The organism is Pedobacter lusitanus (assembly GCF_040026395.1).
GTDB classification, from domain to species: Bacteria; Bacteroidota; Bacteroidia; order Sphingobacteriales; family Sphingobacteriaceae; genus Pedobacter; species Pedobacter lusitanus.
This window is the reverse complement of the sequence record NZ_CP157278.1, coordinates 1,153,431-1,211,101: the sequence shown is the minus strand read 5'-3', so window position 1 is coordinate 1,211,101 and position 57,671 is coordinate 1,153,431. Positions and strand designations below refer to the sequence as shown.

Genomic DNA, 57,671 nt, shown 5'->3' with positions numbered 1-57,671 from the left:
TACAATATAACTAATTTATTAATGAGTTTAATATTTGTTTTATTTGGTTTAATTTTTAATTTATTATGAAACAATAGTTGTGCTGATTTGAGCTTTGAAAGAAATGCTGGAATCCGGATGATTAGCCTATATTTTAGTAAAACCTTTTTGTGTTAACTTATTCGATTGAAAATTATAATTATTATTTGCTCTATTTGTAAAAATTTTGTAAATTGTAATTATTATTTAATATTTAAATTCTGCTCTTATCAATGTAAATGTGTAATGATTCCAAATAATGATACAAGTGACCATCTTCTCCGGGAAATCTTTATTACGTGTAATTCTACCAGGAGACTGTCTCTTGTAAAAAAAATCAATCAAGAAATACAGCCAGTATATCATATGGACAGTAATTTAAACCAAATCCTTTATGGGCCACCGGGAACCGGGAAAACATATGAGACAATTAACAGGGCTATAGAAATTATAAATCCTGATTTTTATCATCAGCTGATCAGCAGTGGAAAAACTGAAAAGGAAAAGAGAAGGGAACTGACAGTGGAATTTAGAAAATTACTGATCAAAAACTGGGATACTGATATTGATGGACAGATTGTTTTTACAACTTTTCATCAGAGCATGTCTTATGAGGATTTTGTAGAGGGAATAAAGCCGGAAACAATTGATCAGCAGGTTATTTATAAAGTTGAAGATGGTATTTTTAAAAGACTTTGTGCCAAAGCCGGAGAAAGAAGGGCACTGACCAAATTTGATGAATCTTATACCAAATTTGTGGAAGAAGTGGAAAGTAAGGGCTCAATTGAACTGGTGACTCCAGTTTACAAGAAGAAATTTAATGTTAGAATCAATACGAATGAGACATCTGTTGCTACTCCTCAGATAGAAAATGCCAATGATATGGGAGTTACCAAAGAGATGGTCAAAAAATATATCATTGATAATGAAATCATAGACTGGAAATCTTATACCATTCCAATTGGAGAATATATCAAGATGAATTATGATGTCGGAGAGAAAGTTATTGATAATTCGAAAAAGAAGTTTGTCCTGATCATTGATGAAATAAACAGGGGTAATGTCTCGTCAATTTTCGGTGAATTGATTACCCTGATTGAAAAAAGTAAACGTAATGGTAATGCAGAAGCTCTGGAAGTTGTATTGCCCTATTCTAAAAAGACATTTTTCGTTCCTGATAATGTATATATCATCGGTACGATGAATACTGCAGACAGATCTGTTGAAGCACTGGATACAGCACTTCGCCGCCGTTTTATCTTTTCAGAAATGATGCCGGATTCGGATCTGCTGGCCGGCAGGGTTGTTAAACTGAATAATGGCAGTATAAATTTAAAAGAACTGCTTGATATAATTAACAGGCGTTTAATTATGTTGCTGGATAAAGATCATCAGATAGGACATACCTACTTTATGGAGATCAAAACCTTCGGAGAGCTCGTTCAGACATTTGAAAATTCAATTATTCCATTGCTGCAGGAATATTTTTATGGAGATTTCGGTAAGATCGGATTGGTATTAGGCAATTCTTTTGTAGAAAGATTTAATCATAATCATACAGGCTTTGCAAGTTTTAAAGAATATGACCCTTCTGAAATTGACTCCTTTATTGACCGTTATACTTATGTGATCAGACCAAAAGAGCGGTGGGACTTTAAATCAATAGTATGATTAGAAAGATTCAGGTTTTTGAGCATGATATGCTGGATAAGTATGCTCTTTGCAATGACGGCACAAGGCTTGGACCAGAAATTATTGATGGTTTATGGAAGTATAATGATAACCATCAGCAAAAGTATTTTGTCGGAGTCAGGAATGGCGTGAAATTTAAAAACTATGTTGGAGTTATTCAGCTATCCAATACGGTTATTGAGATATTACCTAAAGCAGATAAAGATAAATCAGCTGATTTTGGTCAGTGGCAGGGAGTACTGTTGCAGATGCTTAAGATTTGTAAAAGACTGAAGATTGATAGCCTGACAACTGCTGATTTAAACCGCAAACAGCATTCATTACTGGATTTATATTTTGAGTCGTATCTGGATCAGCTGGATTTTCTGCTGCACAGCGGATTATTCAAAAAATACGGACAAACAGAAGGTAATGTTTCGGCCTTGAAGGGAGGGCTGGTATTCACAAAAAATATTCAGCATAATTTAGTCCATAAAGAACGTTTTTATACCCGGCATCAGCAGTATACTTATGATCATTTAGTCCATCAGATACTTTTGAAGGCTTTACTGATACTTAAAAATATCAATGTAAGAGCTACACTGACAGACCGGATAAACCGTATCCTGTTTGCACTCCCGGAAATCAGGGAGATCAAAATCGGGGCGGAACATTTTAATAGAATAAAGTGGGACAGAAAAACTAATCCATACAAAGAAGCTATCAGCATTGCAAAGCTGATTATCCTGAATTATTCTCCTGATATTCATGGAGGGAATGAAAATCTGATTGCGATTCTTTTTGATATGAACAAACTTTGGGAAGAGTTTGTTACGGTTTGTTTAGATAAGTGTCTTACGGGGCGTTATCTGGTGAAACGTCAAAACAAGCAGGTCTTCTGGAATAACAAGACTATCCGTCCTGATATTTATTTTGAAAAGGAGCATTCCAATACACAGGATATTCCAGAGAGATTCATCATAGATACCAAGTGGAAAATTATAGAAGACAATCAGCCCTCTGATGAGGATCTGAAACAAATGTTCGCCTACAATGCGCATTGGAAAAGTAAGCATAGTTTATTGTTATATCCGACTAGTTCTGATGATAAAGCGCATATTATAGGGGGTTATGCTTATAAGTTTGGAGAGGATCAGCATCACTGCAGCCTGGGTTTTGTCAACGTGATTGAGAACGGGAAATTAAATACAAACTTCGAGGCTAAGATCCTGACTATGCTGACGACACTTTAAATATCAGAAAATAGAATATTGAAAAACTGGAGAGGATGCTGAAAGAGAAAAGTTCCGGGGCCTGATCTTAAATTATCATCACTTAACCAGGATTGTTTTTGCGTACAGGAAAAAATAATATATTTAAGAATGAATAAAATTAACGCAATAGACCCTCTCTTTTTGATACGTTTAGCTGTCGGAACTATTTTTCTGACTCATAGTTTGCATGGTGTATTTAACCAGACGGTTAATGCCTTTGGCGAATCTTATTTAAATGCTGTTGGATTTGCACCTTTTGGTATAATCATAGCCTGGGCAATGATCTTATTTGAGATCGCCGGATCGGTTTTACTGATCCTGGGCAAATTTCTTCGTTTGATTGTACCTTGTTTTTGTCTGATTCTGATCACTGGTATAGTACTGGTCCATTATCCTGATGGCTGGTTTGTTGTTGGCCCGGGAAGAAATGGGATGGAATTTAGTTTTGTGCTGCTGGTTTCTCTGATCGCAGTATTATTACCTCCAAAAAAAATACGGATATAATTTATCTGCCAGGCCTATTGAATTCATTAGGTTTTTTATAGTCTTTTTTGATTTTCCGCCGCCTTAAAATCTTATGGATTTTAAGGCGGCTTTTTTATAGCCTATTTTTTAATATGAATTAATCATTAATGCAAGATGGTTTTTTCTATTTATTGAGACCGAAATTAATATGGCCTCTGTTTTCATATAGGAGGGTGTGTACCGGGTTTTTTGTAAATAAACTTTAATTATATCTATTATAATTTGTTTTTGTGGTTTTTCGTTCTGAAATTGTATTTATTAATTATTTATTATAAATACCAATAATGTAAATATATCTCTGTTTTATGGTGTTTTAATAGGCTTTGTACCTTATTTTTCGCTTTAAACAGAGTTTTCGCCCTTATTATTTATCTTAAAGTAAAATTAACCTACAATTAATCTATCAATGAAAAACACTGAAGTATACCTGAAGCCCAATGTCGTAATGGAACCATTAGTCGATAAATGGTACGCCTGGAGTCATCTGATCTCTCCCGCAACAGCTGCTATGAACATAGTTGGCAGACACATGACTATTATGGAGTCCTATTTAATGGCGCCAGAGCTCCATGCAGAAGCTGTACTGAATCCGAACTTAAGAGGTGGCCCTTTTATGGACATACCGGTTGAACGGGCAGGAGAAGTAAAAGCTATTTATGATAATACATTGTCAAAACAACAACCTGTTCTGGAATTTTCAAAGGCAGTGAATAAACTGGATAAGCTCTTGAAATCTGATGCTAAAGGATTTGCAATGGAGGAGATGTATGCAAGCGTACCAGAGGAACTTAAGGGGTATGTAGAGTTATATTACGACCGGAATAATAATGGTGGATTCAGATTTTTTGAACCTCTTTTATACGACAGCACTTATTACAATAAAGGCTCCCAGAGTTTAGCCTTATGGATAACCAATAATGATCACAGACCATTTTGTCTGAGTACGCCAAAACTAAATGATGAACATACTTTGCATTTGGATATACCTTTTGATCATCCGGGTATCGACGAACTGGCTAAAATGAAAAGAAATCCCCAGACCATTGAATATATCAGTAAAATTATGGGGATTACCGAAGACCAGTCGGCGCTCTTTGAGACCTTTTTCACCACAGATGTTCCTCCGGTATATGAAAAATATGCAGGTGATAAAATTCGTATGCGATACTTCGGACATGCCTGTATATTAATTGAAACCAAAGATATCAGCATATTGGTCGACCCGCTGATCAGCTATTATGGTTATGATTCGAAAGTCGATCATTTCTCGGATGTGGATCTTCCTGATACAATTGACTATGTGCTGATTACACATAATCATCAGGATCATATTCTGTTTGAGACCTTATTGCCGTTACGTCATAAGATCAAAAATATTATTGTTCCAAGTACCTGCAGCGGAAAACTTCAGGACCCTGACCTGAAGTTGATGTTCAATCATATTGGTTTTGATAATGTAATTTCGATCAGTGAAATGGAATCAGTCAGATTTGCTGATGCAATTATTACAGGAGTACCTTTTACTGGTGAGCACAGCGATCTGAATATCTTAACAAAGTCGTGTTATTTTGTTCAGATAGGTGATTTTAAACTGGCATTTTTTGCGGATTCAAGAATAATGGAGCCTGAAATATATGCGCATATTCAAAGAAGACTGGGAGATATAGATGTTATTTTTCTGGGAATGGAATGTGATGGAGCACCCTTATCCTGGTTATACGGACAATTACTCCCTCAAAAGTTACCAAGAGATCAGGATAACAGCAGAAGATTATCAGGGTCAGATTGTAAAAAAGGGATGTCCCTGGTTAATATCTTCAATCCGAAAGAGGTTTATGTGTATGCAATGGGACAGGAGCCCTGGGTCGAATTTATCAGCAGTATTAAATATACTGACGAGTCTAATCCTATTGTTCAGTCAAATAAGTTAATTGAAGAGTGCAGGGGAAGAGGAATAGTGGCTGAACGATTATTTGGAGAAAGAGAAATTCTGTACAACAAATAATTGATTAACTAATCTAAACAAATCATCTTTTAAAATTCTCACCTATATCCCCATTGAAATATATGGGGATAAAAACTCATCTTCCATGACACTTTCATCTCATGCCTTTCCACTGCATCCTGCGCAACAGGATATCTATATTGACCAATTGCTTAATGTCAATAGTCCTCACTACAACATCAATAATTATTTTAAGATTAAAGGTCCTCTTGATACAGGTAAGTTAATTGAAGCCGTCATCTCAGCCCATCAGGTCTTTGATGTTTTTAAAATGGCTATCGGAATGGAAGATTTCACTCCGAATTATCATATCGTTGATCAGGACAATCCTTTTGCTGTACAGGAGCTTGATTTTAGTGATCATACTGATCCTTCTGGGGCAATTCGTATTTGGATACAAAATAAGACGGATGAGCCTTTTCTGATAGAAAAAACGAAATTACTTGTTGAACATTATTTGCTTAAAGCAGCTGATGATGAGCATTATTATTATTTTAAATTCCATCACTTACTTTTTGATGGGTATAGTGTAAGAGTATGGACAAATTATATTTCCGATAAATATAAAAGTCTGCTGAATAACGAACAGCAGATTTTTACAGCGCCTTCTTATTTAGCGGAAGTAGAAAAAGCTGTGGCTCATTATGGCTCGGAAACTTATAACGTAAGTGGCGACTACTGGAAGAAAAAAATAACAATTAAACCAGATACTATTGTTCAGCGAAAGCATGATCAGTTTAGTGAATCAGGCAGAGAAAGTAGTTTTTATACTTATACGCTGGAAAAAGATGAACAGCTTCTGTTAGCACAATTAGGAATTGATTCTCAGGCCAGATTACAGCATTTAACTATTGCTGCCATGGCAGTTTACCTGGCTAAAATGTACGGGCAGGATAATTCCTTTTTTGGTACGACAGCACATAAGAGAAAACAAAGATATCAGAGAGAGATTGTCGGGATGTTTTCAGGTGTAGTCCCTTTTTTAGCTAACTATCAGTCTGATATCAGGTTAATTGACTTTATAAAAGATGTAGTACGTTCTCAAAAAGAAGATTATGATCATCTCGATTATCTGGGTGGCGATCTGAGCAGACATTTTAAACATGACCCTTTAGATGGTCCTTTCTTTGACTTCATTATTAATCATATCGTATTTGATTTATCACTGGATCTTGGCCCGGATATACAAACGGATCATTTCCTGATGTTTAGTAAGCATCAGCAAACCCCATTAGAAATTATGTGGTTTGACTATGCGGAAAAAGAGCCATTAAAATTAGTTATTGGATTCCGCCATGAGTACTTTCAGCAGACTGAGATCGTTTTACTTGTTCAGCAGCTGCTGGATATTTTTAAGCAATTTGCAACAGCTCTGGAGCAAAATATTGGTGAGATCCGGGTTAACCCAGAGCAAGCGGTATCTGCGTTTATAAGTAAAGAAAAAGATGTGGTACCGGTATTGACTGCTGAAGATCTGGTCATCTTACAATCTTTTAATTCAACTGCCGGAGTTTACCCTGCGGATAAAACTCTGGTGAATCTGTTTGCTTCCGCTGCTGCTCAGTATCCGGAAGAAATTGCGTTGATTTATGCGGATCAGCGTTTAACTTACGGAGAGCTTGACGAGCGGAGTAACCAGCTGGGACATTATCTGCGTGCTGCAGGTGTCCGGGAGGATACGGTCGTCCCAATTTGTATTGAACGTTCGCCGGAGATGATCATAGGCATATTGGGGATTCTGAAATCTGGGGGGGCTTATGCACCTATAGACCCTGATTATCCCCGGGAGCGTGTTAATTTCATGCTTGCTGATACGGATGCCCGTATTGTAATAGGTAATGAAAATAGCAGATCATTGCTGGCTCATCAGGTAAATATCCGGATGATTTCGATGGATGGGGATCTGGAAAGAATTAATCAGGAATCTGCAGAACCGGTACTGACAGATCTTCGTTCTGATCATTTAGGTTATGTAATTTATACCTCGGGTTCTACGGGACAGCCTAAAGGGGTTATGGTAGAACACAGAAATGTGGTGAATATGATTACTGATCGTCAGGAACTCTTAAAGGTTGTTCCTGGTGATCGTATAGCAGCATTTACAAACTATACTTTTGATCCTTTTGTTGAACAGCTGTTTCTGGCATTATTACATGGTGCCGGTCTGGTACTGATAGCAAAAGAAGTACAACTGGATACTGAAGCATTGGTCTCGGTACTTGCTCAGGAACAGGTTACTTATATATTGAATACTCCTGGTTTTTTAAGAAATGTGCCATGCGATAAAGCTCCGGGTAGTTTAAAAGATGTCATGGTAGGCGGAGAACGCTGTACAACATTACTGGCGCAGCAGTGGACTGGAAATCCGGGACTGAACTTTTATGTGGCTTACGGGCCAACTGAATGTACCGTAACCTCAACTATATACCATTTCGATACAAACAGGGCCGAAGGAAAATACCTGCCAATCGGGAAGCCTGTCAAGAATACACAAATTTATATCGTAGATGCTGCTGGTAATTTATTACCTGTGGGAATGCCGGGTGAAATCTGGATTGGTGGTGCAGGTGTAGCCCGTGGTTATCTGAACCGCGATGAGCTGACCAGAGAGAAATTTATTGCTGATCCTTTTGTAAAAGGTGGTCGTTTGTATAAAACAGGTGATATAGGCAGGTGGTTTCCTGACGGAAACATTGAATTTATTGGCCGTATAGATGACCAGGTTAAAGTGCGGGGTTATCGTATAGAATTGGGAGAAATTGAAAATGCTGTGCAGCAGAGTGGTCTGGTGGATCAGACGGTTGTTATTGCGTGTGAGGATCAGTCTGGCAGCAATCAGTTGATTTGTTATGTCATTTCAGCACAGAACTTTGATCAGCAAGAGCTGATCTCTTATCTGGAGAACAGATTACCGGAATATATGGTACCTCATGTATTTATGGAACTGACTGAATTTCCACTGACTCCTCATGGGAAACTGGATAAAAAAGCTTTGCCATTAGTTGATACTAAAGCGCGGTTAAATATAAATTATGTTCCGGCAGAGAATGAGTTGCAAACAAAACTTATCGCTATCTGGGAGAGCTTGCTTCAGGTATCCAGGGTAGGAATCCGGGATAGTTTTTTTGAGCTTGGCGGACACTCTTTACTGGCTATGCGGGTTAGTGGTTATATCCAGAAAGAAATGGGTATTAATGTCCCTGTCAAAACAATATTTCAATGCAAAAATATAGAGAAGCTGGCATTGTATATTACACAAAATGTATCGGCTGATGCTGACAATGTACCGATCCCCGTAAATCTCAGAAAAGAACATGTTCCGTTATCTTATGGTCAGGAAGGACTTTGGCGAATTGATCAGCTCAATGGAAGTACGCATTATCATATGCCAATGTATTTCCGTTTATCGGGTACATTCAGCATAGACGCACTGGAACAATCTATAAATGAAGTAGTCAACCGGCATGAGATACTAAGGACGGTTATTCACCAGGATATCAATGGTAATCCATTTCAGTTTGTTTTGCAGAAAGACAGCTGGTCTCTGGACAGGATAACAGATTACAGTGGCGGAGAGGCTGGCCTGGATAATTTACTGGCAGCACTATCTTCGGCGGTTATAGCGTTACATAGTGATCATATGCTGCGGGGGCATCTGATCCGTATATCAGACCAGGAGCATATACTGGTTCTGATTCTTCATCATATTGCTGCAGATGGCTGGTCTCTTTCTGTGCTGATCAGGGAACTGGTTGCGCTCTATGAGATGAATACAACAGGAGTATCACCTGTATTACCTGCATTGCCACTGCAATATGGAGACTATTCAGTATGGCAGCGTAATCAGGAAGATTCCCAGTGGGGACTTCGCATAGATTACTGGAAAAATCGTCTGGCTGGTGTTGATCAGCTGGAATTACCTACGGACTATCCACGTCCATCTATACAGAGTACTAACGGAGCGATGTCGGTTTTCACGATTGATACGGGATTAGCTGCCGGATTGCAGTCCTTATCGCGTCAGCACGGAGCTACATTACATATGACCATGTTATCAGCTTTCAAGATCCTGCTTCATCGTTACAGTGGTCAGGATGATATCTGTGTGGGTAGTGTGATTGCCGGACGTACCCGTCAGGAACTGGAAGGACTGATCGGTTATTTTGCCAATACGCTTGCGCTGCGGAGTAATCTTGGCGCTAATCCTGCTTTTGTGGATTTTCTGCAGCAGGTGAAAGAGACTGCTCTTGGTGCATATGAACATCAGGATGTACCTTTTGAACGTGTTGTCGAAGCAGTTGGACAGGAGCGTGACAAGAGTCGTAACCCCTTATACCAGGTCATTTTTACAGTACAAAATATTCCTGAAGTACCTGAGTTCCGGCTAGGGGAGGCTGTTTTGTCTGCAAAACAAACCGGACGCACAACCAGTCAGTTTGATTTGAATGTGTCTGTAGTGGAAAGTAGTAACGGGATAGAAATCAGTGTAGAATATTGTACAGATCTGTTTAGGGCTGATACTATAGACCGGATGTTTGGTAATTATCGTGAATTGCTCAGGTCGATCGTATTATCACCAGCCAGAGAGATAGATCTGTTACCTATGTTAGGTAAATCACAACAGCAGGAATTGTTATATGATTTTAATTCAACTGCTGTAGCATATCCTCATCATCAGACACTTGTTGATTTGTTTATGTTGCAGTCTGATCAGAGTCCTGATGCAATTGCATTGGTTTACCTGGATCAGCAGCTTACCTACAGAGAACTGGATCAGCGCAGTAACCAGCTCGGACATTATCTGCGTAAGGCGGGGGTCCGGGAAGATAAGCTGGTTCCGATCTGTATTGACCGTTCACCCGATATGATGATCGGTATTCTGGGCATTCTGAAAGCGGGTGGAGCTTATGTACCGGTAGATTCTGCTTATCCTCAGGAGCGGATCAGCTATATGCTTGCCGATACGGGAGCGGATATAGTGGTCAGTATGGAGAGTAATCTGCATTTGCTGGATCAATATGCAGGAATCCGGGTCATTGCAGTAGATAAAGACCGGGAAATAATTGCTCAGGAATCTAAAGCACCTGTGCGGGCTAATCTTCGTCCTGATCATTTATGTTATGTGATGTATACCTCTGGTTCTACCGGTCAGCCTAAAGGTGTTCTGGTAGAACATGGAAATGTGAGCAGTCTGATTTTAGGTGCAAATTATATTAAGCTAAGCTCTTCAGATGCCATCTTATCAGCGGGTTCTCCGTCTTTTGATGCAACAACATTTGAATACTGGGGGATGCTGCTCAACGGCGGGCGTCTGGTCTTATGTCCTTCATCCAGTTTAACCGATAATAAATTATTAAAGGAGGTAATTACCAGTAATGGTGTAACAGTCATGTGGTTTACTTCAGGCTGGTTTAACCAGCTGGTTGATGTAGAGATAGATCTGTTTGAAAGCCTGTCGTCAGTAATGGTGGGAGGGGAGAAATTATCAGCACCTCATATCAATCGTTTCCGTCAGGCTTATCCGGAAAAGGCCGTGATCAATGGGTACGGACCTACTGAAAACACGACTTTTTCATTGAGTTACCTGATTAAGGAGAGGGAGTCAAAAGCCAATATCCCACTGGGAAGGCCTTTGAACAACCGGCAGGCTTATGTGCTGGATAGTTACAGGCAGCTGGTTCCTGTTGGGGTACAGGGCGAAATTTATGTGGGTGGTGCAGGTGTGGCCAGAGGTTATCTGAATCATGAAGATTTAACCCCGGAACGATTTATAGCAGATCCGTTTGTGAATGGCGGGCGTTTATATAAAACCGGCGATATAGGCAGGTGGCTTGCTGATGGAAATATCGAATTTACAGGCCGGAGGGATGATCAGGTAAAAATTCGTGGTTATCGTATAGAACTGGGAGAAATTGAAAATGCTATTGATCAAAGTGGTCTGGTTAGTCAATGTGTTGTATTGGCTACTGCTGATGAATCCGGCCAGAAAAGACTGACAGGTTATGTTGTGGCTAAGGAGAAGCAGTTTGATAAAGATCTGTTGATTGAATATCTGGAATCACGTTTACCGGATTATATGGTGCCTCATGTATTTCTGGAGCTGGATGTATTTCCATTAACTGCAAATGGCAAGCTGGATAAGAAGGCATTGCCGGATATTAATCGTGTAGAAATTGTCAGAACAGACCATCAGGAAGAACAAACAGAGACGGAACAAAAAGTAAAAGAAATATGGGCTTTATCTCTGGGTATTGATGAACCCGGTATTCATGAGGACTTCTTTAAACTTGGCGGTGATTCAATTATAGCTATTGGAGTAATCAGCCGCTTACGAAAGGTATTTAATGATAGTATTCGTTTATATGATCTCTATGAATGCTCAACGATCAGCCGCCTGTCAGCACTGATTGACTCAGGGCATGAAGCAAAGAAAGAAGAGCCGGGACAACCAGTCCGGGACACTATAGCTGCGGAATTCGAATCCCTGCGTTTACGCGTGCTGCCTGAACTTGATGACGAGAAGGAAATAGAAGATCTGTATCTGATGAGTGATATTCAGAGTGGTATGGTTTATGCCTCCCAGCTAAATCCCGAACAGGCTGTTTATCATGATCAGCTCACTTTTAAACTGCCTTTGATATTGAATAAGGCTGTTTTGGAGCAGGCACTAAAGCTATTGGTTTCCAAACACTCTATTTTGCGAACCAGGTTTGACCTTCATATACATACTCAGGGGATACAACTAGTTTATAAACAGGTGGATGCAGCTATACCGTTTACAGATATCAGCGCAAAGAGCAATGATGAACTAGGTTCTTATCTGCAAAGTTATCTTTCCCGGGAGCGTACTATTCCTTTCGAGGTACATCTGGGGAAATTATGGCGGATGAGTTTGTTTCAGACTTCAAAGGAGCATATCCTGGTTTTCCAGTTCCATCATGCGTTATTTGATGGTTGGAGTGTAGCTTCCTTTACCACAGAGTTGAATAATCTGTACAGAGAACTGCTGGCCAATGGAGAAATTAAGGAGCTGCTGCCTTTAAAGGCAAGTTATCGTGATTTTGTCATGGAAAGTATTTCTGAAAAACGGAATGAAGATAACCGTGTATTCTGGACTACTTCGCTGATAGACTACAAGCGTCTGGATATATTTACGGAAACTGTTGTTGATGATAACTGGGGAAAGGCCTATGAGCTGAGTTACCTGAAAAGATTAAAAAACAGAACTCAGGCAGATGGGCTTAGCCTGAAAGGTATGTTTCTTGGTGCCTATCAGTATATGTTGAGCATGCTGACCGCTGATCAGGAAGTTACGCTGGGGGTTGTGACCAATGGTCGTCCGCTGACTGAAGATGGTGATAAGGTATTGGGCTGCTTTCTCAATACCATACCATTCCGTTTCATTGAAAAAGAGTCTGATGTGATCTGGAAGGACTACTTTGAACATGTTGAGCAGCAGCTGATGTCTTTAAAAGAGCGTGACAGAATGCCTTTAATGGAAATTGCCCAGCTGACCGGTGAACAGTCATCCAGCGGTAATCCATTCTTTGATGTGATTTTCAATTATATTAATTTCCACGTATATGATCAGCTGGAAGGCGAAGGCGGATTATTTGCACAGCAGGGACATGTTCAGCTTGAAGAAGAAGAGTCTGCGACTGCAGGTGGTTATGAATCAACAAATACTTTTCTGGATTGCTCGGTGAGTGTTACGGGAGATATCCTGGTTATCAGTTATCATTTGACAAGGGAACTTAAAAGTGGTAAGACACTGGCAGATATACATGCTTATTTTGACCGGGTGCTGGAGGCTTATCTGGATCATTATGAAGAAAATATTATAGCTGTACCTGTACTTCCGGTACATGAACTGGAATTACTGCAGACTTTTAATTCCACAGAATCAGTGTATCCTTATAATGATAGTCTGGTTGATTTATTCTATGCCCAGGTGAGAGAAAATCCTGATGCAACTGCCCTGATTTATCTGGATCAGCAGCTGACTTACAGGGAACTTGATCAAAAGAGTAATCAGCTTGGACACTATCTGCGCAATGCAGGAGTCCGGGAGGATACATTGATTCCGGTTTTTATGGATCGTTCTCCTGATATGATCATTGGTATACTGGGTATTCTGAAAGCGGGCGGAGCTTATGTACCGGTTGATCCGGAATATCCTCAGGAAAGAATTAATTATATGCTTTCAGATACAGGAGCGGTTCTGGTAGTGATCAGTGAACGAAACAGATCTCTGCTGGAACATTTTACGGGTATCCGTATCATTTCTGTAGATGGTGACCGGGAAATATTTAGTCAGGAATCTCCGGAATCTGTAAGGACAGATCTTGGTCCTGGTCATTTATGTTATGTGATTTATACTTCGGGTTCTACCGGGCAGCCTAAAGGAGTTCTTGTTGAACACAGAGGTGTTGTGAACTTAATCTGTGACCGTAAGCAGGTTTTAAAGATGACTACCAATGATAGAGTACTGTTATTCTCTAACTATACCTTTGATCCTTTTGTAGAGCAGTTATTTATGGCCCTGCTTAGTGGTGCAGGACTGGTACTGATACCAAAAGAGATACAGCTTGACGGGTACAGCCTGATGGAGGTGGTGGAAAAAGAGAAAATTACTATTCTGGATGCCACACCGAGCTTCCTGACCGGTCTGATGCAGAATAGTGAATTAAAACACTTAAGATATATGATTGCAGGTGGAGAACGTTGCGGAACTTCAATAGCACAGCGCTGGTCAGAGGATAATCCGGAGCTGAGTTTTTACAATGCGTATGGACCAACAGAATGTACGATAACGACTACCGTTTACCAGTATAAACAGCATAAAAAAGAAGGGGAGTATCTGCCAATTGGTAAACCCGTTGGAAATGTACAGATCTATATTCTGGATAACAGGGGTAGTGTATTGCCTGTAGGTGTACCGGGAGAGATTTGTATAGGCGGTGCGGGTGTAGCACGGGGTTACCTGAACAGGGATGAACTGACCAGAGAGCGATTTGTCGATGATCATTTTGGGGAAGTGGCTGGCAGACGTTTGTATAAGACAGGTGATGTAGGCAGGTGGCTGCCCGATGGAAATATAGAGTTTATTGGTCGTATAGATGATCAGGTCAAGGTACGTGGTTACAGAATAGAACCCGGAGAAATCGAAAGTGTTGTACAGCAAAGCGGACTGGTTAGCCGGTCGGTCATACTGGTTCGTGCGGATGAATCAGGTAATAATCAGTTAATCTGCTATGTAGTGCCTGCCGGGGTTTTTAATCAGGAAAATCTGGTGGCTTATCTGGAATCGAATTTACCGGAGTACATGGTTCCGCACATATTTGTGGAACTGGAAGCTCTGCCGCTGACTTCTCATGGTAAGGTGGATAAAAAAGCTTTACCATCGGCAGTTGCCAAATACCAGATGAGCAGGGCCTATCTTCCGGCATCAACTGAGCTGGAATCCGGTCTGGTGAAGATTTGGGAAGAACTGCTTCAGGTGTCTCCTGTAGGTATTCAGGATAGTTTCTTCGAACTCGGCGGACATTCTTTACTGGCTATGCGTATGAGCAGCTGTATACAGAAAGAGCTGGGTATAAATGTGCCGGTGAAAAATATATTCCAATGTAAAAGTATAGATAAACTAGCCGCGTATATAGAAGAACTCATGACAAAAAATGTCCGTCTGGGAGTGAATGTGATCAGTATTTAAATAAAAAACTAACCTAATAAATAACCTATTTATGAATACCGACTTTAACCAGGTTGTCAGTGTGTTGAAAAAGGCCCGTAATCATGGCGTTGCTATCTTTCTGGAGAATGATAGTCTCAAACTTGATTTGGGTGAACATAAGGATATAGACCCTGAGCTACTCGAAGAGATCAGGAAATATAAAAATGAAATAATTGATTTTTTACGTAATAGTGTTTCATCCGGTGAAGATTTTGATCTTTCTCCGATTCCGGTTAGTACAGCTAAAGACCATATTCCATTGTCTTATGGGCAGAAGGGCCTTTGGCTGATAGATCAGCTTAACGGAAGCACACATTACCATATGCCAATGCATTTCCGTTTATCAGGCACATTTAGTGTGGATGCACTGGAAAAATCAATAAATGATGTAATTAATCGTCATGAAATATTAAGAACAGTAATCCGTCAGGATGCCGGGGGGCAGCCTTTTCAATTTGTTCTGGAGAAGGATGGCTGGAAACTGGATAAAATAAATGATTATAAGGGTGGGGAATCGGGCTGGCGCCATTGTTATTATCACTCTGTACAAAAGTCATAGATCTGCGTACAGATCATATGCTGCGTGCCCATCTGATCAGGATTTCTGATCAGGAGCACATATTGGTACTTATTCTACATCATATTGCAGCAGACGGCTGGTCGCTGTCTGTGCTGATCAGAGAGCTGGTTGCCCTCTATGAGATGAATATAACTGGGATATCAGCAGAGCTTCCGGCACTGCCATTACAGTATGGAGACTATTCTATATGGCAGCGTGCCCAGGAAGAATCTCACTGGGGCCGTCGTATTACTTACTGGAAAGATCGTCTGGATGGTGTAAGTCAGCTGGAATTACCTACGGACTACCCACGTCCGTCAATTCAAAGCACACATGGCGCAATGGCTGTGTTTCCTGTTGATGCCAGATTATCTGCAGGTATACAGCGGTTATCACGTGAACAGGGTGCTTCATTGCATATGACTATGTTATCAGCTTTCAAGATCCTGCTTCATCGTTACAGTGGTCAGGATGATATCTGTGTGGGCAGTGTGATTGCCGGACGTACCCGTCAGGAACTGGAGGGGCTGATTGGCTTTTTTGCCAATACACTTGCCCTGCGGAGTAATCTGAGTGGCAATCCTTCTTTCCTGGATTTTCTGCAACAGGTAAAAGAGACAACAATGGGGGCTTATGAACATCAGGATGTACCTTTTGAACGTGTTGTTGAGGCCGTTGGACAGGAGCGTGATAAAAGCCGTAACCCCTTGTATCAGGTCATATTTACGGTGCAGAATATCCCTGAAGTACCGGAATTCCGGTTGGGAAAAGCTGTTCTGGCAGAACAAAAAACCGGGCATACCACAAGTCAGTTTGATCTGAACGTGTCTATAGTAGAAGGAACCGGAACATTGCATATCGGTGTAGAGTATTGTACTGATCTGTTTAACCGGGCAACCATAGAGCGCATGTTCAGTAATTATCAGGAGCTACTCAGGTCAATCGTGTCGTCTCCGGAGCAGGGGATAGATAAGTTGCCTATGCTGCGTAAATTACAGCGGGAAGAATTGCTGTATACCTTTAATGCCAGGGTATCAGCTTATCCACGAGATCAGACACTTGTTGATCTGTTTATGTTGCAGGCTAATCAGAGTCCTGATGCAATTGCATTGGTTTACCTGGATCAGCAGCTTACCTACAGAGAGCTGGATCAGCGTAGTAATCAGCTTGGACATTATCTGCGTAAGGCAGGGGTCCGGGAAGATAAGCTGGTTCCGATCTGTATTGACCGTTCACCGGATATGATGATCGGTATTCTGGGTATTCTGAAAGCGGGCGGAGCTTATGTACCGGTAGATTTAGCTTATCCTCAGGAGCGGATCAGTTATATGCTTACTGATACGGGAGCGGATATAGTAGTCAGTATGGAGAGTAATCTGCATTTGCTGGATCATTATACTGGGATCAGGGTCATTGCAATAGATAAAGACCGGGAAATAATTGCTCAGGAATCTATAGCACCTGTAATGACAGACCTTCGTCCTGACCATTTATGTTATGTGATGTATACCTCAGGTTCTACCGGTCAGCCTAAAGGTGTTCTGGTAGAACATGGAAATGTAACCAGTTTGATTGCTGGTACAAACTATGTCAGATTAAGTTCTTCGGATGCTATTCTGTCTGCGGGTTCTCCGTCTTTTGATGCAACAACATTTGAATACTGGGGGATGCTGCTCAACGGCGGGCGTCTGGTATTATGTCCTTCGTCCAGTTTAACGGATAATGACTTATTAAAAGAAGTGATTACCAGTAATGGTGTAACAGTGATGTGGTTTACTTCAGGATGGTTCAATCAGCTGGTTGATGTGGATATAGCTATATTTGAGAGTTTATCAGCCATTATGGTAGGAGGAGAGAAATTGTCTGTTTCTCATATCAACCGTTTCCGCAGTGTTTATCCCGATAAGATTATTATCAATGGCTACGGACCTACTGAGAACACAACTTTTTCATTAACCTGCCGCATAGTAGGTGATATGTATAAAGAGCAGATTCCGCTTGGGCGGCCTTTGAACAACCGCCAGGCTTACGTATTGGATAATTACGGACAACCAGTGCCTGTCGGTGTGCAGGGCGAAATTTATGTGGGTGGTGCAGGTGTGGCCAGGGGTTATCTGAATCAGGAAAAGCTTACTGCTGAAAGATTTATAGCTGATCCTTTTGGGAAAATACCGGGTGGACGCTTATATAAAACCGGCGATATAGGCAGATGGCTTGCCGATGGAAACATCGGGTTTATTGGCCGCAGGGATGATCAGGTAAAAGTCCGTGGTTATCGTATAGAATTGGGGGAAATAGAAAATGCTGTTCAGCAAAGTGGTTTAGTTAGTGCTTGTGTAGTGTTAGCTCATGCAGATGAATCCGGTCAGAAAAGACTGATCGGTTATGTTGTAGCCAATGAAAAACAACGGTTTGACAGAGATTTGCTGGTAACCTATCTGGAAGCACATTTACCCGAATATATGGTGCCTCATGTATTTCTGGAGCTGGAAAAATTTCCGTTAACCATAAATGGCAAGCTTGATAAAAAAGCGTTGCCAGATGTAAATCATATTGAAATTGTCAGAACAGACAGTCAGGAAGCACAAACAGAGACCGAACAGAAAGTAAGTGAAATATGGGCTTTATCACTTGGACTTGACGAAGTTGGTATTCATGATGACTTCTTTAAACTGGGAGGCGATTCGATTATGGCAATCGGGGTAATCAGCCGTTTGCGCAAGACATTTAACGATACAATCCGCTTATACGACCTGTATGAATGCTCAACAATCAGTCGCTTGTCGGCACTGATTGATTCCGGACAGGCAGCAGCCGAAGATCCGGGGAAACAGATTCGTGATACGGTAGTATCCGAGCTGGAAGTCCTGCGTACGCGATTATTACCTGAACTGAAAAACAGTCCTGACCTCATAGCCGGTGCTGAAATAGAAGATATCTATCCAATGAGTGATATTCAGAGCGGTATGGTTTATACTTCTCAGATCAATCCTGAACTGGCAGTTTATCATGATCAGATTACTTATAAACTACCTTTATCATTAGACCGGACTGTATTTGAACTGGCGTTAAAACAGATGATTTCCAAACATTCAGTTTTGCGTACCCAGTTTGACCTTCATATAGATACACAGGGCTTACAGGTGGTTTACAAAGAGCTGGAGGCAGATTTGACTTATTACGATATCAGCGGGTTAAAAAATGATGAACTAAGTGCTTATTTCAGCAGTTATCTGGCAGCAGAGCGGGGTCTTCCTTTTGTTGTCCATCATGGGAGATTATGGCGGATGAGTATGTTCCGGACTTTGAAAGAACATATCCTGGTATTCCAGTTTCATCATGCCATGCTTGATGGCTGGAGTGTAGCCTCATTTACAACTGAACTTAACAATGTTTATGGCACGTTGCTGGAGAAGGGAGAAGCTGGGAGTTTACCATTGCTGAAAGCAAATTACCGTGATTTTGTCATAGAAAGTATCGCTGAAAAACGTAATGATACCAACCGTGAGTTCTGGACAGCGTCATTAGCTGATTATAAACGTCTTGACATATTTACTGAGACTGTAGTTGATGATGACCTGGTCAAAGGTTATGATAAGAGTTTCCTGAACCGGTTGAAATTCAGAACCCAGGCAGATGGGCTAAGTTTAAAAGGGGTTTTTCTGGCAGCCTATCAGTACATGCTGAGTATGCTGACCGCAGAGCGGGAAGTTACGCTGGGTGTAGTGACCAATGGTCGTCCGCTGACTGAAGATGGCGATAAGGTATTGGGATGTTTTCTGAATACTATACCTTTCCGTTTTATTGGACAGGACTCTGATCTAAGCTGGAAGGACTATTTTGAACGTGTTGAGCAGCAGTTGACATCGCTGAAAGAGCGGGACCGGATGCCATTATCGGAGATAGCCAGACTGACTGGTGAACAGGCATCCAACGGTAATCCGTTTTTCGATGCGATTTTCAACTATATAAACTTTCATGTTTACAATCAGATGGAAGGCGAAAGCGGGTTATTTGAACAGCTGGATTATCTCCAGTCTGAACAGGATATCCTGGAAATGGAAAGTTCTGAAGTGACCAATACCCATCTGGACTGTTCAGTAAGTACAACAGGAGATATGTTGTTTGTAAACTACAGGTTGGGTAAAGAACTTAAATGTGGTAAAACACTGGCAGACATACATGTTTATTTTGATCGTGTGCTGGATGCCTATCTGGATCATTATCAGGAGAAAATAGCAGCTACACCAATATTACCTGCAGAAGAATTAAGCCTGCTTCATGCTTTTAATGCAACAATAGCATTATATCCTGGTGAACTGACACTGGTCGATTTATTTAACAGACAGGTCAATCAGAGTCCTGATGCTATCGCATTGATTTATTCAGACCAGCAGATAACCTATCGGGAGCTTGAGCAGAAAAGTAACCAGCTGGGACATTATCTGCGCAATGCCGGAGTCAGGGAAGACATGCTGGTTCCGATTTGTACAGGTCGTTCAATGGAGATGATTATAGGCATATTGGGTATTTTGAAAGCAGGCGGGGCTTATGTGCCTGTTGACCCTGCCTATCCTCAGGAACGTATTAGTTTTATACTTTCGGATACCGGGGCACAAATAGTGGTCATTGATGAGGACAACAGGGATTTGCTTAAACACAATGAAGGTATCCGGCTGATCTCGGTAGATGGAGATCTGGAAGCAATTTCTAAAGGTTCTTCCGCAGCAGTGGTGACTGATCTTCAGGCAGACCATTTATGTTATGTCATCTACACTTCGGGTTCAACGGGGCAGCCCAAAGGTGTGATGATAGAACATCAGAACGTACACAATATGATCTTTGGCTGGCAAAAAAAGCTGACTCTGACTAATGAAGACCGGGTACTGCTATTCTCAAATTATACTTTTGATGCTTCAGTAGAGCAGTTATTTATGGCTTTGCTGAATGGTGCCGGCCTGGTTCTGATAGCTCAGGAAGTACAGATGGATGTTGATGCTGTTATTGCTGTCATGAATACAGAACAGGTTACCTATATGCTGGCCACACCCGGTTTTCTGAGAAATATACCTGCAGACAAAGTTCCATCAGGTTTAAGACATATAACCGCTGGCGGAGAACGCTGTGGAACTGCACTTGCTCAGAGCTGGACTGCACAAACTGAACTCAATTTTTATAATGCCTATGGTCCTACTGAATGTACCGTATTTGCTACTACCTATAAGTACGATCATGAGCTGAGTGATACAGAATATCTGCCAATTGGTAAGCCTGTTGAAAATGTGCAGGTTTATATACTGGATACTGCAGATAATTTATTACCTGCAGGGGTGCCGGGTGAAATTTGTATCGGTGGAGCTGGTGTTGCCCGTGGTTACCTTAACAGGGAGAAGCTGACCCGTGAACGATTTATCGATAATCGTTTTGGAAGAGGAGGACGCTTATATAAAACAGGAGATACCGGAAGATGGCTTGCCGATGGCAATATAGAATTTATAGGCAGAAAAGATGATCAGGTGAAGGTTCGTGGTTATCGTATTGAACTGGGGGAAATCGAATCTGCAGTTCAGCAAACTGGTCTGGTCAGTCAGTCTGTAGTGATGGCACATGCAGATAATTCCGGTAATAATCAGTTGATTTGTTATGTGGTTCCGGTAGAATCTTTTGCTAAGGAGAATCTGGTTTCACATCTGGAAACCCAGCTGCCTGAATATATGGTTCCGCGTGTATTTGTAGAACTCGAAGGACTTCCGTTAACCTCACATGGTAAACTGGATAAAAAAGCATTACCGTCGGCAGTTGCCAAAGATCAGTTGAGTACCAGTTATGTTCCCGCAGGAAATGAACTGGAATCAAAACTCGTTATCATTTGGGAAGAACTGCTTCATGTATCTCCCATAGGAGTTCATGACAGCTTTTTCGATCTGGGCGGACACTCTTTGTTAGCTATGCGCGTATTGAATCCGATCAGGAAATTAGGCTACAAAATACAAATGCAGGACTTGCTGATCAATAAAACAATTAGTATGCTGGCGGGAATGTTACAGCGGCAATTATATGAGACCGGTAATGAACATCTGATTCTGCTGAATTCAGGGCGGACTGAGGAACCTATATTTATTATACCTGGTTCGGACGGGATCAGTGATAGTTACGATGAGCTGGCCAAAGGTCTGGAAGAAAGCGGAGCTGTTTATGGTATCCAGATGATAGGTTTATTTAAAGAGGAGAAACCATTGGATAAGATGGATGCTATCGCGGAAATGAACATCAGCTGGATCAAATCAATACAACCCGAAGGACCTTACCGGTTGATCGGACATTCTTTTGGTGGCCGGGTCGCTTATGAAATGGCTTTGCAGCTGGAGCAGCAGGGAGAACAGGTTGACCTGATCGGAATTCTGGATGCACCGGCATGTTTACGGCAGGAAGCAGAATCGTCAGGAAACAGGGAAGAGCTGTTGCTGAAAGTTTTGGGTTACTATCATCTGGTACAGCCACCATATCCGGTATGGGTAGATGAACTGACTAAAGCAATAGCTGCAGTTCCGGATCAGGAGCTAATGGAATTTGTAACTGATTTCATGTATAACCATACCGATCTTAAAACAGAAGATATTGCTTTCACTTTAAGATTGCTTGATTTACAAATGACCAACGTACAGATAGATCATCCCGTAAGAGATAAGGTTAAAGCCCTGACTGTTGTGGTTAAAGCCGGAGAAGAAAACTGGACGGATTATGAAGAAGGGCTGGGCTGGGCAGCTCATGCATCAAATATTGCAGTTTATACAGTGCCCGGTGATCATTTTTCTATGGTGAAAAATAAACATGCACTTACCCTGGCATCCTGTCTTAAAGCTCACCTGGTTTGTTATACTGATTTATAAAGGAACTGATCAACTTTATAAAGGAAACTGATCAACAGGTAAGGTTCGATTGAGCCTTACCTGTTTTCAAGCCAGTTTAAAAAGATAGTTGTTTTTTCTTTTCCGATTAGTAATTTATCAGGACTGGAGATCACCAGTTTAACAAATAGTTTTCTGTCAAAATAATGCTCAACCTCTTTAATTGCACTAAAATTAATCAGGTACTGCCTGTTTAGTCTGAAAAACTGTTTGGATGACAGCAGACTCTGGATCTGATCAAGCGATTGTGAAATAGTATACTCCTGTTCCTGGAAAGTCATTATAGTAGCAGAATCATTTCTGATATAAATAAAAGCTATAGCGTCTGTTTGTATGGTTGTATATTTATTATGCTTAAAAACCAGGAAGCTTTTCTTTCCTTCATCCACACCAATTCTCTTTAACAGTTCATCCAGATCGGGTTGAGTATCCTGCTGAAAGAAGTTTTTAAAACTCTCTACTTTTTCAAAAGCTTCAGTTAAATCCTCTTTGGAAAAAGGTTTCAATAAATAATCTATCCCGTTAGCTTTAATTGCATCCATGGAGTATTCCCCATAAGCAGTACAGAATATGATAGGACAATGAATTTTAACCGACTTGAATATTTCGAAACACAGCCCGTCAGAGAGCTGTATATCCATAAAAATCAGATCTGGTTCTTCGTTCTCTGAGAAATAATGAACTGCACTTTCAATACTCTGTAGCTGCGCTTTGATCTGAGCTGCAGGTCTTATTTTAGTGATGAGATTTGCCAGTGATTTTGCTGCTTTAAGCTCGTCTTCAATGATGATGATGTCCATGGATAACCGGTAGTTTGATGGTGAATAATGTTTCACTAACCTGAATTTCTATTTTTTTATTTAAAAGATGGATATAACGCTGATTGATCGTGTCAAGCCCCATACCGGTAGAATGTTCCGGCATTTTTTTTAACTGAAGCTGGTTTTCAATAACGAGATAATCTTTTACAGAATACAGTCTGATATGCAAAGGACGATCCAGTGATACCACATTATGTTTGATACAGTTCTCTATCAGCAGCTGTAGTGTAAAAGGAGGGATCAGAGACTGATTATACTGCTGGTCAATGGCGATAGTCAGCTCAATCCCATCTTCAAACCTGGTTTTTAACAGGTATACATAAGCTTCCAGTATCTCCAGTTCTTCAGCAAGTTTAATCAGATCCAGTTTACGGCTTTCCAGGGTAAAACGGTAAAAATTAGATAGCTTCAAGATAAAATCAACAGCATGCTCATCTTCACTCTCTACCATGTATTTTAACGTATTCAGGCTGTTAAACAGAAAATGCGGATTTACCTGCTGTTTCAGCAACTCATATTGGGCACCCAGATTGTCTGTTTTAGTACGTTCCAGTTCTATCCCTACCTGCTGATTCTGATAACTCTGGTGTAAAAGATGTAAAAACATATAAAAGGTAATGTTAACCAGAATACCTCTGACCTCAAACATCAGCATAACCGGGCCGAAATTAAGATGAGATAACAAATACTGCTGGATGCAGGCCAGAATAAACATGACTACAATACCAAAAAACAAACCTTTGAGCAAACGTATAACCGAAAAGCCATTGGCAACATCTTTCGAAGAGTAAACAGGAAGTGTCAGGATATTATAGTACCAGATTAAAACTGCAAACAGAAAGGTTACTGTCGAATCGACAATTGCTTCATAGAGATTAAAATGATGTTCTGCAATTTTAGGAACTGAGGTCAGTATACCCAGGAAAAAAGAGCTTAACCAAATTACCTTATTTGAAATTCTGAAATTCTTTTTAATCATAAGTGATATCAAATATAGTATTTAAATCAGTCTGCTGATGGAAGTTATATCCCTCTGCGACAGTACAAAATTAGCTGATAAGATACATTTGATATATACATAACAGTTCAATCAGGCAATATAGAGGCTGAAGCCGGCATTCCTGAATTTGAGTTATCAGATTCATTTTGCAGCCTGCTGAGCCGGGTTTTATACAGGTACAGCTAATCAGTTAAGTTGCCGGATTCAAATCCGGTTTTGCCTTACTCAACCAGGAATTCGTTTCGGACAGCTATAGTACGGCCTACTTTTACATCAAAAAACATCAATATGAAATTTTCTGAAAGAAATAAAGTAATTGCTGCAATTATGATGGGGTGCTTTTGCGTCATCATAGCTGTTTCGCTAAATCACTATCCTGTAGTTGACCATCCACCGGTCACCGGCGAAATTCAGGTTCCTGCAGCGGTAAAACAAATCTTTGTACGCTCCTGTTTCAGTTGTCATTCCAGCCAGACGGAACTAAAATGGTATGATAAATTACCTGTTGTTTCTGCTATAGTAAGCAGAGATGTTACTGAGGCCAGGAAAAGGTTTAATTTCTCAGCATGGGATAGTTTATCTGCAGCAGACCAGAAGGTAACGCTCTGGGAAATTTACAATATGATCAATGCCGGTAAAATGCCCCTCGGTTTGTATACAGCGATACATCCTGAGGCAAAGGTTTCAGCATCGGACTTATCCGTTTTAAGGAATTATCTGAATACTTTAAGCGTAACATCTATTAATGATACCAGTAAAGAACATGAAGCAATTGTTCAGCATTCAGAGTGGCAACAGCAACAGACCGCAGTGAATCAGGTGCCCGTTTCTGTAAATGGAATAAAACATAGACCTGAATACCGCAACTGGCAGGTCATGAGTACAACATCGCGGTTTGATAACGGAACTATGCGGGTGATGTATGCTAATCCTATTGCAGCCAGAGCTATAAATGATCATCAGATTAATCCCTGGCCAGACGGTTCCGTCCTGACAAAAGTGGTCTGGGAAAAACTGGAGGATAAAGATGGAAATGTACGCCCCGGGAAATTTGTAAATATTCAGTATATGGTCAGGGATAAAGAAAAATACCGGGATACAGAAGGATGGGGATTTGCCAGATTTGATACACCTGAATTAAGACCTTATGGAAAACTGTCAAGTTTTAAAAAATGTATAGCCTGTCATCAGGCCGTAAAGGAAACCGGATTTGTCTTTGATCTTTCCACAAAAAAATAAGATAGATGAAAACTCATATGCTATACCTGTTAGCCGTATCTATACTATGCTTTAATAGTTGTAAACCGGCTCAAACTAAAACAGTTCATCTCAGGAAACTTGAATTCAAAGGAGAAGGCTTAAAAGTGATTACCAGTAGTGTAAATGAAAAATCGGGCACGATGTCTTTGTTGTATGGGAATGAATCTGCCTTAGCTTACAGCATCAAAGGAAATGATATTCACCAAAGCGGCGAAATTTTTAAGCAGGTGACCTATAAACAACAGGACCATGAACTCTGGTATGGAAGTAAGATTAACGGAGCTTTATTATACGTGGAGACTATAAAAACCATCAGACATGGAGAAAGTATAATTCCGGTATATACCATTGAATATTATGGTGAAACAAAGCCTGATCAGATAGCCGGAACCAGGTTTATATTGAAACAGAGAGCTTCTGTTTTTCCATGATCAGGATAATTTAAGTTTCATTCCTTCATGTGTACACCTAAAGCCCAGCTTCTCATAAAACCTGATTGCATCCGGTCTTTTTTTATCTGAAGTAAGCTGAATCAGATGACAACCTTTTTCTATTGCCCGGTTAATAGCATACTCAAATACCCTGGTTCCGATACCCTGACCACGATATGCTGAATGCGTTCTTACCGCTTCAACCTGAGCTCTCAATCCACCTTCATAGGTGAGATACTGGATAAATGTGAGCTGGAATGTGGCCACCTTATCGCCATTCAGTTCTGCAATCGTTAATTCCTGATTGGGGTCCTGCTGTATTTTCTCAAAGGCCTGCAGATATTTAACTGACAGGCCTTTTTTTTCTCTTGCAGCACCAAGCTTATCATCAGCAAGCATGCTGATAATTTCAGGAAGATCCTCTGGAGTGGCGAGTCTGAAGGTTAGCCCGGTAAGCATATATTTATACTGCTGTGATTTTTATAATAACACTTGTTCTATTGGTATTTACCTGCGGGTTAAACCCTATTTTCATTAAGAAATCTCCTGAAAACACTGTCTCACTTTTAACAGGAGATTTGGTGCCCGGATATAGATTAATTTCTTCCAGTCTGTATTTTTTATTATTGTCCAGCCCTTTTAACCGGATAGGTGTTTCACTGCTTTCCCCATAACGGTAATTAACCAGATAATTAAACATAACCGCAGTAGACTGAGTTGGATCTACATACATCAGCGATGCCATATTTTGTTCATGAGGATTAACCAGGCGATACTGGTCACCCTGCCAGATTACAGCTTTTAACCCGTCATAGGTCTTTATTGCTGCCTGACAAAATTCCAGGTCACTGGCTTTCAGTTTACTCACTACAATATCAAAACCCAGTTTACCCATCATAGCCACATCAGTTCTGAATTTTATAGGTTGTCTGCCCCAGTCCGTTACATGATTTGAACTGGTAATTGCCGGATAAAAATAGGAGTAGTCCCACTGGATAAATATCCTTTCCAACGGATCTGTATTATCACTTGGCCAGAACTCGGTAAAATATTTAAGAGCGCCGTAATCTACCCGGCCGCCTCCGCCAGAACATAACATCAGGGGTACTACAGGATATTTTGCTCGGATTCTTTCCAGTACCTTATACAATCCCCGTACATATTCTACATAAAACTGAGACTGATTATTTTTCAGATGAGCAGCATACGCGTTGTAAATAACGGCATTACAGTCCCATTTGATATAAGCCAGCGCAGGTGCTTTAATAAACAGGGAATCCACTATGTCAAAGACAAAATCCTGCACTTTTGGGTTGCTCAGATCCAGTACCAGCTGGTTTCTGAAGTAATATTCATCCCTGGCAGGTTGTTTAACTACCCAGTCAGGATGTTTACGATATAAGTCGCTTTTGGGGTTTACCATTTCAGGTTCAATCCAGATACCGAATTTTACACCGTTTGCTCCAGCTTCCTTAACCAGTGAAGTGATGCCGTTTGGTAGTTTTTTACGATTTTCCTGCCAGTCGCCTAACCCGGCATGATCATCATTGCGCGGATGATTATTGCCAAACCAGCCGTCATCCAGCAGAAACAGGTCTACACCAAGCTTTTTGGTATCCTTTAGCAATTCGCTGAGTTTTTGCTCATTAAAGTCAAAATAAGTGGATTCCCAGTTGTTTAACAAAGTGAGTCTGCTGCCTTTTCCATCCGGCAGCATATAGTTTCTAGCCCAGTTATGCAGTTTCCGGCTCGCATCACCTTTACCTTTATCAGAAAAGGTGTATAGAAATGCAGGAGTTTCAAATTCCTGACCAGGCTTTAAAACATAAGGAGAAGCATAATTATTCATACCGGCAATAATGCGTAGGTTGTCCTGAAAATCGACCTCAAAATCAATCTTAAAGTTTCCGCTCCATTCCAGTCCGCCATACAATACATTTCCTTCATCTTCGCTGGCCGGTTTATCCAGTGAGATCATAAAAACCGATGGCATAAAAAGATTGGCTCTTGTACCCAGTTTGGTATCCAGCGTTTTAATCCCATGGGTCAGCTTTGACTCTTCAGGCTGCATTTCTTTAGCCCAGTCTCCATGAAATTGTTTTAGCCAATAGCTTTGAGCTTTAAGATATAAATTGGCAGAAGCAAATTTTTGCAGGGTTACATTACCTTTTTCCTGATGTCTGATTACATTCCACTGCTCAATAACATCTTCTTTATAAAAGGATTTATAATACAGTGTAACTTCAAAATTATAGACAGGGTCTTTAAGCAGAACCTTTAAAAGAGAGACATTGTCATTCAGGCGGTCTAACTTATGACTGACATATCTTAAATCCAGAGACAGATTACCGTCGCTGTGGATAACAGAAATTGCGGGTTCCATAAGGTTTCTGGATCCTGAAGGTGTATAAGCCGAATTCAACAGGCCGCTATAGTCATCTGATTGCTTGTAAACACTTTTAATAAAATCATACTCCTTTGAATCCGATAGCTTTTTACCTAAGAAAATATTCTTCAGGTTCTTATTTTCATCTGCCTGAAGTACTAAGGCATTATGGGCCGTTTCTATAGGAATAGTGATGTTTTGTGCCTGACTGTGATAAGCTGATGCAATAGTGATTAAAGAGATGAAAAAAGGCTGTGATAAAACGGACTTAAATAATTGGTTCATTTAATGATCTTGTTTAGGCGGATTGGTTTTAAGACAGTTAAGTTATCAATATTCTTTGGAAACAGACTTTTTGTAACAGAAAAAAGCCATATCTGTGGTCTGATCTTTGCAGGAAAGCAATAAAATGAAAACAATCCGACTTTTAACTTTTTTGATGCTGGTGACTGTTTTTTGTGCAGAGGCAGATGCACAACATCAGAAGACGGCGATACAGACCCGGGCGAAAATAGCCGGAATCAAAAAGAGTTTTGAAGGACTGTGGTATAATCAAAAGACAAGGCGTTATATCAGCATCTCTTTTGATTATGGTGATGATGCCCTGATTAATGACTGGCGGGGGAAGTTAACAAACAGATCCACGGCAGATGCCTATATAGCTTTCATTAAAGGAAACAAGCTGATTTTACCCGAAGAAAAGGAACATCATGGTGTTTACTGCGAAATGCTCATCAGCAAAAGGAAATTGCTGTATAAATGTAAAGGTCTGTTGCTGAAAACAGACCAGTTTACGGATAGTACCTCTTTTGTTAAGCTTCCGGATTAAAAGTTTTCTCCATTACTATAAATTCTATGGGCTGTTTGATCTCTCCAAAAATGCCATCACCTTCAAATGGCTGTATCTCTCCGGTAAAACTATAACCTCTGCGTTCATACCATTCGATAAGCTCTTTCCGGCTGCTGATTACTGTCATGGTAATCGTATCACAGTGGTGCTGTCTGGCTTGATTTTCAGCCTCTTCAAGTAATGCTCTGCCAATTCCACCGCCCTGAAGGACAGGGGATACACTAAACATTCCAAGATATAACTTAGGGCCTTTGATTTCCAGGTAAACAGAACCTGAAATCTGTCCCTGATCATCAGTATATTTTAAGATGCTGACAGCTTCATTACTGAAATAAGCACGCAGTGTTTCTTCATCTATTCTGATTCCACCTAACAGATCTGCTTCGGTTGTCCATCCTTTTTTGGACTCTTCGCCGCGATAGGCGCTGTTTACCAGCAGGTTTAATTCAGGTACATCTGTAATGGTGGCTTTGGTAATTGGCATATATCAGGTTTTGGGCCTAAATTAATATTTTAAGCCTTTGTAACCAAAAAGAGCTTATAATAACTTGAAATCTTCCCGTACCGGATCAAATATGTCTATCAGTTTGCAGTCAGTAATTGCATTTCCTCCATGCGGGACATTTGGTGGAATAAGTGCAAATGTTCCTTTGTCCAGTACTTTTGAAACACCATCTACGGTCAATTCAAACTGGCCTTCAATGACAAATACACATTGATGATTAATGTGCTGGTGGATAGCTGAAACACTTCCTGCTTTTACCTCAAGAAAGTTGATCGTATTCTGAGCAGTATGTATGATTTTTGATAAATAGCCTGGTGATAGTTCTTTGGTCTGAATATCGGCAAAATGATTAAAAATGGGATTCTCCATAATTTTACTTTGTTTTTTTGATAAAATAAAAATACACTTCTTTCCTTGTCGAGAAGCCAGAATGCTCATAAACTTTAACTGCACGTTCATTGTCATTACGGACATGCAAAAATGGAGTGCCCGATGCAGCGATGATCCGTTGAATCTGGCTGAGCAGCAATTGTTTTGCATAACCTTTGCCTAAGTGGTCCGGATGCGTACAAACCGCACTGATTTCTGCATAAGGGGAAGGGTTGAGGCGCTGTCCGGCCATAGCTATCAATTTGTCTTTTTCAAAGAATCCCTGATAATGTCCTAACTCAATAGTTCTTTGCGAAAATGGCCCCGGATTGGTGAGCTTAGTCAGCCCAATCATTTCCGGAATATGTTTTTCAACTAATGGAACTGGATCTGTTAGTGTACCAGCAGGCAATTCCGGTTGACTATAAACCATCTGAAAAGCATTGATCTTAGCCAATACTCTCCAGATTCCGGGAATCTGTATGACTTCCGGCACAACAAAACCTACAGGTTCATCATGTGGAATCAGCTCATAAAGCGCCTGGAAATTTTGCGCTGTATATTCCGCCATGCCGATAAAAGGTGAAATCTCTTTGTCGAAATACTTCACTTGTTCAGTGCCATTCGAAAACTGACTATTTCCACTGATTAATGCGTTCCATGCAGGGTTGTCTAATATATGGTTCATAAGGACAAAACTAAAAAAAAATCTCCCGGAGTTTGTCCTGTTGTCAGAACCTGAAAGTCACTATGATTCAATTTTAATATTATTTAATAATTTATTGCTCAAAAAGGTATCCGGCAGTTTATTTTAACCAGATATTTTTGCGATAAATGCTTAATTTGGCCTTCACCATGAAAAATACGAGTTCAAAAAATATAACCATCCGGTCTTCAGGCTTTGATTTTCTGAATCAGTTAAAGAAGAATAATGACCGGGAATGGTTCAATACCCATAAAGAAGAATTTCAGCAGGAGCAGGAGTATATAGAAACCTTTGCAGATGCGTTGTTAAAGGAGCTCAATACACATGATGTCATTGAAACCCCGTCGGGTAAAAAGAGTCTCTACCGGATTTACCGGGATACCCGTTTTTCTAAAGATAAAACGCCTTATAAAACACATTGGAGCGGCAGCTTCCGCAGAGCTACCAAATATCGCAGAGGCGGATATCATTTTCATATTGAAGAAGGTAATACTTATATAGCAGGTGGATTTTTTGGTCCTTCTGCAGAAGATCTGAAAAGAATCAGGGAAGATATCTCTTTTGATGCTGCACCATTGAGGAAAATATTAAGCAGCCAGTCATTTATCTCTACATTTGGAACGCTGAAGGGCGAAAAGTTAAAAACTACGCCTAAAGGTTTTGATGCAGCTAATGAAGCAATTGATCTTTTACGCTACAAACAGTTTCTGCTGACCAGGCGCTTTTCTGATCAGGAGGTTTTAAGTGAAGATTTTTTAGAACAGGCGGGACAGACATTTAAAAATATGCGCCCGTTTTTTGACTATATGAGCGAAGTGCTGACTACTGATATCAACGGATCGGTAGCATAAATTATATTTAAATCTGTCAATTACTGAAATGATGCTGCACGATAATCTTATTCTAATTCTCGTTTTACTGCTGGGCGTCACTATTTTAGTGATGATGGGGCAGAAGTTGAAAATATCATACCCGATATTTTTAGTGCTGGCCGGCTTGATTATAGGTTTTGTTCCGGGAATTCCACACCTCACGGTCGATCCTGATATTATCTTTTTACTTTTTCTGCCTCCATTGCTTTACGAAGCTGCCTGGACAACCTCATGGAAAGATTTCAGGGAATACAGAGGCGCGATCATGTTGATGGCTGTAGGTTTGGTTTTGATTACTTCTATAGCTGTTGCTTATGCATCTGTGGCTTTTATTCCGGGTTTTACCCTGGCGCTTGGCTTTCTGCTGGGCGGGATTATTTCTCCACCCGATGCCATTGCAGCCTCTTCAGTAATGAAAGGAATTAAAGTTCCCAAAACTATTAATTCCTTACTGGAAGGGGAGAGTCTGGTCAATGATGCTTCCAGTTTAATCGTATTTAAATTTGCGCTGGCAGCCGTGGTTACCGGAAATTTTGTGCTTCAGGACGCTGCATTGAATTTTGTGGTGGTAGCAGGTTTGGGAATTCTGATAGGCCTTGCCATAGGAGGCGTGTTTTATGTACTGCACAGATGGCTACCTACAAATGATAATATCGATACAGTGCTGACCCTGCTGACCCCATATTTTATGTATGTCGTAGCAGAACATTTTAAAGTTTCGGGGGTGATGGCCGTAGTTTCCGGAGGTTTGCTGTTATGTAGTCAGTCCCATGTAATTCTGACACCGAATTCCAGGGTTAAGGTTAATTCCGTATGGTCGGCAATTACCTTCATGATGAACGGAGTCGTATTTATATTAATAGGACTGGCATTACCTGATATTGTTGCGGGTTTAGGTTCGGAATATCCGTTGAAAACGGCTATATATTATGGTATTGGAATCAGTATGCTGGCTTTGGTTGTAAGATTTTTGTGGTTGTTTTCTACCAGCAGAATTACCAGGGTGGTGAATAAAAAAACAAGAATCAGATACCAGGGGATGACCTGGCATTCTTCTGTCGTGGTGGTATGGGCTGGAATGCGAGGTGTAGTTTCATTGGCAGCGGCCTTATCTATTCCTCTGATGCTAAACAGTCAGACACCTTTTCCATTAAGGAATTTAATCCTGTTTATCACTTTTGTAGTTATTCTGGTTACCCTGGTATTTCAGGGATTATCTCTGCCTTATGTCATCAAGTGGCTCAAAATACCGGAGAATACTTATAAAATACCCGAACAGGAGCAGAGCGCGCAAATTAAGCTGCGTTTGATTGACAGGTCACTGGTCAGAATACAGGAGAACTATCAGTTCCAGTGTATCCATAACGAACTGATGTCTAATTTTAAAGCTGAACTGGAAAACTCATTAACCGGTAAAAGAAATAACCTGGAGGCTATCAGAGCAGGTAAAATTGATCAGCAGGAATTGAAAGTATACCGGGAAATTATGCTCGACTTAATACAGGTTCAGCGTCATGAATTGCATCTTTTAAAGCGTGACAGGAATTATGATGATGATATTATCAGGGAAGAAGAGAACAGGCTGGATTTAGAAGAATTAAGTACCGGTATGGTTATTTCCTGATAGCCGGTACCTGGTGATATAAAATAAATTACAAAGGGCTGCACTCAACTCTGCAGCCCTTTGTTTTTAGCTGGCTATTCTGTTCCAGCTCAGGTCATCGTAATAGATCAGACCGTCAGAAGAGGAAGCCCAGTAGTCCTGACTGCCGCCTCTGAAGGTGTGAAAAGTAATCATCTTGATCAGACGTTTAGAAGTATCAGTTGTCCAGCGGATATCATTTTTGGTCAGCAGATCCACTCCGTCAACAGTGTAAGAAATCTGTCCGTCAAAATTCGATCCCGTATTGCTTTTTATCCTGATTTTAATCGTGTACCAGGTGTTTTTAGCCAGTTGTTTACTTTGTTTCCCGAAGTTATTACCGCAATCTTCCGGCATATCCTTATAGTAAACGTAAGGTCTGAAATAGGGCTTGTCGGTACCGCTGTTGTCTTTTTGATTGGTCGGGTTATACCACATAATTCTAGCACTTCCGCCAGTTCCGCTGTCGGCTTTGTTACAACCTGTGAAACCATCCCCAATCAGAAATCCAAATCCGGTTTTTCCACCTCTGCTCCACTGGAAGTCTGAAGCAAAGCGTACTTTGAAACTTAATTCATATTCAGAACCGTCAGGTACATCTATCTGAACCGTATTTCCGCTTCCCGCACTGGCCGGCTGAGAAGAAATAGAGTTAGCCGGAATTCTGACGCTCACCTGGTTGCCTGATATATTCACATTTCCAGATTGCCAGTTTCCGCTGATGTCTCCCATATCAGCAGCGGCTGTGGCTTTACTGTAAGCACCGTCGCTGTGCGTAAAATTTACTGTTCTGCTCGAATAAACGGCTCTGGCGGTAGTAGTTGCATCCTCATCAATGATTTCATTGGGCCGGACGTCTTTTTTACATCCTGCAATTGCAAGAGAAATTCCCAGTACGGTGAAAAGGAATTTAAACTTTTGTGAGTTGGTTTTCATAGGTATAGGTTTATATTTTGGTTAATTGTTGAGCGCTGGAAATTATCCCGGATCCTGATCCGTAGTTCTTTCTTTAATATATTGTTCCATGCCTGAAGCATAATCAAGCTGGAATTTATTCATCAGGGGTTTTGATTTTTTAAGTATCATAACTGCATTGGTATAAGATCTGCTTTTGATATAGATAGCTGCTATATTGAGATAAGGTGCAGCTGATTCAGGAAATTCTTCTGCACAAAGAGTATATAGTTTGAGTGCACTTTCTTGATCATGCATATGATTGAGCAGCACATTTCCAAAAGCACTCAGTGCAGTAATACTCAGATCATAGTGCTGATTTTTCGTTTTTTTGAGTATCCGGTAAAGGTTAAGCGCAGAATCAATATTGCCGGTTTGCTGCAGTTTATTTCCCATTGTACGGCTTACGGGCGTTTTTACAACGGGTAAAGCAGCGCCATTCAGCCAGGCGGTAATATCTTTAATAGCGCCCGGGCTAATCTGCTGACCCGAAATATTGCTTAAAAAGGTAATGCCAATCTCCTTTTCAGGAATCAGGATTAATTGATTCTGGAAACTTGTGAGGTCATTTTTCTTGAACAGGAAATCAATGTCACCATCTTTCAGCAATTCCCAGCCAAATGTTATACCTGATGTTTTGCCCGTCATATATCTGGCAGAAAAGAAATCATCAAAGATTGCTTGTTTAACAAAAACACCTATAGTGGTTTTTCCATTGTTCAGCAGCATTTCCATCCACCTGGACAGATCTGCAGAAGTGGTATGCAGCCCGGTACTGCCACCATTTTCCCGGTTATAAGGATAGATGCTATCCGTTTTTGAGCTCCATGTGAGCCAGTTATTGATTTTGAATGGCTGAACTGGTCCGGACGGTTTGGCAAAACCTGAAGATTTCATACCTAATTTTTTAAACACCTGTTCATCAGCATACTCTTCAAATGGCTTTCTAGTTACTTTGGTGATTAAATCAGCCAGAATATCATAGTTGTACGGAGACCTGACGACTCTGCTGCCCGGAACCGGGAATTTTAGCTCCTGAGATGAAATGCTGCGGGTGGTTGTTTCCAGTGCTGCGGCAGAATTATCAGGTTTGTCCCATAATACGGGATAATGCTGTATTCCGGAGGTATGCGATAACAAATGTCTGATCGTGATTTTTTTGTTTGCCTTGTCTGCTGTTTTGAAATAAGGCAGATATTTATGTACAGGGTCATCAAGGTTGATTAATCCGGAGTCCAGCATTTTAAGCACTACTGTGGCGAGTACAGGTTCAGAAAGACTGCCTGCAGAGAACGCTGATAAAGAGTCTATAGGATGATGATTTTGGTCTGCAATTCCAAATGCTGTATAAAAAACGGAGTCTTTATGTACAATTCCAACCGATAAACCTGGAATAGAAAAAGCCTGGCTGAGTTGTGTAAGATAATTGTTGAGTTCGGTAATTCTGTTTTTGGAAAACGGATGTGTTAAAACTTTTCCCTTTCTTTTCTGGCAGCTGAAAAAAATGGACAGGCAGGAGGCGAAGAACAGGATGGCGATGCTTTTTTTCATAGTTTATGTTTTACAAAATAAGACGCACCAATTCCTTTCCCAATAAGGGATGCCGTCATCATTTTTATAGTTGGTTTATGAAATGAATTTAAGCAAACGCCTAAAAATAAAATCGTTTGAATCTCTCAGAACCTGTGGAAAGGCGCATTTAAGGAGGATTCAAACGATTGAAATAATTTGGTAGCTTTGACAAAAAGCGGCAATAAGATCAATTTTGTAATTATTAAAGCTGTGATTATCAGTTTAATAGTTTTCTTAGGTACTGGAGTAGTTCAATACCTAGTGCTGATTTTAATGCAGGAAGCAGGGCCGTTTCGAGTTTTTCCTCCTCTGCTTTATACAATTCGTATTTTTGATCATTTCCATGTATAATACTAAATTCTACATTGGAGATTCTGTCTGCAAGCTTGACGATGATCGCATCTTCATTATGCGCTATCTTTTTATAAAAATTAGCTTTTCTTTCTTCTCTGCTGTTTCCTTCATCATCACTGAGTGTATAGACAATTTCGGCTACTGCGGTGCCAAATTTTTCCTGCAGCTGGTCTTTGGTAATTTTAGTGTCTTCCAGTACATCATGAAGCCATGCCGCAATCAGTAAATTAAGGTTGTAGGCATTACTGAGGTCAACATTAAACCTCATCAGCACACTGATTACATTACCCAGGTGTATTTCGTAGGGAGAGATGCCATATTTCTGATCACCATGTGATTTTATGGCAAATTCCCGGGCTTCATTAAATAATTCTTTATTAGTCATGCAAATGAACGTCATTCTCCATTCGTTTAATGAAGACAGGGTTAAGATATTTTTTTAAATCTGAATAGGGAACAGAAACGATAATCTGCCCCTGGGCAAAGCTGGCCACTTCATAAGGATTATATAAAAATGAGACACCTGTTTTATCAAAAAAGAAGTTTTTGTTAGCTGCCAGGTGATTTTCAAATAGCTGGGTAGTCAGTTCTTCTGCAGGTTTTACATTATATTGTATCCTGAAATTCTTTTCTACCAGTTTCTGCAGTGATACAGAATCAATTTTCAGCACATCAGCAAGTGTTAAATGTTTTTGATTTTTGACATCGAAACAATACAGGGTAGTTGCATAATTGCCATGTGCGCCTCCGGAATAACTATCAATCAGATGTTTAATCACTGCAAAACCGTTGTCGTTATAATGAATACTCAGGGTTTGACCTCTGTAATAATTTAAAGTAGCACTGGGTTCGTCAGCCTCGATTTTCATTTCCCGGATTTCAGCTTTGTAACCTTTAAGATAAGTGTCAGCATCATTTTTTATTGCTGTTGCCCAGGAAGCAGCTGGTTTTTGAAGATCCATTGTCTTTTTGACCTGCTTATCCAGCCACTGTTCTTCTGGTTTAGTTCCGGCGGACATCAGGTACTCATATTTTACAGAAGCCTGGGGTGATTCTTTTTTTGCCGGATAGGCTTTGGCCGAATCTGCGTAAGTAGCGATTTTGAAAGCATAACTTCCCTCAGGATAGGATTCTTCCAGGCGAATACTTGATTTTTCTTTACCATCAACCCTTATTCCGCTAAAAACGGTTCCGGTCCATTTTAAATGTAGTTTTGCTTTGCCACCAGGTATCACATCTTCTGTGTAATGATCAGCAAGACCATTTTCTATCAGAATGATACTGTCCTGATTGATAATTTTATCAGTAACCAGGTTTACCTGAACGCCATTATAGTCATAGGTGCCGGTAAAATTTTTCCCTATTTTGTTGAGGTTAATCGTTACATTCCGGTCACCGATGATCCCCTGGAATCTTTTATAGAAATTTTCAGGAAGATGCTCCTGTACAGCAACTCTTCTTTCTACTACTGCAGTTGTAACGGAGTCTGTTGCCGGATTTTTTTTTTCAGTTGAATGGCAGCCTGCGATTAACACCGGAAGGCCGAATAAATATAATAATGATGATTTCATAGAATGGTTAGCTGTTACCAGTGAAATTAAATAAATTTCGGATCAATAATAAATTTTAATTTGTTATTCAATATTTCCTATGCAGATGTATTTAATTTCAATATAATCTTCTATTCCATATTTAGATCCCTCTCTGCCGGAGCCAGAATGCTTTATGCCGCCAAAAGGTGCTACTTCTGATGAAATCAGTCCTTCATTAATACCTACAATGCCATATTCCAGTGCTTCGCTGATTTTCCAGCTTCTTTTTAAATCGTTAGTATAGAAATAAGAGGCCAGTCCATATATCGTATCATTGGCTAAAGTTATAGCTTCCTCATCTGTTGAGAATTTAAAGATCGGAGCTACAGGGCCAAAAATTTCTTCTTTTGCAAAGTTCATTGTCTGGTTAGCTTCGCCGATTACCGTCGGTAAGAAAAACTGTTCATTCATTTTTTTTCCGCCAATCAGGACTTTGCCTCCCTTGCTAACGGCATCCTCAACAAAGGCTTCAACTCTGCTGATAGCTTTGCTATTGATCAGTGGCCCGATATTTACAGTTTCATCCAGTCCGTTACCTGGTTTGAATGCAGATACAGCTTTAACGAATCTGGCTGTGAAATCTTCGTATATGTTCTCATGCACCAGAATACGGTTTACACAAACGCAGGTCTGACCCGAAAATCTGAATTTACCGGCAATAGCTCCTTTAACGGCAGCCTCGATATCAGCATCCTCAAATACAATAAAAGGTGCATTTCCACCTAGTTCCAGACTTAACTTTTTTAAAGTAGAAACACACTGAGCACTTAAGATTTGTCCTACCCGGGTAGATCCTGTAAAGGAGATTTTAGCAACCAGCGGGCTTTCACATAAGACCTTACCCATTGCTGAAGCGTTCATTCCAGTTACCACATTAAAAACCCCTTTAGGGAACCCTGCTTTTTCGGCAAGATGAGCTATGGCCAGTGCCGTCAGCGGGGTTTCTTCACTTGGCCGGACTACTACAGTACAGCCTGCTGCCAGCGCCGGACCAACTTTTCTGGTAATCATGGCCAGCGGGAAATTCCACGGTGTGATAGCACCTACAACCCCGATAGGCTGTTTGATAACCATTATTCTGCGGTCGGCGGTGTAACCGGGGATGATATCGCCGTAAAGTCTTTTCCCTTCTTCGGCAAACCACTGAATAAATGATGCGCCATAATCTACTTCACCGCGGCTTTCGTGAATGGGCTTTCCACTTTCCATGGTCATGATTTTAGCAATGGATTCCCTGTTTGCTATCATCAGTGCAAACCATTTCTGCATAATGACAGCTCTTTCTTTAGCAGATTTTTTACTCCATGGTTTAAAAGCGGTATGTGCAGCTTCAATAGCCAGGCTGATGGTCTGACCATCGCCATCACTTAATTTTTTGATGACGCTTCCGTCTGCAGGATTCAGCACTTCAAAAGTTTTGCTGCTGCCGGAAACCCATTCGCCGTTTATATAGGATTTGCTGAAAAGCAATTGTTTGTAATCTTCCATTTTGTATGAATTTGGTGACTGATCAAATTTAAGCATATGTAGCGGCCGCCCAATTTTTTTCTAAAAGGCCTCATTTAAACCCAGAAAAAATCCTCTTGATCCATAATTACCAAAAGCATAGTCAAGACAGAGATTGGTTCTTGTTGCCTTATTGAAAAGTACTCTTAAGCCGGCACCACCGGCAGGTTGCCATTTCTGAAATATTCTGGTACCTGAATCATCGTTTGTAGTTTGTACATTAAAGAAGGTAGCACCGCTTAAAAATTTATTTCTTGTTATCGGAAAGCGGTATTCTACTTCAGAATAAAAATACTTTGTGCCTTTGAAATAACCAATAGTATAACCTCTTCCGCTGCGGAAAGCAGGGTCCTTGCCTGAGCCAGGCAGTTCCAGATAGGGCAGTGCACCACTAACCAGATAAGATCCCCAGTTCCAGAAAGCGATTACATGTTCCGGATTTCTGGCAGAAAGGCTCCAGTATTTTCTGAAATCAGTAGTAAACTGTACAGCGTTTTTAGTACTTCCCATCCAGCTTTGATTCACTCTGAGGCCGGCATCGGCATAAATGCCTTTATAGGCACGGTTCTGGTTGTCGCGGGTAGTGTATTGTACATTAAAAAGAAGGCCATTTGCCATATAATGATCTCTTTCAAAGCCATAACGGTCACTGTAAATATTGTAAGGAGTCAGGTCGGTTGGTGTTTTTCTGTCTTCTATCTTTCTTCGGATATCAAATGATACCCCTGCACCGACAAAGAGATTATCCTGGATCTGTTTATATACTTTTTCTTTAAAACTGTAAAACTGGGCATGGAGTACATAACCTTTACGTTCAGCGTTGGTTAGAATCTCATCAGTTTCATTTCCGGTAGCTCCCTGACCTATACCCAATCCGAAATCTGGTGTCACTGTTTTTGCAGCGACAAGACTGCCCTGGAAATTCCATTTATTACCCGGAGTATAGATATTATGACTGATATAAAAATAAATAATACCTTTTGTGGTAATAGAAGCCGATGTGGCAGCAACTGACATCAGGGTATTAGGGTCACTGCCCAGTATTTTTCCGGCTACGGCTTTAATTCCGATCTGAGCACCGATACTTGGATTATAGGCCACATTAGGCATCGGCGTGATTCCTGATTTTTTACGCAACGGATTGGTTTTTCTTTTAGGGTGAAGGATATGACGAATCAAATCGGAAACATCATATTGTTTATAGGTAGAATCTGCCGGCCTCTGACTGGCTGGAGGAGAGGCATGAGCAGTATCCTTTTTTAAAGGTTCAGCTGGAATAACTGTCTGTCCGTACGCATGATTATGAATATTTATCAATATAACTAAAGCGGTAAGCTTCCATACTAATGATAGTCTGTTGTGTTTATAGAGCTTGGCGAGTTTCGATAGGGGCTTAAATTCCAAATTATAAAGGCTTTGTAAACGGTTAGGTGTAGCATTTAAACCAAAATAAAACTAAAATGTTTTGCCCGCAGAAAGATTAGGGTTGCCACCCAACTGTAAATACCCTGAAACCGGGTTGTTATTTGATCCGGTTCGGGTTAGAGCAGTAACTGTGTGAGTCCACCGCAAGTCCACAATGAGTCCACGTTGAGTCCACCTTTTTACAGAAATACGTGGACTCGGGGCGGACCTGAGATGGAATTGCTCCGGATTCACACGGTTATTGACCGCAGGAGTTATATAATCTCATCAGAGTTTGCTGAAATATCTGCTTCGGATCTCCCCGTTTTTTAGGATGATGTGAATTTTTTAAGCAGAAAAATTGTCTTTTATACTTATTCAGGTAGTAGCAATTGTGTTCTTTTTACACTAAATGTGGTCAGATTTAACAAGGGAATTGTATTTATAATTTAGATTATATTTATACTTATAATTTAATTATTGAATCTTTATAAGATATAAAACATTATTATTTAGATAATTATATAAAAATATATTAACTAATGGTGTCTATTTAAAACTTGATAAATGGCGTTTAAAGAGAATTGGCGCGGGTTTTAAGGGCTTAAAACGTATTCCTGCAGGTTGTGCGAAGATTGTGTCTTAGGTTTGTTACACTCTTGTTTCTGGTGTTCCGGTGAAAAAAAGATGATGTTTTTTCTGACCCTGTTTTTACTTTTTTGGCTGTTTATTGAGGTTTAAACAATGATTTTTGTGTTTTTAAACAATCTTTTGCTAAGTATTTCTCTTGTGTTTTGCTCTTTGTTTTATGCTGTAGCTGCTGTAAAATACAGATTGTTTTGAGCCTGAAAATTTCAGTGTTTTTTAGTCTTTCAAATTGTAGTTGATAAAAAAAAACACAATAATTTAATGTTTAAATCATTTTATGTATTAATAAATTTGTACTTTCGTTAAAAAACATATCAAGTTAGTCTTCTATTGAAGGATTTAGATTTTATTGCTTTACGAAATACCATATATTAAAGAATGTTTACCTTTTTTAAGAAAAAAAATCGAGTTGAGGATATAGAATGGCTGGGAATTGATGTTCATTCGCATTTATTACCGGGTATTGATGATGGTGCACCCGATTTGGTGCAGTCATTAGACTTGATCAGGGGGTTAAATAATTTGGGCTTTAGTAAATTTTTATGTACGCCCCATATTTTTGCGGAATTATATCCGAATAACCCTGATACCATTAAAACTGCTCTGCTGGAAGTTAAAGCCGGATTGCAGGGAGCCGGACTGGACGTTGTGCTTGATGCGGCAGCGGAGTACATGGTTGATGAGAATTTCAGGGTTGCTGATGACTTATTATGTCTGCCGGGGAAGTATGTTTTGATTGAGATGTCCTATCTCTCAGAGACGCCTGGTATTGAACAGGTAATATTCGATCTGAAGATCCGTGGGTACCATGTGATCCTGGCACATCCGGAGCGCTATAGTTTTAATCATGCTGATCCTCTCAGATTTAGCAGGTATAAGGAAATAGGCGTTCTTTTTCAGTTAAATTTATTATCAGTTTGTGGTTATTATGGTAAAGAAGTTAAACAAATAGCAGAATATTTATTGGAAAATGAGCTGTATGATCTCGCTGCTACCGATTTGCATCACAACAGACATTTGCGCGCACTTTCAACAGCAGTTACCAGTGGTTTTTTGCATAAAAGGCTGGGTAATTATGGATTTAAAAACAAGGAACTTTTCTCCTGAGCTGTTGTGCAGGCAGAACCTGAAACATAAAGATTGTAATTCTGAATTTGCCTGATACCTGTTTAAAACGAAGATAAAACGATTTATATATTCAAAAAAGACATTATAAAAAGCGCTCTGAATATTTAAAATAACCCGAATACAATTTATAGAATCATAACCTGTTAAAAACGCTTTATTCACCTATGAAAAGAAGTTTTAAAAGCAGTAAAATCAAAAACAGTATGCTGCTGTTGCTGACTTTACTTTTTGTTTCCTGTGCGAGTACTAAAAATGTACCTTATTTTCAGGATATCACGTCTGCAGATAAATCTGTATTAGCTAATACAGCTGTGTTTACTGAACCTGCAATTCAACCTGATGACATCCTCTCCATTTCTATTTTTACGATCGACCCTGCAACTTCAATGGTTGTTAATCAGTTAGGTACACAGGCTTTAAGTACTGTTCCTGGTCAGGTTGCCGGGATTACCCCAACAGCAGCTGCTGCAGGATTTCTGGTAGATAAAAATGGAGAGATTGATTTATCCATCATCGGGAAAGTCAAAATTGGCGGTCTCACAACCTTTCAGGCCAGAGATTTAATTAAAGAAAAAGCTGCTGTTGTTTACAAAGATCCGAATGTACAGGTGCGCTACGCTAATTTTAAAGTAACGGTTTTGGGAGAAGTGGGCCGGCCGGCATCTTATGTGCTGCCTAATGAAAGGGTAAGTGTGCTTGATGCATTGGGCCTGGCAGGTGACCTGACTATTTTTGGAAGGCGCGAAAATGTACTGCTTATCCGTGAAAACAATGGAAAAAAGGAATTTGTACGTCTTAATTTAAACTCCTCTCAGGTGTTTAACAGTCCATTTTATTATCTCAAACAGAACGATGTGATTTATGTCGAGCCTAATAAGGGAAAGGCTGCTTCTTTGAATCAGGCAAGAACCCAGACTTATGCGATTATTGGAACTGCGCTCTCAGTTTTAATTGTCTTGTTTTCAAGACTTTAGTTGATCAATCTTAGTTTAAACCGATGAATAAAATAATTGAAAACAGAGTGTCTGATAAAGATGAACCTTTAGATATAAAGCAAATTGTATCACGTTTATTATACAATTGGTATTGGATTTTATTGTCTGTGATAATTTGTGTGATCCTTGCTGTATTGTATGCCAGATATAAAACACCCAGCTATAAAATCGCTGCAAGAGTACTGGTAAATGATGAGAAAAAGGGCAGTGGCCTGATGGCTGGCAGTGATATCCTGGGTGATCTTGGTGGTTTACTGGGCGCCAAAAGCACTGTAGATAATGAGGCTGAAATTTTGAGAACCCGCTATTTAATGGAGCAGGTGGTTAAAGATATGGGCCTGAATATAACCAATTACAGAAGAGGGAGGGTAAAGAATACTGAGCTTTACAAATCTCCTGTTGTATTAAAGATAGTTTCGGCAGAAGACACCATTAAGGAAACCAATGTTGATATAGAGTTTCTGAAAAATGATCAGCTGGCAGTAAGTTCCAAAAAACTGGATACAGTGGTTCATCTGGATAAGCCATTTAAACTGCTGCATGTAGGTACGGTATTGATTTCCAGAAATCCTGCTGTCAAAGAACTGTATACTAAATACAGGGTTAATGTAACCTCAGTTGATTCAAAAGTTGCTGATCTGATGGAAGATCTGGCTGTAGAGGTAAGAAATAAACTGATTACGATAGTCGATCTGTCGCTGAATCATCCGATACCTAAAAAAGGAGAGGATATTTTAAATAAACTGATTGAAAACTATGTGCAGGGGAATGTCAAAGATAAAAATGAGATAGCGGACAGCACTGTTAAATTTATTCAGAACCGCCTGAGTTTTATTGGTAAGGAACTGGGTGATCTGGAAGGTAATATTCAGGGTTTTAAGCAAAAGAATAATCTGGCTGATATGACTGAGCAGTCTAAATTGCTGGTACAGACTACAGGTCAGTATGTAAGTGACCTGAGTAAAACTGAAACCCAGATCAGTATTCTTAAAAGTTTACAGGAGTATCTGAAAGACGGCACTAAAAATAAAAGGGTTCTTCCGAGTTCTCTGGTGCCTGCCGATCTGGTATTTAGTAGTGCCGTAGAAAAATTCAATGCACTGACACTGGAAAGAGCGAGAAGATTAATCGGGGTCACGGAAGCCAATCCTGCAATTGTATTGATTGATAAAGAAATTGCCAATGCAAGGGCTGATATAGAAGCTAACCTGGTAACTACCCTGGATGCATTTACGATTACCAGAAACAGATTGAGTAATCAGATGAAAAAAGCTGAAACTCAGGTTCGCGGTGTTCCGGAAATTGAACGTAATTATTTGAATTTAGCCCGTCAGCAGCAAATCAAGCAGGAACTCTATCTTTTTCTGATGCAAAAGAGTGAAGAAACTGCGATTTCCAAAACATCCAATATTTCAAATTCCAGAACTATTGATCCGCCTAAATCTGAGGTTAAGCCATTTAATCCAAAGAAAGGAATGATCTATATCGTAGGTGTCTTTATGGGCCTGCTGATACCGATATCAACCATCTATCTGAAAGATATTTTAAATGATAAGATTCATACTAAAGCAGATATCAGTAAGCTGACTGCAGTTCCCGTAATCGGAGAGATCAGTCATAATGAAGAAGATAGTAATCTGGTTGTCGCCAATAGTTCCAGATCTGCTGTTTCTGAACAATTCAGGGCACTGAGAACCAATCTTTCCTTTTATATGAAAACTAAAGAGGAGAAGGTTATCCTGATTACTTCAAGTATGGCTGGTGAAGGGAAATCTTTTGCGGCGATTAATCTGGGAAATGTACTTGCCTTATCCAACAAAAAAGTATTGTTAATGGAGCTGGATTTACGCAAGCCGGGTTTATCTGCCAAGCTCGGTATTTCAAATCATGAAGGTTTTACCAACTATATTATCGACGCTGGTCTGACGGCAAAAGATGTCGTAAAGCCCTTAAGTATTCATCGGAATTTATCGATTGTAAGTTCGGGCCCTGTTCCGCCAAATCCGGCCGAGATGCTGCTGGATGACAGGACAAAAGAATTAATAGATGACCTTAAGCAACAGTTTGATTATATCATTATTGATGCTCCGCCAATCGGGATAGTTGCCGATGCACAGCTGATTGCTGTTCACGCAGATGTCTGTCTGTATCTGGTGAGACAAAATTATACCGCTAAACAACAAATAAACATTATTGAAGAGCTGAGCAGGAGTGAAAAGATGAAGAATATTGGAATTGTTGTAAACGATATTGATGGCCATGGTTACGGTTATGGCTACGGTTACGGCTATGGTTACGGCTATGGTTCGTATGACGATTCAGAAAGTAAAAATAAAAAGTGGTTTAAAAAGTTGTTCAAATCTTAATTAATTATGTTTAAAATACTTGATTGTACCTTACGGGATGGTGGTTATTACACAAACTGGGACTTCGATAAAAGTTTAGTCCATACTTATCTTAACTCTTTAAACAGCCTGCCAGTTGAATATATAGAGGTTGGATACAGAAGTATACCTGTTAAAGATTATTACGGCAAATATTTCTATTCTCCGGTATATGAGTTACAGGAATTAAAAAGTCTCACCAATAAAAAACTGGTTATCATTTTCAATGAAAAGGATATCCGGGTAGAACATGTTGCTGATCTGCTGCTGCCAATTGTAGGTATTGTGGATATGGTCAGGATTGCATTGGACCCGCAGCAACTGGGCCGTGCCTTAAAGCTTGCGGCAGAAATTAAGAAATATGGTTTCGAAGTAGGCTTCAATGTGATGTATATGTCCAAATGGAAGCAGTATGGTAATTTCGTTGAAGAACTGAGTGGACTGGATGGACTTGCCGACTATTTTTATATGGTTGACAGCTATGGTGGGGTATTCCCGGATGATGTGAAGCAGACTATGGATCTGATCAGGTCAAAGACTGATTGTAAAATCGGTTTTCATGGTCATAATAACCTGGAAATGGCTTTAATCAACTCGCTTACTGCAGTTGATTATGGTGCTGATATTGTAGATTCTACCATTTTGGGTATGGGTCGTGGAGCCGGGAATCTTAAAACTGAACTGTTACTGTCAGTTTTAAATACCAAATATAAAATGGATATAGATTTTAATGCTATCGGAAATGTCGTAGATGGTTTTGATAAGTTATTGAAAAAATACGAGTGGGGAACCAACGTGCCTTATATGATTTCTGGTTCAAATTCCTTGCCTCAGAAAGATGTAATGGATTGGTATACTACCCGGGTATATTCATTGAATAGTATGGTGAGAGCACTTCAGAATCAAAAAAATAACATCAAGGATAATGAAGAACTACCGGTTTTTAAACCTGCAAAATCTTACAGTAAAGTACTGATACTGGGTGGTGGTCCTAATTCAGCGGAGCATGCGAAAGCTATTATTGAATTTATAAATCTGACGGAAGATATCGCTGTTGTTCATTCGAGTTCAAAAAATGCACTATACTATAAAGATGTTCAGGCAGATCAGTTTTTCTGTCTTGTCGGAAACGAAGGACATCGTTTAGAAAAAGTATTCAATGATCTGGGTGACTTTAACGGTCTTTGTGTTTTTCCTCCGTTCCCAAGAAAAATGGGTACTTATATTCCGGCTAAGATTCATGACCGGTGCTTTGAATTCGAAAAGATCTCCTTTACAGATAAATTTAAAGATTCACATAGTTTACTGGCTCTGCAGACTGCAGTTGAACTGAATGCTCAGGAAGTTTATATAGCCGGATTTGATGGTTATCAGGAAGCCTCAATCTCTCAGCTGGAAAGAAGTCTGGTTGAAGAAAATGAATTCCTGTTTCAGCTTTTCCAGCAGACTTATAATATAGAATTGGTTTCTTTAACGCCAACCAGGTATAAAACCCTGTTACCTGGCTCAGTTTATAGTTTGGTATGCTAATGAATTATATAGTAGTTATTCCCGCCCGGTATCAATCGACCAGATTTCCGGGGAAACCTCTTACCGTTATTAACGGTAAGAGTATGTTGCAGCGAACCTATGAGCAATGCATCAAGGCTGTAGATAAAAATCTGGTTTATGTGGCTACTGAAGATCAGCGTATTGTTGATCATTGCCGTTTTTTTGGTATGCAGGTTCTGCTGACATCAGATAACTGTCTGACAGGAACCGACAGAATTGCTGAGGTAGCTGATCTGGTCAAAGCTGACTATTATATTAATGTTCAGGGAGATGAACCTTTGTTCAATCCGGAAGATATTAAGGAGGTTATTTCCAGGCTGGATACCTATCCCGGAGAGATATTGAATGGTTATTGTGCGATCACCAGTGAAAGACAATACAGAAGTAAATCTGTTCCTAAAGTTGTTTTCAGACCGGATGGCAGGCTCTTGTATATGTCCAGAAGTCCTGTTCCCGGCAATAAAGGGCTGGATTTTGTAAAAGGCTGGCGACAGGTATGTATATATGCTTTTCCTTATGATGCGCTGAAAGCTTTTGCGGCAACTGAAAATAAGACTGTTCTGGAAGCAGAAGAGGATATAGAAATTCTGAGATTTCTGGAGTTGAATTACGAAGTGAGAATGCTTGAACTGTCCAGTGAGTCAATCGCTGTGGATAGTCCGGAAGATTTAACAGAAGTACTGGATAAATTAAAAGAAGATGCTGTCAGAATATAAAGTTTTATTATGGGATTTTGATGGGGTAATCATGGATTCTATGCCAGTCAGATCAAAGGGGTTTGAATTGGTACTGGCTGCTTATCCAAAGAAACAGGTTGACCAGCTCATGGCTTTTCATGAGCTTAATGGTGGCCTATCCAGATATGTTAAGTTCAGATATTTTTTTGAGGAAATCAGAAAGGAAGCTATCAGTGAGGAAGAGGTTTTAGCTCTTGCGGGTAAGTTTTCTGAGATTATGTTGTCTCTGCTGATTGATCAGACTCTACTGATTGAGGATAGTGTTGGATTTATCAGAGATAACTGGCAGAATTTCCAAATGCATATTGTGTCTGGATCTGATGGTAAGGAGCTGAAAATAATCAATGATTCACTGGGTCTTTCCGGTTTTTTTAAATCAATCAACGGCTCTCCGACTCCAAAAAAACAATTGGTTGAAGAGGTTTTGTCCGCTAATCAATATGATAAAAATGAGGTGATATTAATCGGGGATTCTATTAATGATTATGATGCAGCCGTGTTTAATAATATCTCTTTTGCCGGTTATAATAATACCGGACTAAAACAGCTTTCTGAAAATTATATCGAACAGTTTACCTGTAATTCCGGCAAATGAAATTAAGTATCCTTAAGACGGTTTTGTTTGAATCCTTAAACAGGTTCTGTACCTTGTTTATGGTTTTACTGGTGTCCAGAAATTTTTCGGTCAGTACTTATGGGTATTTTTCGTTGTTTATAACGGTAACCTCGATTGGTCAGACTGTAATTGATTTTGGTTCCCAGAATTTTGGGGTAAAGGAACTGATTAAACTTAAGGATATTTCTGCTATCAGAGAACTGGTCAGAACAGTGAGTACTTTCAGATTTATTGGTTTTATTGTCTGGGTCCTGTTCTCTGTAGTGTATTCCTTTTTTATCGAAGACTCCTTTACTTTTGCTTCTCTTTTAATCTTATGGGGGCTGATTTATCTGTATTACTGTGACTGGGTTTTAAAAGGGATAGGTAAAATTTCCAGCCAGGCGCTGATTAATCTGACAACCAATGGTATTGCTTTACTGATCTTGTATCTGTTAATCTGGAAAAAACTGGATTTAAGTAACAGCTATATTATCAGTATAGCTAAAATAGGTCCTTTGCTGGCTGCGGCTATTATCTCGGGATTTTTCCTGAAATGGATTACAAAATCCAATCTGGTACTGGTTGCCATAAGGAAAACCTGGCCAAAAGCGCAGTTCAATGAAACGATGCTTTTTACTACAGGAAGTTTCTGTGCCAGGGCCTATAATTCAATAGGATTAATTCTGGTGGGTTTTTTAACTGATAAAACCTCTCTGGGGATGATTTCCTATGCCTTTACTTTTTACAACATATTCAGTATGGGCAGGGCGATATTGATCACCTCCGTTTATCCCTATTTCTGTAAACTTGACAGAAAAAAAGCGCTTAAACTTTCCCTGTATCTCAATTTGTGTGCAACGGCTGGTTTTGTTTTATTCCTGTTGGTTTACATGAATTATTCGGATCAGATCATACACATTATTGTCCCGAAAACGACACCGGTTTCTGAGATCATCAGGTTTAACTTTAATGTTGGTGTGGCTTTGATAGGTGTAGTTTGTGCATCCTTTTTTACAATTACTTTTTTACAGGCATTTGAAGGCGGGGGAATCTTTAACAGGTTAACTGTTTATGGTTTGATTATCGTATTGGTCCTGAATTTAATCAGTTATTTTCTCGGCTATCTGAGATACAGTTCGATTGTATCCCTGCTGGTTGCAGAATCATTAATCGCTCTTTATTCTTATAGTTACATATTTAAAAAGAAGACGGATGAAGGCATTGGTTAACAGGTTGTTTTTAAGTCTGGTGCTGCTGCTCCCATGGCATTCACTGATTATAAACGGATACCTGAGAAAATATTTTTCATTGATTGTACTCTGGAAAGAACTGGCAGTGATTGCTTTGTTAATACTTGCGCTGTCACATAAGGGACCTAAAATAGCAGGTATGAAACTGATGGTATTACTGGGGACCATCTTTCTTTTAACGGCACATTTGTTTTTTAATAGTGTGGGTTTAATGGCAGCCTATAGTTACCGGATTTATCTGTTGCCTATTTTAATGACTATTTCTCTCTATAAATTAGCAGATCTGATTGATTGGGAGAGAATTTCAAAGTGGTTTATCATCGGCGCTTTTGTGATGGCTGTATTTACAACTATCCAGCAGTTATTTCTCGGGGAAAGTATCTATCTGAATGCTGGTTATCCGGTCAATACTTTTAGTGATGAAAAACTGAATTTTACTTTTTATATCGGTTATGGATTATTGCAGAGAGGGGCAGGTGGATTTATTGCGCCAATTCCCTATAGTGTATACCTGATTCTGGCATTGGTGTTATTGTTTAAATACAAAGAGCTGTTTAGTGTCAGGTTTGGGAAAATACTGAATATGGTGCTGACCATTAGTCTGGTGCTTACTTTTACCCGTTCCACAATCGCTACATACTTGTTTTTCTTTGTTATACCTTATTTGAATTTCTTTACGCCCAAGACTGTGAAGTACCTGTTTGTACTGCTGTTTGTGGTGGTTATACAATTCTTTATTGTCCCTGTTTCTATTCAGGAAATGGAATTGAGCACTATAGATACTTTCTGGAGTAACAGTACTTCTCTGGAGGATACCAGTTCTGCCGGGCATTTTGAAAGTCTGGACAGAGGGTTTAAAATCGCATGGGAAAATATCGGCAATGGAATCGGACTGGGAAAAGTCGGTGCGCATACGGCCGCATTTTTTGATAATGCACTGGTTATTGAATCGGGTTATTTATCCGTTATCATTGAACTGGGCTTGCTGACGGCCGTATTTGTATTCTTATCATTTCCAATAGTGCATTATAAAAGGGGCTCTTTGTCTACGGTAATTATCCTGGTTTATCTGGCCGTATCATTCCTTTTACCATTAATCTATTATGTTGAATTATCATTATTAATTCTAATATCCATTGAAGCACTAAATAAAGACAAAAATCTATATGTTGATAATAGTAGGCAGTCCATGGCAGGCGCTCTTGGCTAAGAGTTACCTGCTTAAAGAAAATATAACTGATCCGCAATATGTAATCGAGAAATCATCTCCAAAATCATTTGGAGAGATTATGAAAATACTGAATGCTGATGAAAAGGCAATCCGGCTGATTGTAGAGTGGGGACAGTTGTCTGTGCTGTCTAAAACCAAATCGGCAATAGCTTCGGCTTATATTGATTCAATTATTGAATCTTTAAAACAGGAGTATTTTACAAAGGTTGAAAAGATTCTGGTGTTTTCAGAGCAGACAGTACTTTTTAAGCTGATTTACTCTCTTTTTGGTAATAGTAAAACTTATATCAAATCTGAAGATGGTATCCTGGATTACCTGCCTGGTTTAAAAGCTCATAGTCTTTTGAAACAAATAGCCGGTTATCTGTTTTTAGGGTCAAAGGTTAAGTATTACGTGTATAAAAACTATTATCACCTGTTTGATCAGGTGATAATGTTTCGCCGGGTTGAAGAAGTCAGCCCTGAGCGTTATGTACCGCTGATCAGTCTTAAAAAAGAGTTTTTAGCAGTTTTAAATCAGGCTTATAACATTACTGCCGGTGGAGATGCTTTCCAGGATAAAGATGTCTTATTGTTGTGTCAGTCCTTGTCTGAGGATAAAGTGATACCCCTGCAGGAGGAGTTGAATCTGTACAGTAAGTTTATTCAAAGGTGCAACGATTTAAAGATGAGTGTAATTATCAAACCTCATCCAAGATCCTGTGCTGAAAAAATTGAAGCGCTAAATAAACTAACTTCTGGTAGTGTTACGTTTTTTGAAGACTACGGTATCCCGGCCGAAACGATGTTGCTGAGTGGGAAGTTTAAAGAAGTTGTAGGTATTTATTCTAATACGATTATCTATGCCCATGAATTTTTTGGGGTCAAAGGTATTTCCTTGCTGACACCTCAAATGATTAATCTGCTGGCAGGAAAAGAGAAAAAGAAATTTACTTATATCTATGCCCGGCTCAGGAAGTATTTCGCGGAGGAGTATACTGTTTTTGAATAGTTTATGAATTTAATCTGAATAGCTTATGAACTTAATTTCATCTTTTTCATTCAGGCAGAATGTTTTGTGTCTGATGATGGCAATGTTACCTTTCACAGGAGATTCTCAGTATAATCCTGACAGAAATCCTGCTGCCGGCATTAAACTTGGTGCTTATTATTTTGATGGATGGACAGGGAAGTATGCACAGCATATCAGTCCAAAGTTAATGAATTCTTTTTCTGGCAGAAAGCCTAAATGGGGATGGATTACCAGTTCGCAGAAGATTGTTGATCAGCAGATTCTGGCAGCATCAGGTGCGGGTCTTTCTTTTTTTAGTTTTTGCTGGTATTATAGTGGAAAGGATAAATACAGTACAGAGCCCCTGAACAATGCGCTGAAGTTTTTTCAGCAGTCTGCCTATACCGGGAAAATGGAATATTGCCTGATGGTAGCTAATCATAAGGGCTTTGAAATAGGTAAAGAGGATTGGGATATTGTTCAGCAGGAATGGATCAGACAATTTAAAACACCGGGTTATTTAAAGGTTGACGGAAAACCGTTACTCATTTTATTCTCGGTACAGAGTCTGGTTGATCAGCTGGGGTCTGAGGATTCAGTGAAAGATGCGCTTCAGTCTTTAAGGGCTGCAGCGATGACAAAAGGGTTAAATGGAGTAACTATTGCAGCTTGTATATCAGGAGATAGAAACAGTGTTAGTCAGGCAGAACGTTGTGGTTTTGATATTTTGACGGGCTATAATGCACATAGTGCAGGTTTTACGGCAAAAAAGACACAGGTTCCTATTGATAGTATGCGGACTGCAGAGAACCGGTTATGGAACAGGGTTGTTAAAACAAGTCGCCTGAAATATATCCCGGTATCTACGCTGAACTGGGACCCGAGGCCATGGTCGGCACCAAATAATAAATATGATACTGCCCCTTATTTTGTTGGTTATTCTGAAAAATCAGTATACAAATCTGTTTCGGGTATGGTTAACTGGATCAGTGAAAATACAACTCATATAACCAAAGAAAAAATAGGACTTCTTTATGCCTGGAATGAGAATGGGGAAGGAGCTTATCTTACTCCTTCTGCTAAAGGGCCGGATTTCCTGAGAGGGCTACAAAAAGCTTTAAATAATAAATAATGAGTTTGATACAAAAGAGAATAAAAATTCTGTTAGATGCACATATTTTTGATCATTCTTTTCAGGGGACTGCAACCTATATGTATGGATTGTATTCTGCATTGGTAGAATTTGAAAGACTGGAAATCTTTTTATGTGCGCATGATACTGATCATTTGAAAACATTGTTCCCGGATCCGAGATTTAAGTTTGTAAAGCTGAATTCGGGTTCTAGGATCAAAAGACTGTTTACTGAATATCCCCGGTTAATCAGAGAAGGAGGATATGATTATGCTCATTTTCAATATATAGTCCCCTTTGTTAAAAATTGTAAATTTATCAACACGATTCATGATCTGCTGTTTTTAGAATTTAAGCAATACTTTCCATGGACTTACAGGATGAGCAGGAAAGTGTTGTTTTTTGCTTCGGCTAAAAGATCAGATATCGTACTTACTGTTTCTGAATATTCGAAAATTGATGTATCAGAAAAATTCCGGATTGATCAGAAGAATATTCATGTTACACCGAATGCAGTAACTATAACTCCTGGGGATGAACCGGCTGTGAATATTGAGCAAAAATACGGTATCAGTAAGTACATACTGTATGTCAGTCGTTTTGAACCCAGAAAAAATCATCTTGGTTTACTTACTGCTTTTCTGAAACTGAAGTTATATGATCAGGGTTATCACCTGGTTTTTATCGGCAGTAAAAAGGAGAAAATTGAACAGGATGCTTTTAATGAATTACAGAAACTGATTCATGATGATGTCCGTAAATACATTCACTTTCTGGAAGGGATAAGCTGGCCTGATCTTAATGCTTTTTATCAGCAGGCCGAAGTTTTTGTTTTTCCGTCGCTGGCCGAAGGGTTTGGAATACCACCTGTTGAGGCTGCGATGAATGGGTGTAAGGTAGTCTGCTCCAATCAGACGGCTATGTCTGAATTTGGGTTTTTTAAATATCTGTTTAACCCGGGTAATCAGAAACAGCTGGAGGAAATGTTACAGGCTGCACTGGAAGATCGGGATTACCCTTTTGAACAAATCAAACAGGCAATCAGCCTTAAGTATAACTGGAAGGTAATAGCCGGTAATTTTTATAATATAATTAACGAAGATCAGAATTAGAAATATGCGCATAGCTATAATCGGGACAAGGGGTATACCAAATTATTACGGTGGTTTTGAACAATGTGCAGAGTACCTAGCACTTGGGTTAGTAAAAAGAGGATTTGAGGTTATTGTTTACAATTCGCATAATCATCCTTATCAGGAAAAAGAGTGGAATGGGGTCAAATTAATACATTGTTATGATCCTGAAGATAAAATTGGCACTGCTGGTCAGTTTATTTATGATTTGAACTGTATTCTGGATGTGAGAAAACAGCATTGTGATATTATTCTTCAGTTGGGTTATACCAGTAGCTCTGTATGGGGATGGATGTTGCCAAAAAAGGTTGTGGTGACTACGAATATGGATGGTCTGGAGTGGAAACGTACCAAGTATTCAGAAAAGGTTAAGAAGTTCCTGAAGTATGCAGAAAGTCTTGGGGTTAAATACAGTGATCATTTAATAGCAGACTCTATTGGCATTCAGGATTATCTGAAAGAAAAATACAAAAAAGACTCTGCTTTTATTGCTTACGGAGCTACAGTTTTTGAGCATCCGGATAGCAGCAAACTTTTAGCTTATGGTCTGCTTCCTTATGCTTACAATATGCTGATTGCCAGATTAGAACCGGAAAATAGTATTGAGGTGATTCTGGATGGTGTGGCAATGGCTAATGCTGATGTTCCATTTTTAGTTATCGGTAAGCATGAAACTGCTTACGGTAACTATCTGAAAGGAAAGTTTGCATCCTTTCCACAGATTAAATTTATTGGTGGTATTTATAACATTGATATTTTAAATAGTTTGAGATACTATTCTAAAATCTATTTTCATGGACATACTGTTGGTGGTACAAATCCGTCACTTCTGGAGGCTATGGCTTCTGATAGTCTGATTTGTGCTAATGATAATCCATTTAACAGATATATACTGGAAAACGATGCGCTATATTTTAATAGCGCTGAAGATGTTAAAAAGCACTTGCAGGAAGTGATTTATGAGCGTGATTTATATCAGCTGATGATCACAAACAATCGTACTAAAATCACGAAAATATACGACTGGGAAATTATTACTGATCAGTACGCACAGCACTTTAAAGACGTTAAAGGACGGCTCAACCGCTGATCTTACAGGCTCTTTTTTAGTCTGAGTAATAAGCCATAGGAGTTATATAATAATTTTCCCTGATCAAGGGCTGTAGCAAAACCAACGCTATAGCCCTTTTTTAATGCTTTCATGCTTTCCAGGTAAAAAGAGAACTGATCAACTGCTGTGAAGATATTAGTCGTCTGCGGATTTCGGATTGAACCGGTCGACCCTCCGTAAATACTGGTTCCGAAAGTGCCGTAGTTTTTAGAATAAGAAAGTTTTGAAGTAAAATCCCAGTCATAGAGGCTTCCTGAAAGTCCGAAATGAAATGCAATCACCCTGTTGTTAATGAAGTAATCAGCATAGCGGTAAGCTTGTCCTTTTCTGGCATCGTCTCTCGTCGTGACGAAGGGGTTTCCTAGCCCCATACCCTTATAAGACCATCCTTCCATATAATAGAAATTATTGTAATAATCTTCGTCACCGGATTTTGTTGGTACTGACCATGGGTAGCCGGCCTGATCTTTTGAATAGAACAATTCAAACAGCGCTTTTTTCCATGCAAACCCCTGAATCCTGTGGGTATAATGTTTGTTTTCTATACTGATTCCGTTTAAGCCGTCTCTGATATTGGCTAGTTTTGATAAGGCACCGACATCATAAAAATTCTGCCGGTATATCATGATTTTAAAATTATTGAAATCGTATGCTGCACCGATATCGATTGAACCCAGCTGATTACCTATTTTAGAAGTCGGGACACCAGCTGTTCCATATGATTTTCCGGTAGCAACGTAAAAGAAAGATTTTAAAGCTGATAATTTGAAATTAGGTCCAAATGCTTCTTTTTCATTACCCCAGTATACCTGATGATTAAAACCGCCGTAGAGTTTTAGTTTCCAGTCTTGTTTACCGAGTTGGATATACAATGATTTTTGATGGAAATAAGTAACAGGATGTGTGTTTTTGATATAATAAAGTGCCGGGTTTGGTGGTGTGCCTGCTATTACATCCAGGATTCTTGTTTTTCCTACCCATCCATGTACAAAATTACCTTTAATTGCAAAGAGGCCGTCAAATACGGGAATGGTATAGTAATCGGGAATAGAGAGTTCTATTTTAGGAATACCCAGCGCGTTTCCGGATACAGAGAAATTACCTGAGCTTAATGTACTGTCACCATTCAGGCCCATTACATCTTTGCTTCTTCCGCCTTTCAATTGAAAAATACCCGCTTTTATTTTGGCATAAGCCTCAATAAGCTGCAGACTGGACTCTTTGCCTGCATTTGCTCTTCCTTCAAAGCCAAAGCCCCAGTCTATCAGTTTTTTCTTTCCGGTACGGCTGCCGGAGTCGGGAATTGTACTGTAGTCCCGGTGAATTCTGGCTAGAAAACTGCCGGATATACCTGATGACGGGACTGATCCAAACTGATTAGAACGCATCCAGAATGGAACCACACCATTGGATGTTCCGATAGCCTGACTTTCTATCTCGGTTTTTATACTTTTAAATGTCTGGGCTTTTATTTCAGTAACAGTGATAAATAATATCGCCGGGATTAACAGTTGTCCGGGGTTAAGTGCTTTGAATAAATTCATCTGTAGGATCGGGGTGAAAATGGCAGAAGGTTTATTTGTACTTATATGAAAGTGTTTCCGAATGTGATACTCATTTCTCTGACGACTTCTTTGATTTCCTGTTCCTGGTCTTTCGGGTAAATCAGCAGGGCATTTCCTTCATCTACAACGATATAGTTATCCAGGCCTCTGATGATAGCCAGTTTATCATTATTAATATGAATAATACTATTACTGGTGTCTTTGATATGAAGCTGTTTAGCAGATAATACATTGTTGTCATCATTTCTTGGAGCTGATTCATATAATGAAGCCCAGGTTCCAAGGTCTGACCATCCAAAG

The 57,671-nt window shown here is 39.8% G+C and carries 39 protein-coding genes (1 of these 39 only partly in view); 24 read left to right on the top strand and 15 right to left on the bottom strand.

Annotated elements, in window-relative coordinates:
• Nucleotides 1-384 precede the first annotated feature (384 nt).
• The 7 genes from PL_RS05195 (at nucleotide 385) to PL_RS05165 (ending at nucleotide 22,675) form a co-directional block, all read left to right on the top strand.
• Complete coding sequence (locus PL_RS05195) at nucleotides 385-1,689, top strand: McrB family protein (protein ID WP_052496199.1); 1,305 nt, start codon at nucleotides 385-387, stop codon at nucleotides 1,687-1,689.
• Nucleotides 1,686-2,942, top strand: coding sequence for an McrC family protein (locus tag PL_RS05190; RefSeq protein ID WP_041880801.1), 1,257 nt, complete (start codon nucleotides 1,686-1,688; stop codon nucleotides 2,940-2,942). Before PL_RS05195 ends, PL_RS05190 begins: the two co-directional genes overlap by 4 nt.
• 129 nt (nucleotides 2,943-3,071) lie before the next feature.
• Nucleotides 3,072-3,467, top strand: a complete 396-nt coding sequence (locus tag PL_RS05185) for a DoxX family protein (protein ID WP_041880803.1) — start codon at nucleotides 3,072-3,074, stop codon at nucleotides 3,465-3,467.
• A 427-nt stretch (nucleotides 3,468-3,894) separates the two neighbouring features.
• Nucleotides 3,895-5,493, top strand: coding sequence for an MBL fold metallo-hydrolase (locus tag PL_RS05180; protein ID WP_041880805.1), 1,599 nt, complete (start codon nucleotides 3,895-3,897; stop codon nucleotides 5,491-5,493).
• Between the two features lie 85 nt (nucleotides 5,494-5,578).
• Nucleotides 5,579-15,205: a non-ribosomal peptide synthetase gene (locus tag PL_RS05175; protein WP_041880807.1), complete on the top strand. Its 9,627-nt coding sequence runs from the start codon at nucleotides 5,579-5,581 to the stop codon at nucleotides 15,203-15,205.
• Between the two features lie 31 nt (nucleotides 15,206-15,236).
• On the top strand, nucleotides 15,237-15,785 hold the full coding sequence (locus tag PL_RS05170) for a condensation domain-containing protein (RefSeq protein WP_041880809.1): 549 nt from the start codon (nucleotides 15,237-15,239) through the stop codon (nucleotides 15,783-15,785).
• A complete protein-coding gene (locus tag PL_RS05165; RefSeq protein ID WP_152620292.1) occupies nucleotides 15,755-22,675 on the top strand; it encodes an amino acid adenylation domain-containing protein in 6,921 nt (2,306 codons plus the stop codon). Before PL_RS05170 ends, PL_RS05165 begins: the two co-directional genes overlap by 31 nt.
• A 56-nt stretch (nucleotides 22,676-22,731) precedes the next feature.
• Here the strand turns inward: PL_RS05165 and PL_RS05160 are convergent, their stop codons facing one another.
• Together PL_RS05160 and PL_RS05155 are read right to left on the bottom strand one after the other, a co-directional pair.
• Nucleotides 22,732-23,493 carry a LytR/AlgR family response regulator transcription factor gene (locus PL_RS05160; RefSeq protein WP_041880814.1) on the bottom strand — a complete coding sequence of 254 codons (762 nt, stop codon included), beginning with the start codon at nucleotides 23,491-23,493 and terminating at the stop codon, nucleotides 22,732-22,734.
• On the bottom strand, nucleotides 23,474-24,493 hold the full coding sequence (locus PL_RS05155) for a sensor histidine kinase (protein ID WP_348621151.1): 1,020 nt from the start codon (nucleotides 24,491-24,493) through the stop codon (nucleotides 23,474-23,476). Before PL_RS05155 ends, PL_RS05160 begins: the two co-directional genes overlap by 20 nt.
• 309 nt (nucleotides 24,494-24,802) lie before the next feature.
• On the opposite strand from PL_RS05155, the gene PL_RS05150 reads away from it, so the two are divergent.
• Entirely contained in the window at nucleotides 24,803-25,753 is a 951-nt protein-coding gene (locus PL_RS05150) for a heme-binding domain-containing protein (protein ID WP_041880816.1), read from the top strand.
• Nucleotides 25,754-25,758: 5 nt separating this feature from the next.
• Nucleotides 25,759-26,205, top strand: a complete 447-nt coding sequence (locus tag PL_RS05145; RefSeq protein WP_052496200.1) for a hypothetical protein — start codon at nucleotides 25,759-25,761, stop codon at nucleotides 26,203-26,205.
• On the opposite strand, the gene PL_RS05140 is transcribed toward PL_RS05145, so the two are convergent.
• Complete coding sequence (locus PL_RS05140; RefSeq protein ID WP_041880819.1) at nucleotides 26,206-26,664, bottom strand: GNAT family N-acetyltransferase; 459 nt, start codon at nucleotides 26,662-26,664, stop codon at nucleotides 26,206-26,208.
• Nucleotides 26,665-26,668: 4 nt separating this feature from the next.
• The gene (locus PL_RS05135) at nucleotides 26,669-28,876 is read right to left on the bottom strand and encodes an alpha-galactosidase (RefSeq protein ID WP_041880820.1); all 2,208 of its coding nucleotides are present in this window, start codon (nucleotides 28,874-28,876) and stop codon (nucleotides 26,669-26,671) included.
• A gap of 124 nt (nucleotides 28,877-29,000) precedes the next feature.
• On the opposite strand from PL_RS05135, the gene PL_RS05130 reads away from it, so the two are divergent.
• Nucleotides 29,001-29,420, top strand: a complete 420-nt coding sequence (locus PL_RS05130) for a hypothetical protein (protein ID WP_152620293.1) — start codon at nucleotides 29,001-29,003, stop codon at nucleotides 29,418-29,420.
• Here PL_RS05130 and PL_RS05125 read toward each other — a convergent pair.
• From PL_RS05125 to PL_RS05115, 3 genes are read right to left on the bottom strand one after another with little or no spacing between them, the layout of a single operon-like run.
• Nucleotides 29,404-29,925, bottom strand: a complete 522-nt coding sequence (locus PL_RS05125; protein ID WP_041880823.1) for a GNAT family N-acetyltransferase — start codon at nucleotides 29,923-29,925, stop codon at nucleotides 29,404-29,406. The genes PL_RS05130 and PL_RS05125 overlap by 17 nt on opposite strands.
• Nucleotides 29,926-29,979: 54 nt before the next feature.
• Entirely contained in the window at nucleotides 29,980-30,315 is a 336-nt protein-coding gene (locus PL_RS05120; protein ID WP_041880826.1) for a cupin domain-containing protein, read from the bottom strand.
• A gap of 4 nt (nucleotides 30,316-30,319) precedes the next feature.
• On the bottom strand, nucleotides 30,320-31,003 hold the full coding sequence (locus tag PL_RS05115) for a GNAT family N-acetyltransferase (protein WP_041880886.1): 684 nt from the start codon (nucleotides 31,001-31,003) through the stop codon (nucleotides 30,320-30,322).
• A gap of 167 nt (nucleotides 31,004-31,170) precedes the next feature.
• On the opposite strand from PL_RS05115, the gene PL_RS05110 reads away from it, so the two are divergent.
• Together PL_RS05110 and PL_RS05105 are read left to right on the top strand one after the other, a co-directional pair.
• On the top strand, nucleotides 31,171-31,872 hold the full coding sequence (locus tag PL_RS05110) for a DUF2461 domain-containing protein (protein WP_041880828.1): 702 nt from the start codon (nucleotides 31,171-31,173) through the stop codon (nucleotides 31,870-31,872).
• 28 nt (nucleotides 31,873-31,900) lie between these two features.
• On the top strand, nucleotides 31,901-33,517 hold the full coding sequence (locus tag PL_RS05105) for a Na+/H+ antiporter (protein WP_235324498.1): 1,617 nt from the start codon (nucleotides 31,901-31,903) through the stop codon (nucleotides 33,515-33,517).
• A gap of 66 nt (nucleotides 33,518-33,583) precedes the next feature.
• On the opposite strand, the gene PL_RS05100 is transcribed toward PL_RS05105, so the two are convergent.
• From PL_RS05100 to PL_RS05075, 6 genes are all read right to left on the bottom strand, one after another.
• Nucleotides 33,584-34,471: a polysaccharide lyase gene (locus PL_RS05100; RefSeq protein ID WP_052496202.1), complete on the bottom strand. Its 888-nt coding sequence runs from the start codon at nucleotides 34,469-34,471 to the stop codon at nucleotides 33,584-33,586.
• A 42-nt stretch (nucleotides 34,472-34,513) separates the two neighbouring features.
• Nucleotides 34,514-36,040 carry a serine hydrolase domain-containing protein gene (locus PL_RS05095; protein WP_041880832.1) on the bottom strand — a complete coding sequence of 509 codons (1,527 nt, stop codon included), beginning with the start codon at nucleotides 36,038-36,040 and terminating at the stop codon, nucleotides 34,514-34,516.
• A gap of 238 nt (nucleotides 36,041-36,278) precedes the next feature.
• Nucleotides 36,279-36,815, bottom strand: a complete 537-nt coding sequence (locus PL_RS05090; RefSeq protein ID WP_082035880.1) for an HD domain-containing protein — start codon at nucleotides 36,813-36,815, stop codon at nucleotides 36,279-36,281.
• On the bottom strand, nucleotides 36,793-37,986 hold the full coding sequence (locus tag PL_RS05085; RefSeq protein ID WP_052496204.1) for a DUF3298 and DUF4163 domain-containing protein: 1,194 nt from the start codon (nucleotides 37,984-37,986) through the stop codon (nucleotides 36,793-36,795). The genes PL_RS05090 and PL_RS05085 overlap by 23 nt, the downstream gene beginning before the upstream one ends.
• Nucleotides 37,987-38,049: 63 nt before the next feature.
• Nucleotides 38,050-39,495 (bottom strand): NAD-dependent succinate-semialdehyde dehydrogenase, encoded by a 1,446-nt coding sequence (locus tag PL_RS05080; protein WP_041880894.1) that lies wholly within the window; start codon nucleotides 39,493-39,495, stop codon nucleotides 38,050-38,052.
• Between the two features lie 60 nt (nucleotides 39,496-39,555).
• Nucleotides 39,556-40,830 carry a BamA/TamA family outer membrane protein gene (locus PL_RS05075; RefSeq protein WP_348621144.1) on the bottom strand — a complete coding sequence of 425 codons (1,275 nt, stop codon included), beginning with the start codon at nucleotides 40,828-40,830 and terminating at the stop codon, nucleotides 39,556-39,558.
• A gap of 1,113 nt (nucleotides 40,831-41,943) precedes the next feature.
• Here PL_RS05075 and PL_RS05070 point away from each other — a divergent pair.
• From PL_RS05070 to PL_RS05015, 12 genes are all read left to right on the top strand, one after another.
• Complete coding sequence (locus PL_RS05070; protein WP_041880833.1) at nucleotides 41,944-42,672, top strand: tyrosine-protein phosphatase; 729 nt, start codon at nucleotides 41,944-41,946, stop codon at nucleotides 42,670-42,672.
• Nucleotides 42,673-42,857: 185 nt separating this feature from the next.
• Nucleotides 42,858-43,667, top strand: a complete 810-nt coding sequence (locus tag PL_RS05065) for a polysaccharide biosynthesis/export family protein (RefSeq protein WP_052496205.1) — start codon at nucleotides 42,858-42,860, stop codon at nucleotides 43,665-43,667.
• Nucleotides 43,668-43,690: 23 nt separating this feature from the next.
• Nucleotides 43,691-46,054, top strand: a complete 2,364-nt coding sequence (locus PL_RS05060; protein ID WP_041880835.1) for a GumC family protein — start codon at nucleotides 43,691-43,693, stop codon at nucleotides 46,052-46,054.
• 6 nt (nucleotides 46,055-46,060) lie between these two features.
• Nucleotides 46,061-47,602: an aldolase catalytic domain-containing protein gene (locus PL_RS05055; protein ID WP_041880837.1), complete on the top strand. Its 1,542-nt coding sequence runs from the start codon at nucleotides 46,061-46,063 to the stop codon at nucleotides 47,600-47,602.
• Nucleotides 47,602-48,339, top strand: a complete 738-nt coding sequence (locus PL_RS05050; protein ID WP_041880839.1) for a 3-deoxy-manno-octulosonate cytidylyltransferase — start codon at nucleotides 47,602-47,604, stop codon at nucleotides 48,337-48,339. The genes PL_RS05055 and PL_RS05050 overlap by 1 nt, the downstream gene beginning before the upstream one ends.
• Nucleotides 48,323-48,955 (top strand): HAD family hydrolase, encoded by a 633-nt coding sequence (locus PL_RS05045; RefSeq protein ID WP_041880841.1) that lies wholly within the window; start codon nucleotides 48,323-48,325, stop codon nucleotides 48,953-48,955. The genes PL_RS05050 and PL_RS05045 overlap by 17 nt, the downstream gene beginning before the upstream one ends.
• Nucleotides 48,952-50,187: a hypothetical protein gene (locus tag PL_RS05040; RefSeq protein WP_041880843.1), complete on the top strand. Its 1,236-nt coding sequence runs from the start codon at nucleotides 48,952-48,954 to the stop codon at nucleotides 50,185-50,187. The genes PL_RS05045 and PL_RS05040 overlap by 4 nt, the downstream gene beginning before the upstream one ends.
• On the top strand, nucleotides 50,171-51,418 hold the full coding sequence (locus PL_RS05035) for a hypothetical protein (protein WP_041880846.1): 1,248 nt from the start codon (nucleotides 50,171-50,173) through the stop codon (nucleotides 51,416-51,418). The genes PL_RS05040 and PL_RS05035 overlap by 17 nt, the downstream gene beginning before the upstream one ends.
• Nucleotides 51,375-52,430, top strand: coding sequence for an alpha-2,8-polysialyltransferase family protein (locus PL_RS05030; protein WP_152620294.1), 1,056 nt, complete (start codon nucleotides 51,375-51,377; stop codon nucleotides 52,428-52,430). The genes PL_RS05035 and PL_RS05030 overlap by 44 nt, the downstream gene beginning before the upstream one ends.
• 25 nt (nucleotides 52,431-52,455) lie before the next feature.
• A complete protein-coding gene (locus PL_RS05025; RefSeq protein ID WP_235324500.1) occupies nucleotides 52,456-53,562 on the top strand; it encodes a glycoside hydrolase family 99-like domain-containing protein in 1,107 nt (368 codons plus the stop codon).
• On the top strand, nucleotides 53,562-54,674 hold the full coding sequence (locus tag PL_RS05020) for a glycosyltransferase family 4 protein (protein WP_041880849.1): 1,113 nt from the start codon (nucleotides 53,562-53,564) through the stop codon (nucleotides 54,672-54,674). Before PL_RS05025 ends, PL_RS05020 begins: the two co-directional genes overlap by 1 nt.
• Before the next feature lie 4 nt (nucleotides 54,675-54,678).
• Nucleotides 54,679-55,785, top strand: a complete 1,107-nt coding sequence (locus tag PL_RS05015; protein ID WP_041880850.1) for a DUF1972 domain-containing protein — start codon at nucleotides 54,679-54,681, stop codon at nucleotides 55,783-55,785.
• Between the two features lie 2 nt (nucleotides 55,786-55,787).
• Here the strand turns inward: PL_RS05015 and PL_RS05010 are convergent, their stop codons facing one another.
• Nucleotides 55,788-57,350 carry a capsule assembly Wzi family protein gene (locus tag PL_RS05010; RefSeq protein ID WP_041880853.1) on the bottom strand — a complete coding sequence of 521 codons (1,563 nt, stop codon included), beginning with the start codon at nucleotides 57,348-57,350 and terminating at the stop codon, nucleotides 55,788-55,790.
• 41 nt (nucleotides 57,351-57,391) lie between these two features.
• Nucleotides 57,392-57,671, bottom strand: partial view of a mannose-1-phosphate guanylyltransferase gene (locus PL_RS05005; protein WP_041880855.1) — the final stretch only. Its footprint extends 800 nt past the window's final position; 280 of the gene's 1,080 nt are visible here — the last part of the coding sequence; its start codon lies beyond the right edge, outside the window; it ends in the stop codon at nucleotides 57,392-57,394.

Bases quoted from the DNA above. Each gene is read 5' to 3' on its own strand.
- PL_RS05150 (WP_041880816.1), top strand. From the start codon at position 24,803: ATGAAATTTTCTGAAAGAAATAAAGTAATTGCTGCAATTATGATGGGG.
- PL_RS05155 (WP_348621151.1), bottom strand. From the start codon at position 24,493: ATGATTAAAAAGAATTTCAGAATTTCAAATAAGGTAATTTGGTTAAGC.
- PL_RS05045 (WP_041880841.1), top strand. From the start codon at position 48,323: ATGCTGTCAGAATATAAAGTTTTATTATGGGATTTTGATGGGGTAATC.
- PL_RS05095 (WP_041880832.1), bottom strand. From the start codon at position 36,040: ATGAAAAAAAGCATCGCCATCCTGTTCTTCGCCTCCTGCCTGTCCATT.
- PL_RS05055 (WP_041880837.1), top strand. From the start codon at position 46,061: ATGTTTAAAATACTTGATTGTACCTTACGGGATGGTGGTTATTACACA.
- PL_RS05105 (WP_235324498.1), top strand. From the start codon at position 31,901: ATGATGCTGCACGATAATCTTATTCTAATTCTCGTTTTACTGCTGGGC.
- PL_RS05170 (WP_041880809.1), top strand. From the start codon at position 15,237: ATGAATACCGACTTTAACCAGGTTGTCAGTGTGTTGAAAAAGGCCCGT.
- PL_RS05025 (WP_235324500.1), top strand. From the start codon at position 52,456: ATGAACTTAATTTCATCTTTTTCATTCAGGCAGAATGTTTTGTGTCTG.
- PL_RS05120 (WP_041880826.1), bottom strand. From the start codon at position 30,315: ATGGAGAATCCCATTTTTAATCATTTTGCCGATATTCAGACCAAAGAA.
- PL_RS05015 (WP_041880850.1), top strand. From the start codon at position 54,679: ATGCGCATAGCTATAATCGGGACAAGGGGTATACCAAATTATTACGGT.
- PL_RS05160 (WP_041880814.1), bottom strand. From the start codon at position 23,493: ATGGACATCATCATCATTGAAGACGAGCTTAAAGCAGCAAAATCACTG.
- PL_RS05060 (WP_041880835.1), top strand. From the start codon at position 43,691: ATGAATAAAATAATTGAAAACAGAGTGTCTGATAAAGATGAACCTTTA.
- PL_RS05020 (WP_041880849.1), top strand. From the start codon at position 53,562: ATGAGTTTGATACAAAAGAGAATAAAAATTCTGTTAGATGCACATATT.
- PL_RS05010 (WP_041880853.1), bottom strand. From the start codon at position 57,350: ATGAATTTATTCAAAGCACTTAACCCCGGACAACTGTTAATCCCGGCG.
- PL_RS05180 (WP_041880805.1), top strand. From the start codon at position 3,895: ATGAAAAACACTGAAGTATACCTGAAGCCCAATGTCGTAATGGAACCA.
- PL_RS05125 (WP_041880823.1), bottom strand. From the start codon at position 29,925: ATGCCAATTACCAAAGCCACCATTACAGATGTACCTGAATTAAACCTG.
- PL_RS05035 (WP_041880846.1), top strand. From the start codon at position 50,171: ATGAAGGCATTGGTTAACAGGTTGTTTTTAAGTCTGGTGCTGCTGCTC.
- PL_RS05130 (WP_152620293.1), top strand. From the start codon at position 29,001: ATGAAAACAATCCGACTTTTAACTTTTTTGATGCTGGTGACTGTTTTT.
- PL_RS05065 (WP_052496205.1), top strand. From the start codon at position 42,858: ATGAAAAGAAGTTTTAAAAGCAGTAAAATCAAAAACAGTATGCTGCTG.
- PL_RS05135 (WP_041880820.1), bottom strand. From the start codon at position 28,876: ATGAACCAATTATTTAAGTCCGTTTTATCACAGCCTTTTTTCATCTCT.
- PL_RS05085 (WP_052496204.1), bottom strand. From the start codon at position 37,986: ATGAAATCATCATTATTATATTTATTCGGCCTTCCGGTGTTAATCGCA.
- PL_RS05050 (WP_041880839.1), top strand. From the start codon at position 47,602: ATGAATTATATAGTAGTTATTCCCGCCCGGTATCAATCGACCAGATTT.
- PL_RS05115 (WP_041880886.1), bottom strand. From the start codon at position 31,003: ATGAACCATATATTAGACAACCCTGCATGGAACGCATTAATCAGTGGA.
- PL_RS05190 (WP_041880801.1), top strand. From the start codon at position 1,686: ATGATTAGAAAGATTCAGGTTTTTGAGCATGATATGCTGGATAAGTAT.
- PL_RS05195 (WP_052496199.1), top strand. From the start codon at position 385: ATGGACAGTAATTTAAACCAAATCCTTTATGGGCCACCGGGAACCGGG.
- PL_RS05100 (WP_052496202.1), bottom strand. From the start codon at position 34,471: ATGAAAACCAACTCACAAAAGTTTAAATTCCTTTTCACCGTACTGGGA.
- PL_RS05080 (WP_041880894.1), bottom strand. From the start codon at position 39,495: ATGGAAGATTACAAACAATTGCTTTTCAGCAAATCCTATATAAACGGC.
- PL_RS05030 (WP_152620294.1), top strand. From the start codon at position 51,375: ATGTTGATAATAGTAGGCAGTCCATGGCAGGCGCTCTTGGCTAAGAGT.
- PL_RS05140 (WP_041880819.1), bottom strand. From the start codon at position 26,664: ATGCTTACCGGGCTAACCTTCAGACTCGCCACTCCAGAGGATCTTCCT.
- PL_RS05175 (WP_041880807.1), top strand. From the start codon at position 5,579: ATGACACTTTCATCTCATGCCTTTCCACTGCATCCTGCGCAACAGGAT.
- PL_RS05110 (WP_041880828.1), top strand. From the start codon at position 31,171: ATGAAAAATACGAGTTCAAAAAATATAACCATCCGGTCTTCAGGCTTT.
- PL_RS05090 (WP_082035880.1), bottom strand. From the start codon at position 36,815: ATGACGTTCATTTGCATGACTAATAAAGAATTATTTAATGAAGCCCGG.
- PL_RS05185 (WP_041880803.1), top strand. From the start codon at position 3,072: ATGAATAAAATTAACGCAATAGACCCTCTCTTTTTGATACGTTTAGCT.
- PL_RS05040 (WP_041880843.1), top strand. From the start codon at position 48,952: ATGAAATTAAGTATCCTTAAGACGGTTTTGTTTGAATCCTTAAACAGG.
- PL_RS05070 (WP_041880833.1), top strand. From the start codon at position 41,944: ATGTTTACCTTTTTTAAGAAAAAAAATCGAGTTGAGGATATAGAATGG.
- PL_RS05145 (WP_052496200.1), top strand. From the start codon at position 25,759: ATGAAAACTCATATGCTATACCTGTTAGCCGTATCTATACTATGCTTT.